Source organism: Acinetobacter sp. AM, from assembly GCF_003105055.1.
Lineage (GTDB): Bacteria > Pseudomonadota > Gammaproteobacteria > Pseudomonadales > Moraxellaceae > Acinetobacter > Acinetobacter tibetensis.
The window spans coordinates 1-57,671 of the sequence record NZ_QETG01000018.1 but is presented as its reverse complement, the minus strand read 5'-3'; the positions used below and the strand labels follow the sequence as shown (position 1 = coordinate 57,671).

At 39.3% G+C, this 57,671-nt stretch carries 54 protein-coding genes, 3 tRNA genes and 5 pseudogenes; 31 read left to right on the top strand and 31 right to left on the bottom strand.

Translation table 11 applies throughout. The annotated features are described in order from the left end of the window. The first annotated feature begins 188 nt into the window (after positions 1-188). The 3 genes from DCO44_RS10930 (at position 189) to DCO44_RS10920 (ending at position 3,867) form a co-directional block, all read left to right on the top strand. Positions 189-629: an SRPBCC family protein gene (locus DCO44_RS10930; protein ID WP_116761828.1), complete on the top strand. Its 441-nt coding sequence runs from the start codon at positions 189-191 to the stop codon at positions 627-629. A 128-nt stretch (positions 630-757) separates the two neighbouring features. Further along, the gene (gene lysS, locus DCO44_RS10925; protein ID WP_116761826.1) at positions 758-2,284 is read left to right on the top strand and encodes a lysine--tRNA ligase; all 1,527 of its coding nucleotides are present in this window, start codon (positions 758-760) and stop codon (positions 2,282-2,284) included. A 140-nt stretch (positions 2,285-2,424) separates the two neighbouring features. Next, on the top strand, positions 2,425-3,867 hold the full coding sequence (locus tag DCO44_RS10920; RefSeq protein WP_116761824.1) for a capsule assembly Wzi family protein: 1,443 nt from the start codon (positions 2,425-2,427) through the stop codon (positions 3,865-3,867). Positions 3,868-3,987: 120 nt separating this feature from the next. On the opposite strand, the gene DCO44_RS10915 is transcribed toward DCO44_RS10920, so the two are convergent. Further along, positions 3,988-4,677: a pirin family protein gene (locus tag DCO44_RS10915; protein ID WP_116761822.1), complete on the bottom strand. Its 690-nt coding sequence runs from the start codon at positions 4,675-4,677 to the stop codon at positions 3,988-3,990. A gap of 172 nt (positions 4,678-4,849) precedes the next feature. Further along, positions 4,850-6,088: a L,D-transpeptidase family protein gene (locus DCO44_RS10910; protein WP_116761820.1), complete on the bottom strand. Its 1,239-nt coding sequence runs from the start codon at positions 6,086-6,088 to the stop codon at positions 4,850-4,852. A gap of 202 nt (positions 6,089-6,290) precedes the next feature. On the opposite strand from DCO44_RS10910, the gene hemE reads away from it, so the two are divergent. The 4 genes from hemE to DCO44_RS10890 all read left to right on the top strand — a co-directional run bounded on the left by hemE (position 6,291) and on the right by DCO44_RS10890 (position 10,745). Next, positions 6,291-7,361 carry a uroporphyrinogen decarboxylase gene (gene hemE, locus DCO44_RS10905; protein WP_116761818.1) on the top strand — a complete coding sequence of 357 codons (1,071 nt, stop codon included), beginning with the start codon at positions 6,291-6,293 and terminating at the stop codon, positions 7,359-7,361. 23 nt (positions 7,362-7,384) lie between these two features. Then, complete coding sequence (locus DCO44_RS10900) at positions 7,385-8,194, top strand: DUF817 family protein (protein ID WP_228157545.1); 810 nt, start codon at positions 7,385-7,387, stop codon at positions 8,192-8,194. Between the two features lie 133 nt (positions 8,195-8,327). Further along, entirely contained in the window at positions 8,328-8,798 is a 471-nt protein-coding gene (locus DCO44_RS10895) for a DUF3015 family protein (protein ID WP_116761814.1), read from the top strand. A 63-nt stretch (positions 8,799-8,861) separates the two neighbouring features. Then, the gene (locus DCO44_RS10890) at positions 8,862-10,745 is read left to right on the top strand and encodes a DUF4105 domain-containing protein (protein WP_116761812.1); all 1,884 of its coding nucleotides are present in this window, start codon (positions 8,862-8,864) and stop codon (positions 10,743-10,745) included. A 53-nt stretch (positions 10,746-10,798) separates the two neighbouring features. Here the strand turns inward: DCO44_RS10890 and arsC are convergent. Further along, a pseudogene (arsC, locus tag DCO44_RS10885) lies at positions 10,799-11,221 on the bottom strand (arsenate reductase (glutaredoxin)). Positions 11,222-11,310: 89 nt separating this feature from the next. Between arsC and DCO44_RS10880 the strand changes: the two are divergent. Continuing rightward, positions 11,311-11,579, top strand: a pseudogene (locus tag DCO44_RS10880) (metalloregulator ArsR/SmtB family transcription factor). 134 nt (positions 11,580-11,713) lie between these two features. After that, positions 11,714-11,891 (top strand): annotated as a pseudogene (locus DCO44_RS10875) (arsenical resistance protein ArsH); the annotation flags it as partial. Positions 11,892-11,959: 68 nt separating this feature from the next. Here DCO44_RS10875 and folE read toward each other — a convergent pair. The 7 genes from folE to DCO44_RS10840 form a co-directional block, all read right to left on the bottom strand. Continuing rightward, entirely contained in the window at positions 11,960-12,508 is a 549-nt protein-coding gene (gene folE / locus DCO44_RS10870) for a GTP cyclohydrolase I FolE (RefSeq protein WP_171304967.1), read from the bottom strand. 93 nt (positions 12,509-12,601) lie between these two features. After that, on the bottom strand, positions 12,602-13,288 hold the full coding sequence (locus DCO44_RS10865; protein WP_116761808.1) for a Smr/MutS family protein: 687 nt from the start codon (positions 13,286-13,288) through the stop codon (positions 12,602-12,604). Positions 13,289-13,614: 326 nt separating this feature from the next. Beyond that, entirely contained in the window at positions 13,615-14,421 is an 807-nt protein-coding gene (trpC, locus tag DCO44_RS10860; protein WP_116761806.1) for an indole-3-glycerol phosphate synthase TrpC, read from the bottom strand. A 14-nt stretch (positions 14,422-14,435) separates the two neighbouring features. Next, entirely contained in the window at positions 14,436-15,482 is a 1,047-nt protein-coding gene (gene trpD, locus DCO44_RS10855; RefSeq protein ID WP_116761804.1) for an anthranilate phosphoribosyltransferase, read from the bottom strand. Continuing rightward, the gene (locus DCO44_RS10850) at positions 15,483-16,067 is read right to left on the bottom strand and encodes an anthranilate synthase component II (protein WP_116761802.1); all 585 of its coding nucleotides are present in this window, start codon (positions 16,065-16,067) and stop codon (positions 15,483-15,485) included. Positions 16,068-16,258: 191 nt separating this feature from the next. Continuing rightward, the gene (locus DCO44_RS10845) at positions 16,259-16,582 is read right to left on the bottom strand and encodes a putative quinol monooxygenase (RefSeq protein WP_116761800.1); all 324 of its coding nucleotides are present in this window, start codon (positions 16,580-16,582) and stop codon (positions 16,259-16,261) included. An 11-nt stretch (positions 16,583-16,593) separates the two neighbouring features. After that, positions 16,594-17,178 carry an NAD(P)H-dependent oxidoreductase gene (locus tag DCO44_RS10840; RefSeq protein WP_116761798.1) on the bottom strand — a complete coding sequence of 195 codons (585 nt, stop codon included), beginning with the start codon at positions 17,176-17,178 and terminating at the stop codon, positions 16,594-16,596. Between the two features lie 313 nt (positions 17,179-17,491). On the opposite strand from DCO44_RS10840, the pseudogene DCO44_RS10835 reads away from it, so the two are divergent. From DCO44_RS10835 to DCO44_RS10810, 6 genes and pseudogenes are all read left to right on the top strand, one after another. Continuing rightward, positions 17,492-18,300 (top strand): annotated as a pseudogene (locus DCO44_RS10835) (amidase family protein); the annotation flags it as partial. An 8-nt stretch (positions 18,301-18,308) separates the two neighbouring features. Further along, positions 18,309-18,635 (top strand): annotated as a pseudogene (locus DCO44_RS10830) (FCD domain-containing protein); the annotation flags it as partial. Positions 18,636-18,770: 135 nt separating this feature from the next. After that, entirely contained in the window at positions 18,771-19,781 is a 1,011-nt protein-coding gene (locus tag DCO44_RS10825) for a CobW family GTP-binding protein (RefSeq protein ID WP_116761863.1), read from the top strand. A 61-nt stretch (positions 19,782-19,842) separates the two neighbouring features. Continuing rightward, entirely contained in the window at positions 19,843-20,373 is a 531-nt protein-coding gene (locus DCO44_RS10820; RefSeq protein WP_116761861.1) for a YaeQ family protein, read from the top strand. A 28-nt stretch (positions 20,374-20,401) separates the two neighbouring features. Further along, the gene (locus DCO44_RS10815) at positions 20,402-20,740 is read left to right on the top strand and encodes an FKBP-type peptidyl-prolyl cis-trans isomerase (RefSeq protein ID WP_016166921.1); all 339 of its coding nucleotides are present in this window, start codon (positions 20,402-20,404) and stop codon (positions 20,738-20,740) included. Positions 20,741-20,942: 202 nt separating this feature from the next. Beyond that, complete coding sequence (locus DCO44_RS10810; protein WP_116761796.1) at positions 20,943-22,736, top strand: GGDEF domain-containing protein; 1,794 nt, start codon at positions 20,943-20,945, stop codon at positions 22,734-22,736. A 4-nt stretch (positions 22,737-22,740) separates the two neighbouring features. Here the strand turns inward: DCO44_RS10810 and DCO44_RS10805 are convergent, their stop codons facing one another. Further along, positions 22,741-23,184 (bottom strand): GNAT family N-acetyltransferase, encoded by a 444-nt coding sequence (locus DCO44_RS10805; protein ID WP_116761794.1) that lies wholly within the window; start codon positions 23,182-23,184, stop codon positions 22,741-22,743. 263 nt (positions 23,185-23,447) lie between these two features. On the opposite strand from DCO44_RS10805, the gene DCO44_RS10800 reads away from it, so the two are divergent. From DCO44_RS10800 to DCO44_RS10785, 4 genes are all read left to right on the top strand, one after another. Then, positions 23,448-23,936, top strand: coding sequence for a hypothetical protein (locus tag DCO44_RS10800; protein ID WP_116761792.1), 489 nt, complete (start codon positions 23,448-23,450; stop codon positions 23,934-23,936). Between the two features lie 106 nt (positions 23,937-24,042). Beyond that, on the top strand, positions 24,043-24,627 hold the full coding sequence (gene pnuC / locus DCO44_RS10795) for a nicotinamide riboside transporter PnuC (protein WP_116761790.1): 585 nt from the start codon (positions 24,043-24,045) through the stop codon (positions 24,625-24,627). A 19-nt stretch (positions 24,628-24,646) separates the two neighbouring features. Then, on the top strand, positions 24,647-24,922 hold the full coding sequence (locus DCO44_RS10790) for a hypothetical protein (RefSeq protein ID WP_116761788.1): 276 nt from the start codon (positions 24,647-24,649) through the stop codon (positions 24,920-24,922). A gap of 135 nt (positions 24,923-25,057) precedes the next feature. Next, positions 25,058-25,555: a DUF2505 family protein gene (locus DCO44_RS10785; protein WP_116761786.1), complete on the top strand. Its 498-nt coding sequence runs from the start codon at positions 25,058-25,060 to the stop codon at positions 25,553-25,555. Positions 25,556-25,653: 98 nt separating this feature from the next. Here DCO44_RS10785 and DCO44_RS10780 read toward each other — a convergent pair whose 3' ends face one another. The 3 genes from DCO44_RS10780 to DCO44_RS10775 form a co-directional block, all read right to left on the bottom strand. Further along, positions 25,654-27,201 (bottom strand): hypothetical protein, encoded by a 1,548-nt coding sequence (locus DCO44_RS10780; RefSeq protein ID WP_116761784.1) that lies wholly within the window; start codon positions 27,199-27,201, stop codon positions 25,654-25,656. 248 nt (positions 27,202-27,449) lie between these two features. Continuing rightward, positions 27,450-27,623, bottom strand: coding sequence for a hypothetical protein (locus tag DCO44_RS16635; RefSeq protein ID WP_165815710.1), 174 nt, complete (start codon positions 27,621-27,623; stop codon positions 27,450-27,452). Positions 27,624-27,809: 186 nt separating this feature from the next. Then, positions 27,810-28,427, bottom strand: a complete 618-nt coding sequence (locus DCO44_RS10775; RefSeq protein WP_116761782.1) for a rhomboid family intramembrane serine protease — start codon at positions 28,425-28,427, stop codon at positions 27,810-27,812. 159 nt (positions 28,428-28,586) lie between these two features. Between DCO44_RS10775 and nfuA the strand changes: the two genes are divergently transcribed. Next, on the top strand, positions 28,587-29,225 hold the full coding sequence (gene nfuA, locus DCO44_RS10770) for a Fe-S biogenesis protein NfuA (protein ID WP_116761780.1): 639 nt from the start codon (positions 28,587-28,589) through the stop codon (positions 29,223-29,225). 205 nt (positions 29,226-29,430) lie between these two features. Next, complete coding sequence (locus DCO44_RS10765; protein WP_116761778.1) at positions 29,431-31,659, top strand: TonB-dependent siderophore receptor; 2,229 nt, start codon at positions 29,431-29,433, stop codon at positions 31,657-31,659. 28 nt (positions 31,660-31,687) lie between these two features. Here the strand turns inward: DCO44_RS10765 and DCO44_RS10760 are convergent, their stop codons facing one another. Next, the gene (locus DCO44_RS10760; RefSeq protein WP_116761776.1) at positions 31,688-32,698 is read right to left on the bottom strand and encodes a hypothetical protein; all 1,011 of its coding nucleotides are present in this window, start codon (positions 32,696-32,698) and stop codon (positions 31,688-31,690) included. Positions 32,699-32,710: 12 nt separating this feature from the next. Further along, a complete protein-coding gene (locus DCO44_RS10755) occupies positions 32,711-33,679 on the bottom strand; it encodes an alpha/beta fold hydrolase (protein ID WP_228157543.1) in 969 nt (322 codons plus the stop codon). Between the two features lie 376 nt (positions 33,680-34,055). On the opposite strand from DCO44_RS10755, the gene DCO44_RS10750 reads away from it, so the two are divergent. Beyond that, on the top strand, positions 34,056-34,670 hold the full coding sequence (locus tag DCO44_RS10750; protein ID WP_116761772.1) for a carbonic anhydrase: 615 nt from the start codon (positions 34,056-34,058) through the stop codon (positions 34,668-34,670). Positions 34,671-34,711: 41 nt separating this feature from the next. Here the strand turns inward: DCO44_RS10750 and DCO44_RS10745 are convergent, their stop codons facing one another. After that, positions 34,712-35,290, bottom strand: coding sequence for an arylesterase (locus DCO44_RS10745; RefSeq protein WP_416224527.1), 579 nt, complete (start codon positions 35,288-35,290; stop codon positions 34,712-34,714). Positions 35,291-35,384: 94 nt separating this feature from the next. On the opposite strand from DCO44_RS10745, the gene DCO44_RS10740 reads away from it, so the two are divergent. Then, the gene (locus DCO44_RS10740; protein ID WP_116761768.1) at positions 35,385-36,089 is read left to right on the top strand and encodes an ABC transporter ATP-binding protein; all 705 of its coding nucleotides are present in this window, start codon (positions 35,385-35,387) and stop codon (positions 36,087-36,089) included. Continuing rightward, a complete protein-coding gene (locus DCO44_RS10735; protein ID WP_116761766.1) occupies positions 36,086-38,557 on the top strand; it encodes an ABC transporter permease in 2,472 nt (823 codons plus the stop codon). Before DCO44_RS10740 ends, DCO44_RS10735 begins: the two co-directional genes overlap by 4 nt. 17 nt (positions 38,558-38,574) lie before the next feature. Here DCO44_RS10735 and DCO44_RS10730 read toward each other — a convergent pair whose 3' ends face one another. Then, on the bottom strand, positions 38,575-39,393 hold the full coding sequence (locus DCO44_RS10730) for a rhomboid family intramembrane serine protease (RefSeq protein WP_116761764.1): 819 nt from the start codon (positions 39,391-39,393) through the stop codon (positions 38,575-38,577). A 78-nt stretch (positions 39,394-39,471) separates the two neighbouring features. Between DCO44_RS10730 and mtgA the strand changes: the two genes are divergently transcribed. Together mtgA and ppk1 are read left to right on the top strand one after the other, a co-directional pair. After that, on the top strand, positions 39,472-40,146 hold the full coding sequence (gene mtgA, locus DCO44_RS10725; RefSeq protein ID WP_116761762.1) for a monofunctional biosynthetic peptidoglycan transglycosylase: 675 nt from the start codon (positions 39,472-39,474) through the stop codon (positions 40,144-40,146). A gap of 130 nt (positions 40,147-40,276) precedes the next feature. Next, positions 40,277-42,358, top strand: a complete 2,082-nt coding sequence (ppk1, locus tag DCO44_RS10720) for a polyphosphate kinase 1 (protein ID WP_116761760.1) — start codon at positions 40,277-40,279, stop codon at positions 42,356-42,358. 34 nt (positions 42,359-42,392) lie between these two features. On the opposite strand, the gene DCO44_RS10715 is transcribed toward ppk1, so the two are convergent. The 8 genes from DCO44_RS10715 to DCO44_RS10680 form a co-directional block, all read right to left on the bottom strand. Next, on the bottom strand, positions 42,393-43,022 hold the full coding sequence (locus DCO44_RS10715; RefSeq protein WP_116761758.1) for a response regulator transcription factor: 630 nt from the start codon (positions 43,020-43,022) through the stop codon (positions 42,393-42,395). A gap of 230 nt (positions 43,023-43,252) precedes the next feature. Then, positions 43,253-43,696 (bottom strand): DUF2726 domain-containing protein, encoded by a 444-nt coding sequence (locus DCO44_RS10710; RefSeq protein ID WP_228157542.1) that lies wholly within the window; start codon positions 43,694-43,696, stop codon positions 43,253-43,255. 52 nt (positions 43,697-43,748) lie between these two features. Next, positions 43,749-43,824 (bottom strand) — tRNA-Asn (locus tag DCO44_RS10705). A 99-nt stretch (positions 43,825-43,923) separates the two neighbouring features. Then, complete coding sequence (locus tag DCO44_RS10700) at positions 43,924-44,229, bottom strand: hypothetical protein (RefSeq protein WP_116761756.1); 306 nt, start codon at positions 44,227-44,229, stop codon at positions 43,924-43,926. Positions 44,230-44,361: 132 nt separating this feature from the next. Continuing rightward, a tRNA-Asn gene (locus DCO44_RS10695) sits at positions 44,362-44,437 on the bottom strand. A 4-nt stretch (positions 44,438-44,441) separates the two neighbouring features. After that, positions 44,442-44,517 (bottom strand) — tRNA-Asn (locus DCO44_RS10690). A gap of 147 nt (positions 44,518-44,664) precedes the next feature. Beyond that, positions 44,665-45,291: a superoxide dismutase gene (locus DCO44_RS10685; protein ID WP_116761857.1), complete on the bottom strand. Its 627-nt coding sequence runs from the start codon at positions 45,289-45,291 to the stop codon at positions 44,665-44,667. A gap of 198 nt (positions 45,292-45,489) precedes the next feature. Then, on the bottom strand, positions 45,490-46,248 hold the full coding sequence (locus DCO44_RS10680; protein WP_116761754.1) for a Nif3-like dinuclear metal center hexameric protein: 759 nt from the start codon (positions 46,246-46,248) through the stop codon (positions 45,490-45,492). A gap of 167 nt (positions 46,249-46,415) precedes the next feature. On the opposite strand from DCO44_RS10680, the gene DCO44_RS10675 reads away from it, so the two are divergent. From DCO44_RS10675 to DCO44_RS10665, 3 genes are all read left to right on the top strand, one after another. Further along, complete coding sequence (locus tag DCO44_RS10675) at positions 46,416-47,597, top strand: S1C family serine protease (protein ID WP_116761752.1); 1,182 nt, start codon at positions 46,416-46,418, stop codon at positions 47,595-47,597. 149 nt (positions 47,598-47,746) lie between these two features. Beyond that, positions 47,747-48,739, top strand: coding sequence for an NAD(P)H-quinone oxidoreductase (locus tag DCO44_RS10670; protein WP_116761750.1), 993 nt, complete (start codon positions 47,747-47,749; stop codon positions 48,737-48,739). Between the two features lie 159 nt (positions 48,740-48,898). Next, positions 48,899-49,405 (top strand): hypothetical protein, encoded by a 507-nt coding sequence (locus DCO44_RS10665; RefSeq protein WP_116761748.1) that lies wholly within the window; start codon positions 48,899-48,901, stop codon positions 49,403-49,405. A gap of 64 nt (positions 49,406-49,469) precedes the next feature. On the opposite strand, the gene DCO44_RS10660 is transcribed toward DCO44_RS10665, so the two are convergent. The 3 genes from DCO44_RS10660 to DCO44_RS10650 all read right to left on the bottom strand — a co-directional run bounded on the left by DCO44_RS10660 (position 49,470) and on the right by DCO44_RS10650 (position 53,497). Next, positions 49,470-50,810 (bottom strand): CitMHS family transporter, encoded by a 1,341-nt coding sequence (locus DCO44_RS10660; protein ID WP_116761746.1) that lies wholly within the window; start codon positions 50,808-50,810, stop codon positions 49,470-49,472. A 239-nt stretch (positions 50,811-51,049) separates the two neighbouring features. Further along, the gene (locus DCO44_RS10655; RefSeq protein ID WP_116761856.1) at positions 51,050-52,378 is read right to left on the bottom strand and encodes a hemolysin family protein; all 1,329 of its coding nucleotides are present in this window, start codon (positions 52,376-52,378) and stop codon (positions 51,050-51,052) included. A gap of 129 nt (positions 52,379-52,507) precedes the next feature. Beyond that, complete coding sequence (locus tag DCO44_RS10650) at positions 52,508-53,497, bottom strand: LysR family transcriptional regulator (RefSeq protein ID WP_016166891.1); 990 nt, start codon at positions 53,495-53,497, stop codon at positions 52,508-52,510. A 656-nt stretch (positions 53,498-54,153) separates the two neighbouring features. On the opposite strand from DCO44_RS10650, the gene DCO44_RS10645 reads away from it, so the two are divergent. Further along, a complete protein-coding gene (locus DCO44_RS10645) occupies positions 54,154-55,758 on the top strand; it encodes an isocitrate lyase (RefSeq protein WP_116761744.1) in 1,605 nt (534 codons plus the stop codon). A 77-nt stretch (positions 55,759-55,835) separates the two neighbouring features. Here the strand turns inward: DCO44_RS10645 and DCO44_RS10640 are convergent, their stop codons facing one another. Then, positions 55,836-56,303, bottom strand: a complete 468-nt coding sequence (locus DCO44_RS10640) for a copper resistance protein NlpE (protein WP_116761742.1) — start codon at positions 56,301-56,303, stop codon at positions 55,836-55,838. A gap of 462 nt (positions 56,304-56,765) precedes the next feature. Here DCO44_RS10640 and DCO44_RS10635 point away from each other — a divergent pair, with 462 nt between their 5' ends. Beyond that, on the top strand, positions 56,766-57,359 hold the full coding sequence (locus DCO44_RS10635) for a 1-acyl-sn-glycerol-3-phosphate acyltransferase (RefSeq protein ID WP_116761740.1): 594 nt from the start codon (positions 56,766-56,768) through the stop codon (positions 57,357-57,359). Positions 57,360-57,426: 67 nt separating this feature from the next. On the opposite strand, the gene DCO44_RS16760 is transcribed toward DCO44_RS10635, so the two are convergent. Beyond that, positions 57,427-57,671, bottom strand: a 245-nt coding sequence (locus tag DCO44_RS16760; RefSeq protein ID WP_116761738.1) for a hypothetical protein, incomplete at its 5' end; no start/stop codon positions are given.

The window sequence follows — 57,671 nt, the reverse complement described above, 5'->3', positions numbered from 1 at the left end:
ATCTTAGCATTTGGTCTAAGGGGGATGTGTGCAATAGGGTGATGTGGTTTTTAATAATAGATAAAACAGAGAGATATGTTGTGTTTATTGCTGAATTAGCAAAGTTGATAAATATTTTTTAACGATTTATTTTACTGCTTATTGTAATTATTCAGTAGTTTGGAAGGAACTCGTTTGAGAAAAACAAAATGATGGAACATCTACGCTTTAGTATCTGTATAGAGGCAAGCCCTGAAAAAATATGGAATATTCTTTGGTCTCCAGATACTTATACTGAATGGACCAAGTTCTTTACGGAAGGATCAAAAATACAGTCCGATTGGACAGTTGGCGGAAGAACTTTATTTATAGACAGTAAGGGCGGTGGTTTGATTGCCACCATTTTAGTTTATCTACCGCATTGTTCAGTTATTTTTCAATATCAAGGTCTATTACAAGGTGGGGTGGAGGATTTAACTAGCCCTGAAGTTCAGCAATGGCAAGGATTGCTCGAACAATATTCTTTGGAGGAAGTTGATGGAAAAACTGTACTGAGTGTCGAATTGGAAACGATGGAAGATTATAAATACATGATGGAGCAAGCTTTTGAACAAGGATTGCAGCGTGTTCGAGAATTAGCAGAACAATAAAATAATAGAGTTGTAAAAAAGAAAGTTAAATTCACGGTCATTATTTTGTTTAAGAGAAATCATACGAAATCATGAATGAATCTGCTATGCTATAGCACTTCATTTTTTAGTATTTTTACGAGGCAGAGATGACGCAAAACAACGCTCAATCGACTTCTGAACAACCTATTTCCGAAAACGATTTAATTGCACAGCGTCATGCCAAGTTGAAGCAAATTGAAGAGCAAGCCAAACAAACGGGCGTTAGCCCATGGCCGAACTCGTTCAAGCGCGAACATTATGCACAAGATTTACAAGAACAATTTCAAGATCAATCGAAAGAGCAGATTGAAGCAGCCGAGCATGTTTATGTAAAAGTTGCAGGTCGTGTCATGTTAAATCGTGGATCATTTATTGTGATTCAAGATATGACAGGTCGTATTCAGCTTTATGTTGCACGCAAAGAGTTAGACGAAGCCACTTTAGCGACCATTAAAGGTTTAGATCTTGGTGATATTATTGCGGTAGAAGGCTATATTGGTCGTTCGGGCAAAGGTGATTTATATGTTCATATTCAACATTTTGAATTATTGACGAAATCATTACGTCCACTGCCAGATAAGTTCCATGGTCTAAATGACACTGAAGTTAAATACCGTAAGCGTTATCTTGATTTGATTGTGAATGAAGAAACACGTAAAACTTTTGAAATTCGTGCCAAAGTTGTTGCAGGAATTCGTACATTCTTGAACAACGAACGTTTCATGGAAGTTGAAACACCAATGATGCATGTGATTCCAGGTGGTGCATCTGCACGTCCATTTGAAACGCATCATAATGCTTTGGATATGCCTTTGTTCTTGCGTATTGCGCCTGAACTTTATTTAAAGCGTTTGGTGGTTGGTGGTTTTGAGCGCGTATTTGAAATTAACCGTAACTTCCGTAATGAAGGGGTTTCAACGCGCCATAACCCTGAATTTACCATGATTGAATTTTACCAAGCCTATGCAGATTACAAAGACTTAATGGCTTTGACTGAAAATATGCTGGAAAAATTGGCTTTGGATATTTTGGGCAGCACTGATGTGCCGTATCAAGGTGAAGTCTTCAGCTTTAAAGGGCCGTTCAAGAAAATTTCAATGTTTGATGCAATCTTGGAAAACAACCCAGACTTCACCCCTGAAAATGTAAATGACCGTGAGTTCTTGGCTAAATTCACCAAAGAAGTGTTGAAAGAAGAAGTGAAGCCTGGTTTTGGTTTGGGTAAATTACAAACTATCGTGTTTGAAGAAACGGTTGAAACCAAATTACGTCAACCGACCTTTATTACTGAATATCCAGCTGAAACCTCACCTTTAGCGCGCCGTAATGATGATAATCCGCATATTACCGACCGTTTTGAGTTCTTTATCGGTGGTCGTGAATTAGCAAATGGTTTCTCAGAGTTGAATGATCCAATTGATCAAGCAGAACGTTTCCAAGCACAAGTCCAGGAAAAAGATGCGGGTGATGATGAAGCGATGCACTACGATGCAGAGTTTGTTGAAGCACTTGAATACGGTTTGCCTCCAACTGCGGGTGAAGGTATTGGTATTGACCGTTTAGTCATGTTATTTGCTGACGCGCCAAGTATCCGTGATGTGATTTTATTCCCACACATGCGCCGTAAAGACTAAGCTTTGTATCTCATAAAAAAACTCGCTTTATGCGAGTTTTTTTATTGCTGATTTACAACAAAAATCAATACTCAGGTTGCAATATTGAATCAAAGAAAATATGGTAGTCGGCAGAATTAAGTAACGAGAAAGTCACGATAATGTTTTTAAAAAGATCTTTAGTTTCGGCGTTGTTGGTGGTGTCTGCGTCATCTGGTTTTGCGCAAGGGATTGTCGTGAATAATGAAGATTTACGTTCGGATTTGAACTGGTTAAATCAACAAGGTGTTATTCAAATTAGTACCTCAACATGGCCAATGAGTGGGGATGAAATTCAACGTGCGTTATCCCAAGCCCGCATCAGTCAACCAGAACAACAAAAAGTAATTGACTCTGTTCTAGCCAGTCTAAAAGCAGACAATCATCTGGCGAAAGTGAGTCTTTATGCTGCAACTGATGAAAAGCAATTTCCACAAGCATTTGCTACAAGTAACAAGTCTCAATATGTGGGTGCATTGGAATTAAATGCGGGTAGCGAGAATTGGGATGCCAAATTAAAAATAAACGTTGAACATGACCCAATGATTGATAATGGGGAATATGTAAATGTTGAAGGTTCATATTTGGCGGGTAAGCTGTGGAACCAGTGGTTGATTGCAGGTCAAATGCCAACGTATTGGGGGCCAGGACATGATGGCAGCTTAATCCGTGGTGATGCAAGCCGTCCTGTTTATGGTTTGACCATGCAGCGTGCTGACCAAAGTGCATTCGAAACTAAATGGTTATCGTGGATTGGACCTTGGCAATATCAAGCCTTTGCAGGACAACTCGCGGATTATGATGCTATTCCAGATACAAAACTCATTGGCTTGCGTCTAACTGCACAGCCTTTGCCGTATTTGGAGTTGGGTGCATCGCGCATGATTCAATGGGGAGGGGATGGGCGCTCGGAAAGTTTGGATTCATTATGGAATGCAATTAAAGGGAATGATAATTTCTATAATTCGGATGATGATAAATCGAACCAACTTGCTGGCTTTGATGCACGTTTAAATTTGAATCAATGGTTGAATACGCCGCTGAGTGTTTATGGTCAGTATGTGGGTGAAGATGAGGCGGGGCTGCTTCCATCTAAAAAAATGTATTTAGCTGGCGTAGATTATTCTTCAAGTTTTAAAAATATGCCATTCCAATTGTATACAGAGTGGGCGGATACCCGTACCAATGGTGATGTAAAAGGTATTTCGTATAATCACTATGTCTATAAAGATGGTTACTACCAACATGGCTTCCCATTAGGTCATGCGATGGGTGGTGATGGTGAAATGTATTCAGTCGGCGGTAATATTCGTTTGGATCCTATGAACCGTGTTTCTGGACGTGTTTTAGTGGCTAAAGCCAATCAATCTAATCTGGATATTAATCAGGCATTTCCAGAAAAAGATGAAGTGAAAGCACTCGATTTAACATGGTCACATTATCTTCGCCCAGATATTCCTTTGAAATTAAATGGATGGGTGAGTGATTCAGATGTGCATGGTAATGATACAGGGCTTTCAGTTGCTGTAGATTTACCATTAGACCCAAAAGCTTGGGGCTATTAATTTCTAAATAGAATAAAAAAACCTCACAATTGTGAGGTTTTTTATTCTAGAGCTATCAATATGAGATAGCATTCAAAGACATTAGTAAATCAAACCCATGCCTAGCAATGCATGTACTGATTAAACAGGTAAATCAAACCAAATTAATTGACTGTCTGCCAAAGCTTTAATTTCAGCTTCTTCGGCAAATGCTAAAGCATCACCTGCTTTTAAGGTCTCACCTGCAATTTCAAGCTCGCCAGAAATCACATGGACATAATTGAGTTTCTGCGTCGCTTTGACTGCCAAACTATGCGTCGCTTGTATAAAGGCGGTTTTAACCTCAGCCTGCTGACGGATTTGCATAGCAGCATCACCATTTGGACCTGCAATGACATGCCATTGATTCGGATGTAATTTTGGATCACATTGAATCTGTTGGTAATTAGGTTCGGCATCACGTACATTAGGATGAATCCAAATTTGTAGCATGTGTACGGGAACATCGCCCTGATTAATTTCGCTATGTTGTACACCTGTACCTGCACTCATGAGCTGCCATTCACCCGCAGAGATATGACGTTCATTGCCCATACTGTCTTTATGAGAAATTGTCCCTTCAAGTACACAGGTCAAAATTTCCATATTGTCGTGTGGGTGTGTGCCGAAGCCATTATGGGCTGCAATTAAGTCATCATTAATGACACGTAATACGCTCACTCCCATATATTTTGGATCGTACCAACTGCCAAAAGAAAAACTATGTTTTGATTCGAGCCATCCTGCTTTGACATGACCGCGATTTTCACTACGATGTAAATAACTTTGCATGATCGTTATCCTATTTTTAATTTGTTCATGGGCTCATTATAGTGTTTCGATTATGTTGTTTAAATTATATAAAAGCGACAATTCGTTCTATTTTTGCAACAAAAAACTGTAAGAAATGTAGCTTAAAAAAATAGCCTGCAAAAGCAGGCTATTTTTGACTGCTTTTCTAGAATTACTGTAAGAATTTCACAGTCACGCCAGAACGAACTTTTTTACCGAGGTCGTTGGCATCCCAGTTGGTTAAACGGATACAGCCATGCGATGCAGTTTTTGAAATTGCAGATGGGTTAGGTGTACCGTGAATACCAAATGATTTTTTGCTTAGACCAATCCAAATATTACCTACAGGGCCATTTGGACCAGGTGGTAACGAAAGCGGCTTTAAGTTTTTACCTTGTACAAAGTTGCTTGGTGAGTAGCTATACCACGGGTTTGGTGCTACGCCAGTGACTTTATAGGTACCTTCTGGTGATGGGGTATCCGAGCTACCAATGGTCGCAGGGAAAGAAGCAATCATTTGGTTGCGGCTATTAAATAGATACAGTTGTTTTGCACCTTTATGCGCAACAATTAAATGAATGTCTTCTGGGAGTTCATTGCGAATATTCGTCACAATAATCTTTTCACCAGCTTTCTTGAATGTTGCTTTTGGATTAAGTTTCTTTAAGAAATCTTCATCCATATGGAATTTTTCACCCAACATTTCAGTCACACGAGTGTAGTACAAACCTTTCATTTTGGCTTGTAATGCGTAGTCGTGTGGAATAGATGGTGCATATGGACCTTTAAGGTCAGCATCGGTAATGGTGTATTCTACAAATGCTGGACGATTCCCTTGTTTAGCCACTAAGGCATCCCAAGTTTGTTTGGTTAACGTCCCAGTTGGTTGTAAACCATTCATTTGCTGAAAAGTAGCAAGTGCTTTTAATGTATTTTTACCACTGGTACCGTCGATTGCACCTGGTGAAGCATGTGAGTTATTCAACATGACTTGCGTTCGTGCATAGACAGGGAATTGACCTTTACCAATGTTGTCAAACCAAGATGCATTATTTAGACCATCAAGTGTCCAAGAGGCCTTTGCAGCAGGAGAAGTAGGTGCTGTTGCCGCACTTGTTGCTATAGCTGAGCTGGCTGGAGCGGTTCCAATATCTGCTGTATTATCTTCAGATTGTTGAAGATTTTGTAAAGTTTGCGACGCTTTATTTAAGTCTTGCTGTTCTTGAGGCGTAATTTGTGTATCTTGCGCTGAAGATGCAGAGCCTATTGCAAGAGGATTAATCGGGTCTTCTACGGCAGTATTGGTAACGACTTTGGGCTTTAATGGTTGTTCAGCAGTAGTAGCTGTGGCAAAAGCTGTGCCAGCAAAAAGGCAGCCTAAACTCATTGCGAGTATTGTGCGAACGAACATGTAATTCAACCTTAAGAATTATTCATTTACTAAGTGACAAACGACACAAGTATTGCAGAAAAAAATGGCAGATGCAGTATTTGTTTTGTGTAAATAGACATTTGTCGAACAAGAACATTAAATTTTAATCGTGTTAGAAGTTATTAAAATTTAGTCCTTTTTGTTATGATGCTGCAAAGATTAAATTAAGTTAGGAAAGTCAATGGCGACCTTAAAAAATGATCGTTTTCTGCGTGCTTTATTGCGTGAGCCTGTTGATACTACGCCTGTATGGATGATGCGTCAGGCAGGGCGCTATTTACCTGAGTATCGTGAAACACGTGCAAAGGCAGGTGATTTCCTTTCTTTATGTAAAAATACTGAGTTTGCATGTGAAGTGACCTTACAACCTTTACGTCGTTATGACTTAGATGCCGCAATTTTATTTTCAGATATTTTGACCGTTCCAGATGCATTGGGTTTAGGTCTGTATTTTGAAGCAGGCGAAGGCCCAAAGTTCCATAAAACTGTACGTACTGAACAAGATGTCATGAATTTACCGACATTCAATGCAAAGTCGGATTTAGATTATGTCATGAATGCGGTATCGACCATTCGTTCTGCTTTAGGCGGTCAGGTGCCGTTGATTGGTTTTTCGGGAAGCCCATGGACTTTAGCGACTTATATGGTTGAAGGCGGTTCCAGTAAAGACTTCCGCTTTACTAAGAACATGATGTACGCACAGCCTGAAGTTTTACATGCTTTGCTTGATCGTTTGGCCATTGCAGTTATTGACTATTTAAATGCACAAATTGATGCGGGCGCACAAGCTGTTCAAATTTTTGATAGCTGGGGCGGGGCATTAGCGCATCGTGAATACATCGAATTTTCATTAAATTACATGCAAAAAATTGTTTGTGGCTTAAAACGTGAAAAAGATGGTCTAAAAATTCCAGTGATTTTATTCACTAAAGGTGGTGGTCAATGGCTAGAGCCAATGGTTGCAACAGGTGCAGATGCACTTGGATTAGACTGGACGACGCCACTAACTGTAGCACGTAAAATTGTCAATGGTCGTGCAGCATTACAAGGTAACTTAGACCCTGCAACCCTATACGGATCATCGCAAACGATTCAAAAAGCCACTCAAGCCATGTTAGATGACGCGTATGCCAATGGTGAAAAAACGGGATATATTGCGAATTTGGGTCATGGTATTACCCAATGGGTGAATCCAGATCATCCGAAAGTGTTTATCGACACCGTACATGAATATAGCGCAAAGTATCTATAAATTTAGGTTGAGTATTTACAGTGTTGCGTGTTGCTCAATCTTGTGTTGAGTTTTCTTATAAGGCAGCTTCGGCTGCCTTATTTGGAATACTTTTATTATTGGCTTTTGTATTTACTGCTCCATTAGGTTATGAGCAACATTATGGTTTTTATCGTTATGACTACCTGTTGTTTTATGCCTTAATTATTCAGTGCTGCTTATTATATTTAAAATTAGAATCTTGGGCAGAAGCCAGAGTCATCGCGCTGTTTCACATTATGGCAATGGGGATGGAAATTTTCCTTACGCATCCAGCCATTGCTTCATGGCAATATCCACAACCTGCAATTTTTAAACTGTGGACAGTGCCTTTATTTGCTGGGTTTATGTATTCAGCCGTCGGAAGCTTTTTTGCTCGTTCTTTACGGCTTTATACCGTGTCTTTTAAGGCTTTGCCAAAGTTCAGTCATATGTTGACCTTGGCGGTGTTGTCTTATTTGAACTTTATGAGCAAATTCTTTATTCCAGATATTCGCTATGTATTGTTTGGCTGGAGTATTGTGATGTTTTGGAAAACCAAGATTCGTTTTGAGTTACAACATCACACCATTCAATTGCCGATGTTGCCTATTTTGTGGGTCTTGGCTTTTATTATTTGGCTTGCAGAAAACGTGAGTACTTTCTACAAAATTTGGCTTTATCCAAGTCAGGTCGATGCTTGGCATATGGTGGGTTGGGGCAAGCTCGGTTCATGGTATTTGTTGCTATTGTTAAGTCTAGTTTTAGTCTTGAAAATACTTGGAATACGCAACTCAAAGGGTGATTGGCAGTTAAATAATTATGAATATGAATAGTTTAGTTTTATTTTTTTAACTTTAGAATAAATTGTTTTGCGTTATTAAAGATATGCGGATAATCTAAGTTCGTGTAATCCATTATTACATGTAAATAATTAGAACACTCATAGAATAATTCTGGAGAAGTGCGATGTTAAAAAAAGTAGCGTTAGCAGCAGTATTGGCAATAGGTTCTACAGCAGCATTTGCAGATAGCGATGCAGGTTGCGGTATTGGTTCTGAGATTTGGGCGGGTCAATCAGGTAAAGTGCCGAAGTTACTTGCCGCTACAACAAATACTATCTTCCTTAACCAATTATTTGGTATCACCTTTGGTACGCTTGGTTGTAGTGGTTCGGGTACAGTCACTGCACAAGCAGTCACGTTTACCAATGAAAATGCAGAAGCATTGGCGCGTGATATGGCGGTAGGTCAGGGCGAAAGCTTGAATGTATTGGCTGAATTACTCAATATTAAAGCGCAAGATAAAGCGCGTTTCTTTGCCGTATCTAAGCAAAACTTTGCTGAGATTTACTCTACAGAGAATAAAGATTCCTACCAAGTGCTCACATCACTACAAGCTGTAATGGCAAAAGACCAAGTTCTTAAAGCTTACGTCTAATCGATTGTTGTAAAACCCTGTCAATCTGACAGGGTTTTTTATATCTCAAAAAAATTAAATTTAATGAAAAAGATTGCTTTATTTACGGCTTTATTCGGTTCTAGTCTGGCGTATGCGGTTGAACCGACATCATCTATCTACTATGTTCAAATGGCGACCCAGCAACATCTGGCACAACAGACAACTTGGCAAAGATTAATGTATGCCAATGCCAAAGGGCAAAGTGAAGTTCACTATGCAGGTTATTTTCTGAGTCCAGAAGGGCGCACACATTTACAAAATGAATTAAATGCCAATATCGAAGCATTGTTCTTATCCGCAGCGCCGAATCAATCAGTACGTTGTAAATTTCCAGCACGCAGTCAATGGTTAATCAAGCAACTGAATATTCCCGCGACAGATTTACCACAAGTTGAATGTCCTGAATTAGACAAATGGATTGGTGAAATTAAGCCCTATAAAGCGACTTTAATTTATGCAACTGACTTTATGGGCAATCCAAGTTCAATGTTTGGGCACACTTTATTGCGTTTAGACCCCAAAGATCAGAAACAATTAAATTTGGTTTCCTATGCGGTGAACTATGCAGCCACGGTCGCAGGCGCTGATGGTTGGTCTTTTGCTTGGAAAGGCTTAACGGGACAATATCCTGGCGAATATTCTTTAATGCCGTATTATCGCAAAGTAAAAGAATATGGAGACTTAGAAAGTCGTGACTTATGGGAATATGAACTTAATTTAAACCCAGAAGAAACTCGCTTTTTGGTACAGCATATCTGGGAAATGCAACATGTGACTTTTCCCTATTATTTTGTCAGTGATAACTGTGCTTACCGACTGTTAGGACTGATTGATTTAGTGCGTCCCGAACTTAATTTAAGTCAACAGTTTAAAGTCGCAGCCATTCCAATGCAGACCATTAAAGCGATTGATCAGCAAGGAATTGTTCGTGAAACAGTCTATCGTCCTGCCTTAGAAACCCAATTATTGGCACAAGCCAAACAGCATGGGCAAAGTTTGGCTAAAACAGCCCATCAGGTTGCTTTTACTGAACAAAAACAAAGATTAGAGATTTTGGCAGCTTATTCTGCGGAAGATCGTGCCAAAATTTTAGAAATGGCCTATGACGATCTGTATTTGCAGTTGGTTGCACGTAAAGTAGACGTCGCTTTTGCACAGCCTAATCTACGTGAATTACTCATTTTACGCAGTACGATTGATTTAGATAAGCAGCGCCAAGCGCCTGAGCGCCCACGTATTGATCCGACAAAATCTCATGATGCTCGAAATTTCTCGGTAAAAGCAGGAACTGTGCAAGGCGATGAATTTATTGAGTTGGGACACCGTCAAGCCTATCATGATTTGATTGATCCTCAAGGTGGATACCGAGTCGGAACACAATTGTTGTTTTGGGATGGCGCCATTCAATTGCGTGAGGATGAATTAAAGTTAGAACATTTTGACTTTCTGACAGTAAATTCTTATAACCCGATTACAGCGTTTAAAACGCCGTTGACATGGGGGTTTAATCTGGGTTGGCAACAAGAAGCGACTGATTCTTCTGGAAATTTTAGCGAACAGGATCAACATGGTGTTGCCAGTTTAAAAATGCAGATGGGTTATAGCTATGCAGATTCAAACCGAGAAAATCTATGTTATGCACAAATGCAAACCTATCTTCAAGGTGGAAAATCATTAGATAAAGGCTGGCGATTGGGTATGGGGCCGACGGTCGGTTGTCAGAATATTTGGACAGACCATATTAATTCGATTGTGCAGGTCGAATTGCCATATTGGGAAGATTCACACCAGTGGCAAGTTCGATTGAATTCGCAAGTGCAGTATGCCTTGAATGCGCAGAATGCATTACGTGTAGGGTGGGAATACCAATATCAAGATCATCAGGACTGGAATAAATTGAGCTTGGGTTATGTTCGATTCTTCTGAATTTAATGTTAGAAAAAAGGCGCATCGAAAGCGCCTTTTTTCTTAAATACATTTTACTTTTCAATCAATTTTCCATTTTCATTGATTAATCGCTCACCATCGTTTTGTTAAAAGAATTCCGTTGTGGTGCAGAAAGAATTTTAAGAACGACTTCAGAGAGACGACACAACCTTACGCCAAGTTCCGTTACCACAAAAGGGCGATTGATTAAAATTGGATATTGCAGCATAAAATCAATAAGTTGCTCATCACTATGCATTGACTGCTCCAATTTTAGTTCTTCATAAGATGGAACATTTTCGCGTATAGCGTTACGAACAGATAAACCTGAGCGCTTGATTCAATCGATCAATTTCTGGTTTAGTAGGCAGGGTTTTAAGATATTCAATAATTTCTGATTTTTGACCTGTGTTTGGTATTAGACCAAGGGTATTTCTAGACGTACCACAAGCAGGATTATGATAAATCTTAATCATTTTTAGACATCATTTTTCATTAAATCAACTTTATCGCACTTATATGTGGATATAGGTATGCTTTAAATTATTAAATGATAGGCTGAAAAATGGATCAAATTGATTTCTTTAAATGTCTCTCTGACGCCACTCGCTTGGAGATTATCAAGTGAATCATGGTACGGGAAAATATTTGCATCTGTGAACTGACTGAATTATTGCAATTGAGTTAGCCTAAGATTTTATGACATTTGGCATTGTTAAGAAATTTGTCGGTTTTATTGGATCAGCGCAAAGGGCCGTGGTGTATTACCGTGTGAATCCAGATTTACCTGAATGGGCGAATACGGTGTTAAAGATCATTGCTCAGTCAGCGTAAACAGACAGAGAAATTCTTTATTTGAATACTTCGATCAATATCCATTGTGATTGATCTTATAGTCGTTTGACAGTACAAGAATTGGGATGAATTTAGCAATATTTCGGTGCTGAAGTTAGAATTTTCACCCTAAACTTGACCTTGAAGAAGATGGCGCAATGAAGCCATCATCCTATTACAATCGTATTGTGGGCGTGATGGGAAGAAGTGTACAAGTAGATTGTATTGACCCGTGGACAGTCAACCTATCTAACGGATCGTTATTCGGAACGTGTTGAAACCGCAGAGCAGTTGTCGAAGCGCGTTAATTAGCGTTCGCAATAAGATAAAAATAAACCCCGAATGTTTCGGGGTTTATTTTTTAATTCATTTGAGATGAATCAGTAACTTTCAGGCACTGCACTAAGGAATTCACGACGTGATTCTTTATCTGTTTTAAATTCACCAATAAATGAAACGGTACGAGTCGTCGATTCTTGTTTGCCCACACCGCGCATCATCATGCACATATGTGCAGAATCAATGACTACGGCAACACCACGCGCTTGCGTTACTTCAGCAACAGCTTCGGCAATTTGTTGAGTCAAGTTTTCTTGAATTTGTAAACGACGTGCGAACATTTCAGTAATGCGAGCAAATTTAGATAAGCCAAGCACATGACCTTCAGGTAAATAAGCGATATGCACACGACCATAGAACGGGAGGAGATGGTGTTCGCAAAGCGAATAAAATTCAATATTTTTCACCAAGACCATTTCACGGTTGTCCGATGGGAACACCGCTTTATTGGTCACTTCTTCTAGCGTCTTACTATAACCAGACGTTAAATACGAAAACGCTTTAGCAGCACGCACTGGTGTATCAAGTAAACCTGGACGATTCAGGTCTTCACCAACGGCAGTTAAAATGTTTGCGTAGGATTGCTGCATAGACATAAGACGTTTTCACTTACTCTTATATTGAACAAGGACGGCATTGTACCAGAAAACCGAAAAAATACCGTGTTTAATATCAAAATCCGATTACTGTTTGTGTTTCGGATTTTTTTCTGAACGTTTTAGTAAAACTAAAACAGCACCCGTACCACCCTGATTATCCGGTGCACTGACAAATGCCAGTACGTCACGATGCTGACGTAACCAGCCATTCACATAGGTTTTTAAAACCGCTTCAGGTCCTTTGCCGTGTACAATTTTAATGACATTTTGATTTTCATCTTTTGCCATTTGAATAATTTGAAGTACGGCAGCACGGGCTTGCTCTACGGTGCAGCCATGTAAATCTACCGCTTCAAACCAACGTATTTTACCTGCTTTTAAATCTTCAAAAACCTTATGTTGCAATGTCGCAATGCGATAACTCAAATTCGCTTGACTGGCAACTGGGTTGAGCATGGCTTGTGTGTCGGAAAGTTCAGCCATTTCAGATTCAGTTGGACCAACAGCCGCTGCTCGTTTTGCTAAAACCTGAGCGTCTAATTTCTTTTTCGGACTTTTGGCAATTTGAGCGATATTGCCGACATCCATTTTGTGTACGCCTTGCATGGATTTTAGAAATAATTCTGCATCATCGGGTTCAGCCACCACCGCTTGCTTTTGAGTTTCAGCCTGCTGCTCAATCGCTGTTGAATGGGGATGATTGATTTGCTTTTTAAAGGCTTTCAGTAAGTTGTACTGATCTTTAGAAAGCGATGAATCATGTTTGCTCATAATTTTCAGACATAACTGCAAGATAAGGTTTAAGTGGCAATTATAATCTGAAATTGCTGTAAATTGAACTCAATTACATTCAAAGGCTGTTGCATGGAATATGAACAGAAAATGTGGATTAGCAGCTTTATCTGTGTATTTTAATCTTCATTCCCTTAGTCAGAAAATGTTTGATATTGATTGTTCAAGTACCTGAAGAGCCGACTAAGTCGTGATTGCCTAGTTTAGAAACTTTTATTTTAATTGATCTTATGGAAGGGTGGGCTTGAATTGAATGCTGATGAAGTAGCCATCAGAGTACAAAGTTGACTCTGATGGCATTCAGCTTAAATTTCGACAGGCTGACCAAATAATGCGCTAAAAGCATGGTCTGGACGTGGTTGCTTCATGAAGCTTTCGCCCACCAAGAAGCTGTGAATATCATGCTCTTGCATCATCTTCACATCTTCTGGGGTTGCAATACCGCTTTCAGTAATGAGCAAGCGAGAAGGATCGAGTAATTTCTTCAAACGAATTGATGTATTTAAATCCACATCAAAAGTTTTAAGGTTACGGTTATTTACCCCTAACAAGCAGCGCTCAGAAAGTTGTAATGCACGTTCAAGTTCTTCCTCATCATGCACTTCAACCAAAACATCCAAATGATGCTCAAACGCTGTTTTTGACATTTCTTCTAATTGTTGGTCCGACAAGCAAGCCACAATCAGTAAAATACAGTCAGCATGCAGGGCACGCGCCTCGATGACATTGTACGGGTCGACTAGGAAGTCCTTACGCAGTGCAGGCAAAGCACAGTGTGTACGCGCGATTTGAATATTTTCATCTGCACCTTGGAAAAAATCGACATCAGTTAAAACTGACAGGCAAGCCGCACCCGCTTGTTCATATTGTGCTGCAATTTCCGCAGGATTAAAGTTTTCACGAATAATCCCTTTTGAAGGAGAGGCTTTTTTGATTTCAGCAATCACACCAGGGCGTTTGTGAATCAGAGCTTGAGCAAAACCACGCACGGGTGTTGCTTCTTGTGCCCATTGTTCTACATCATGCAGGCTACGTTGCTTGAGGCGTGCTGCCAGTTCTTCATGTTTACGATCAACAATTTTACCTAAAATTGTATTTACGATATCGACCATGTGAGCATCCTTCCTTAAGCTTCGTATTGTTTGAGTGTTTTGGTAAATTCAGATAGCACACTCATTTTTTCTAAAGCCTGCCCACCATAAATAATGTCATGTGCTAAAGCTACGCCTTGTTTATACGTTTTGGCTAAACCTGAAACATAAATGCCTGCACCAGCATTTAAGGCAATCATGTCTGCGGCTTTGGCACCACGATCAGATTTTTTTCGGCCAAGTGCATCTTTAATCAGGGCTAAACTTTCAGCAGAATCTTCAATGATTAAGCCTGTGAGGGTTTGCGATTCAATCGCAACATCTTCAGGATTAATGATCCATTCAGTCACTTCACCATCTTTGAGTTCCGCAACATAAGTCGATGATGCGAGGCTAATTTCATCTAGTCCGTCTTTAGAATGCACCACCATCACGTGTTCAGCGCCAAGTTGCTTCATCACTTCTGCAATTGGGCGGCACAATTCATTAGAGAATACGCCAATCACCAAACGCTTTACTCCAGCCGGATTCGTAAGCGGGCCGAGTAAGTTGAAGATGCTACGGATACCGAGTTCCTTACGTGGACCCACTGCATATTTCATGGCTTTATGATGGTTGGGTGCAAATAGGAAGCCAACGCCAACTTCACGAATGCAACGCTCAGTTTGTTGCATGTTCAAATCAAGATTAATGCCTGCTTGTTCTAACAAGTCGGATGAGCCAGACTTGGTTGATACACCGCGGTTACCATGTTTGGCAATAGTGGCACCAGCCGCAGCGATGACAAAGGCTGAAGCGGTAGAAACGTTAAATAAGTTTTGTCCATCACCACCTGTACCGACAATATCAATCAGGTTGGGTACATCACTCACATCAATTTTTGTGGCAAACTCACGCATCACGCGTGCAGCAGCCGTAATTTCATCAATGCTTTCGCCCTTTAAGCGTAGCCCCATCATTAATGCACCAATCTGTGCATCAGTGGCTTCACCACTCATGATGGTGCGCATGACCTCTTCCATTTGAGTCTGGGTAAGATGGATATTTTTGGTAATATGATTTAAAGCTTGTTGAATATTCATTTATGCATAAATCTCTAAAAAGTTTTTGAAGATTTGGTGACCGTGTTGGCTAAGGATTGATTCAGGATGGAACTGCACACCTTCGACAGGCAGTGTCTTATGTTTTACGCCCATAATTTCTTCCATTGAGCCATCAGCTTCTTGGGTCCAGCAAGTGACTTCTAGGCAATCTGGCAAACTCGCTTGATCAATCACCAAAGAGTGATAGCGGGTTGCAGAAAATGGGGAAGGTAGATTGCTAAAAATTCCCTTGTCACTGTGATACATGTCCGATAAACGCCCATGCATGACGGTTTTGGCGCGAATAATATTGCCGCCAAAAGCTTGTCCGATACTTTGATGACCTAAGCACACACCCAACAATGGAATTTTTCCAGCAAAATGTTGAATGGCTGGAATAGAAATGCCTGCTTCAGTAGGTGAGCAAGGTCCCGGACCAATGACCAAATACTTCGGTTGCCATCGTTCAATGTCTTCCAAAGTCACGGCATCATTACGGACTACGTTCACTTCTTGGTTCAACTCGCCAAAATATTGCACGATGTTGTAAGTAAAGGAGTCATAATTGTCGATCATGAGAAGCATTTCAGATGTAACCTCTTGAGTTGCATAATTTTATAACTTAGCGCTTAGATTGTTACCCGTTTGGTTACCCGTTTTAAATTGAGTGCCTATTTTAGAGTTAGAAATATAAAAGCCTGCTAAGCGCAGGCTACTTTATCAGTTTTTAACTGTCTTGTGATAATTTCATACACAATCATCATGCTACGAAGAATTTAATTGCTATTTAAACCCAAGTGCATAATCCGAATTTTTGTTTCTTTAATGGCATTTTTCACTTTCTGTTGAAAGTCCTGCATATGCGCCGTGTTTAAATGCTGCTCCAAATGAGCTAAAGATTGCCATTTTTCAAACATAATAATCGAATTTGCAGGTTTGTACTGGAAACTGGCATTACTGTCTTGATCAATATAAAGCTCATAACCAAAACAACCTGCTTCCTGTAGCACTTTAGGCGTGACATCCTTAAACGCATTCAGGACAGTTTCAAAATGTGCTGTACCTTCATGAATTTGAATTTCTGCAATGACAGTTAACATGGCGATGTCCTTTATACCGTAAAAATCGTGTCTAAGTGTGAGCGATAGGCTTCTAAATATTGAGGTACATTCGGTGCTTTAATGACATCATTGACAATGAAAGTTTCTAAGCCTTGCATACCTAAAAATTGATTTGCTTTGTGAAAGGGCAGATAGACACCATCGACACCGACTCCTTCAAAGAACTGTTCTTGATCTTCAAATGCTTCAATCGGAGCATTCCACGTGAGAGAGAGCATATATTTTTTGTCGTGAATTAGCCCACCTGATCCATATGTCTTAGTTGCATCACTACGTGAACGTCCATCATTGGCATACAACGTACCATGACCGATGGTAAAAACATCATCGATGTATTTCTTCATGGTCCACGGTGCACCCATCCACCAACCTGGCATTTGATAAATAATCACATCTGCCCAAACATAGTTTTCAACTTCTTGCTGAATGTCATATTCAGCATCTGTTCTGGTAATGCGGACATTGTGTCCCTGTTGACTTAAATGGGTGTTTGCGAAATTGGCTAGTGTGTCGTTAAGTTCGCCATTTGAATGCGCGAATTGTTTTGCACCGTTGACAATCAGAATGTTTTTCATTGAATGAATCAACCAAATTTTTCGAATTGGGCAAAAGTATAAGTGAGTCTTTGGGGCTGAAAAATCGATGAATCTGCAAAATATTATTGATCATAAGTCAATAATTGGATTTCAGCTTTAACCCATGTTGATCAGTCAGCATTGTACGAGGCATAACTTATGTTTTGCTGTACTAAAAAATGCATCTTTTATTTCTAAGTACTCATTTAAATGTGGATTAGCATTAATATATAAGCAAGATATTGATTTTTAATCATAAATTTAAATTAGCATAGGGTTCGCTATATGCATCTTATCTTGTATACAAGATAAGATGCATAAAGTGAGCATACTTCAATCTTTCGGCTGGACCATCGCAGAATGGCAAAATGCCTATAAAACACAACAAATTCAATTGACGGATTTAATCAACTGGGTACAGGCTTTTGATACAGAAGATACCGCTTAGATTTCCCTTGCAACTCCTCAAATTTTGCAACAACAAATTGAAGAATTAGAAAAACACAGTGCAACAAGTACAGCATTATTTGAACAGTTTCCCCTGTATGGCATTCCATTGCTGTCAGTTTTTCATCAACAGCAGGTTGTATGCTTTTAAAAGATATTGTGACTGAAGATGCGAAAACTGTAGGTTTGCTAAAACAGGCTGGTGCGATAGTGGTGGGCAAAACCAACCTTGATCAATTTTCAACAGGCTTGGTTGGTACGCGCTCTCCATTTGGTGTAGTCCCAAATAGTTTTAGCTCTGAGTATGTCAGTGGCGGTTCAAGTTCAGGTTCTGCCAGTGTGGTGGCACGTGGTTTAGTACCATTTTTATTAGGGATAGATACCGCAGGTTCTGGTCATGTAACTGCCGCTTTTAACAATATTGTCGGGTTAAAATCAACCAAAGGACGCTTTTCTAATTATGGTTTAATGCAAGCCTGTAAAAGCATAGACTGCATTTCTGTATTTGCCTTAACGGTAGAGGATGCAGAGGTTATGGCACAAGTGTTGGAACAGTTTGATGTCCGTGATAGCTATTCACGGCATCATCCTAAAACGGCACCTGCAAAATTATCTTCGGCTCTTAATTTTGCGATTCCAAAAACCTTGCAATTCTTTGGCGATGCACAAGCAGAGTAGGCTTTGAACCGCAAGATTATCTGAATGATATTAAATAGCTTTCACAACTAGATGAGGATTTTTACTGTGCTTTGGTTCGTGCAGCAGACAATAATGAGATGGCGCGAATTCACCTAGACTTAAGTGAAAAAATACGGATTATTCGCCGTTTAGATTTTTTTAAACAGTACCGTGTTGAAGCCACTTATCAGGAACATCAACATATTTTAAACCTGATTTTTGAGCAAAATACTGAAGACGCAATCGCGGCAATAGCCACCCATATTCTGCAAAGTCAGGATGAGGTGAAAAAGATTACCTTACACATGTTGGATCCGAGCCAGTTTGTTTAAGTGTGTATTTAATATCAGTTTAAAAATGAATTCGACAGTAAATGAGTGGTTAAGCTCTACATGTAACGAAAGTGAAGATTTTGTTATACTATTACATTGATCTTCACCTTTCGTTTGGCTTGCGAGCATCTCATTTTGAAACTGTTAACCCCACAAAAATCCGTGCCTACCCATATTATTTCTGGATTTTTAGGTGCAGGAAAAACCACATTACTGAATAGTTTATTGGCACAAAAGCCTGAAGATGAAGTATGGGCAGTCTTGATGAATGAGTTTGGTCAAATAGGGGTGGATCAAAACCTGCTTCCCCAAGCCGAAGGCTATGCCGTGAAAGAGCTTTTAGGCGGTTGTTTGTGTTGTAGCAGTCAATTGCCAATGCAAATTGCATTATCTCGGTTATTGTCTGAAACTCAGCCAGATCGTTTATTTATAGAACCTACAGGTTTGGGGCATCCAGCTCAACTGTTAGAACAACTGACTGAACCACATTGGCAAAACCAAATTCAAATGCGTGCTTTAGTCACGGTGGTGGATGGTTCGCGTTTGCATGAACAGGAATGGGTGAAACAGAACCTGTATGCTGATCAGTTGAAAGCCGCACAAATCGTGGTGATTTCACATACGGAACACATGCAAGCCGCTGATGAAGAGGCTTTACAACAGTTGCAGCAGGAATATTTGGCTTATGCCCAGACATGGCTAAAACCTACTTTGGGGCAACTCCAACTGGTAGAAATTGATTTGCCATATCAAGGTGTGCAACGCAAAATCCAGCCATTAATTCAAATTCAGAAACAGTACAATAATGAGTCAGCATTACCTGAAATTAAGCAGTTACCCTATCATTATGTAGAAACTGCACAGGGTTATAGTGTTACGGGCTGGAAATTTTCCAAGCGTTGGCAATTTGATTTCTACAATTTACTGGACCTGTTGTGCGAGCAACAGCAGTGGCTCAGAATCAAGGGCATTTTTAATACCAATCAAGGTTGGAAAAGTTTTAATTTTAATCCGAATCAGTTTAATTATCAGTCTGCACCTGAAAATATCGATAACCGTATTGAAGTGATTGTACAAACTGAACGAGATTGGGCGTTATTCGAAACTCAGTTACTTGCCTGCCGTATAGATAGTGAAACGGACTAAAACTGTTCAGCAAAATTGTGTTAAATCTTATATGCTAGGCGCCAAAATTGAGGAACATTTCATGGCGCTAAAAGCAACAATTTATAAGGTAGATTTAAATATTGCCAACATGGATATTCACCAATACGGTGATTATCAATTCACGATGGCATTGCACCCATCAGAAACCATTGAACGCTTGATGGTTCGAATTTTGGCATTTGCACGTTACGCGAGCGAACAGTTGGAATTTACCAAAGATCTATTTGAAACTGATGAACCTGCATTGTGGTCAAAAGACCTGACTGGGCAGTTGGTACAATGGATTGAAGTGGGTTGCCCTGATGAAGATAAAGTCAAGAAAGCCAGTGCACGTTGTAAGTCAGTTGCCGTGGTTACTTATGGTACAGCCGTGGACGAATGGTACAAGCGCAATAGCAAATTAAAAACCCTCAGTAATGTTGAAGTTTGGCAATTATCGCCAGCGACTACCGAAGCCATTCAGCAATTGTGTGAACGTACCATGCAATTACAGCTCAATGTGATGGATGGTGAGTGGACGCTCATTGGGGATCATGCTCAAGCTCAAATTGAGTGGATTCAGTTACAGTAAAAATAAGTGATTGTGAGGAGTAATGAAGATGTCAAATGAATTAGAAATTATTGATTTAGTTGTAGGCGAAGGTAAAGAGGCGGTAAAAGGCGCTTTAATTACCACGCATTATACAGGTTGGTTAGAAGACGGAACGAAGTTTGACTCTTCGCTTGACCGTGGCAACTATTTTGAATGTGTGATTGGTACGGGCCGTGTGATTAAAGGTTGGGATCAAGGCATTATGGGCATGAAAGTGGGGGGTAAACGTAAACTGATTGTACCTGCGCATTTAGCCTATGGTGAGCGAAAAATGGGTAATATTATTCCAGCCAACTCGAATTTAATTTTTGAAATTGAATTATATGACGTGAAAACACGTGACTAATAATATTTGAAAAATAAACCATAGCATGTTTGGGAAAAAGCGTGCTATGGTTAAAATTGCTACTGAAAATAAACGGTTTTTAGTACATTCTATTTTATATTAAAAATCAAATTCGCGAATAAGGAATAAACGCGACTTGAAGATAACAATATTTAAGCCATATGCGATATTGCATTTTATCCTTTATGCGCTGACATGTTTCATGTTGCTCTTACAGCAATCCAGTTGGGCACTGTATGAACCAGTTGCCGAGTCTTATTACGCGTATCAAAAGAATATTAATTCAGTCTCATTTGAAGAAAATACGACCACGTATTTGTCAGGACAATGGCAGTATTATCCAGAACAATTATTGCAAACCGCAACACCGACCAGACCTTCCAGAACCGTGATTTTACCGATTTCCTTTAAAGAAATGGGTTATCCGCAAAATACTTATGGAACTTTTATCGGTCACTTTAAGATACCGAAAGAATTTATTGGACGCCGTATTGCTATTTGGATTCCAAATCAATACGGTGCCTATCGAATGTATTTAAATGGTGACTTTCTATTAAGACTAGGTGAGGTTGGCAAAACAATTCAAACTCATAAAACCGAGAATACCCCACTGTTTGCCTATTTTATTGCTGAGAATGAATACTTTACAGTCACCATGCAGGTATCAAGTTTTCAAAGTTTACATGGTGGTTTAGAAAATCCAATGCGAATTGGTGTCAGTAAAACAGTAAACTATCAGTTTCAACAATTAATGATGAGCATTGCGGGCGTATGCGGTGCAGTGATTGGTGTTGGTGTATTTACAATATTGTTTGCCTTTTTTCGTGGGGTCAGGAATGGCCAAAGCCAAGGCTTTTTGGTATTTGGTAGCTTTATTATTTTTTTAGCCTTACACAATTTATTTTCTGCACCTTATGTGTATACGGTGTTCACCAATATTGATTGGTTATGGGGAACACGGCTCGAATATATTTTTACCTATCTATCGGCGTTCTTCTTTATCAATTACATGTTTTTACTCAATCAGCGTTATTTACATCCCGCAGTTTTTACGATTGCTGTATTTGTATTGAGTTTCGACATAGTAATTACCTGTTTATCTATGCCATATGTTTTTGAAAAGTTGGCATTTTATAGTTTTCTTTTGGGAATCATTGTGGTGCTGAACTTCGCTTACGGGTTCTATCAAACCATAAGCAGACATGAGCCATATTCCACCATTAATTTATGGGCAGTGGTATTGTTGTGTGTCACTTTTCTACATGACTTTTTACTCAATTTAAACTGGATTGATTCGGTTAATTTATCCTTTGCTTCGACCAGTTTTTATGCCTTTTTGATTATGGTGCAACAATCTAAGAATTATGCATATCACTCCGATCGAATTGAGAAGTTGAATAATAATTTATTAGAACTGAATTCCTCATTGGATCAAAAAGTAAGAGAACGAACCGTCCAGTTAAGTGAGCTAAATGAAAGGCTAGAATTACAGGCGAAAACAGATGCACTGACAGGGGCTTTTAACCGCCGTGCTTTGAACGCCGAAATTCAGCGTCAGTTTAATGAAACTGCCCAACAGCATAATGCTGTGTTGGCATTTGCGATGTTAGATGTTGATTATTTTAAAAATTATAATGATTATTATGGACATCTAAAAGGGGATGAAATCCTACAACAATTGGTGCAAGTGATTCAAAGTAATTTACCAGAACATGCCTATTTGGCACGTTATGGCGGTGAGGAGTTTGCGGTCATATTACGAAATATGCCTGTAGTGGTGGTGGAAAAATCATTGCAGCATTTGCTTCATATTATTCGCGAACATCAGTTTGAACATATGAACCGAGGGGATCTTAAACAATACGTTACCGTCAGTATTGGCGCTGCCTATATGGATCGAAATCATCCTTATCATGATATTCATGAACTAATGAAAGCAGCCGATCAGCAGCTTTATCTCGCCAAGAATGCAGGGCGAGATCGACTGGAAATGTAAAAGACTAAATATATTTAATCATGGGGATCGTGTGTTGTTCTGGCGTGGCATATGCACGGATTTGGAAACCATGCTTTTGGTAAAACGACATTGCTGTTTGGGTACTATCGAGTGTAATTTGTTGCAAACCTTTCAGTTTTAAATGGGAAATGGCACTGTTGAGTAAAGCAGAACCTATACCCTGATGCTGCATTTCTGGCAGCGTATAATTCAGCAAGATTTTGCCAGTGTCACTGACCATAATAAAGCCGACAGTCCGTTGATTGATGCTATAAATCCAACTGTCGTTATAATGCATCCATAACAATAAATGACTATGCGTTTTGTTTTCTAGCCAAGCCTGAATTTTACTTTCCACACGTTGATGATCTTGTACACAAGAACGAATACTTTCCTGCAATACGTTAAGAATCTCAGGAATATCCTGAATTTTTGCTGCCCTAATCATTGTTTGTTCTTATTTCCTGAAAACAGGCTTATTTCATGTGAATTTGTGACATTGGAACAGTAGAGATTTGTTGTTTTTTTGGTGTGTTTTAGGGTTGATCTTTTAATAAAAAGTAGCCCTCAAACTTGAAGTAAATCACAAATTTGAACGAACTGTATATGCATTTAACTGATTTTTAAGATAATTGGACTCATCCAAAATATAAAACAGCGTATGATATAAGTGACTGTAATGCTGAAAATATGCCTGAATAGGGGGACAATATGTTTAAAATTATTGTTTTGTGTTTATTAGGCTTTGCCCTGACAGCAGCGTGGCAAATTTTTATCAAAATCAAAGTGACTGAAAAGTATCGTGCTCGCTATTTTTCTAAAATCCTACCTAAAGATGTTCAAACTGAGCTAACGCAAACAAAAGTAAGAGAAAGCAAAGTAATCGAAATTGAATATTATGATCAAGTGCTGTTTGATGATGCTGTGCAACAGTTTTTTGAACAAAATATACATATTCGTGACATTCACGCAGCAGAAGAAATCCAACATAATCTGCTCAAAAAATTACCCGCCAAAGCGTTAACCCAAATTCGCAAGTTAGATTTAAATGAGTGGTCGATTTATTGGAATTTCTATGACCAGTCACTCGAATATTATGTTGGAAAGTATGGCGTGTTTTGTAGCCATGTTGACCGAAATGGTGCGGAACATAAGTCTGAGTTTAAGATGCATCTTCAAGCCAAAGATCTTGTCTCTTAATCGTGTCAAAAGTTTAAAAATCGCCTTGTCTGCCTCTTTTTATTGCAACTTGCGTTCTATCAAAAATTTCTCATAATGTGCCATCGGTTTTTAAAGTGAATCATTGATGTCTGGACTGGAAATTTTTGCTGTCATCATCAGCGTGATTGGCGTGGCGTTAACCATTAAACGCAACATGTGGTGTTGGTGGTTTAACTTTCTCGCTTTCGTTTTATATGCTTATCTGTTTTATACTTTTAAATTATATGGAGAAACAATTTTACAGTTTTTCTTTATGGTGGTGAATTTCTACGGGTTTTATCATTGGCTAAAAGGTAAACAGCAAGACCATGATATCCGTATCGAGCCGATTAAAACTGGTACGGTAATTTGGCAAATGTTGCTGGCTGCGCTGGCTGGACTCGCCTTTGGCTTAAGTCTGAAATTCTGGACAGATGCAGCGGTACCGATGTTAGATGCACAATTGGCAGCATTTAGCTTATTGGCAACCTATTGGACCAGCCGCAAACATATTGCGACATGGGTACTTTGGGTATTTGTTGATATTGTGTATGTTGGGATGTTTATTTATAAAGACCTGTTTTTGACCGCAGGTTTATATGCAGCCTTTGTTGGCTTAGCGGCTTTTGGTTGGTGGCAATGGATTCAAGTTCAAAAGAAACAACAATTGGCAGGCACGGAAGCTGCATAGTAATGTTGGGGGCAAGCGGATGTTGATCCATTTTAATCAAGCCAAGTTACAGCAGTTTGATGAACTTGCTCATAAGATTATTCAAAATCCAGAACAATATTTACAATTTGATTCTGTTTCAGACTTTTATCAAGCCACTTGGCTTGACCTATTTCCTAAAGGTACGACTTGGGCTGCAACAGGTTTAGATGATGGTGCAACAGAATTCTATGCCATCATTGAATTTCAACAACATTATTTAAAGATCAATTGCTTATCAGAAATTAGTGTTACTTTTGGCATTTCCAATACGTAAAACAAAAAATAGGTCAATGACAGCCTAAGCAGAATTGAGTTTAATGAGCCATAATATCAACGTATAGTGAACGTTGTTTTGTAATAAAATACTTGCACTTTTCCAACAGGACAAAACAAAAAATAAGGAACCATCATGGCACATCAGTTTATTGTCAATGCAACCATACAGGGTGTATCTCTAGAAGAATTTAAACGTTTAACAGCCGATACCAGTCTACATGAACAAGTTTGCCGTCGAATTCCAGGTGAACATTTAGAAATTTTAGAATCAAAAAAAGTAGGGGACATCTACACCCTTAAACGTGCTTATAATTTAGATGTAAACATTCCAGACATTGCCAAAAAACTATTAAAAGATGCATTCCGCTTACACCGTACAGATGTTAGTAATCTTGAAGCGATGACATCTACTGTCGATTTAGGTGCGAATTTACCTTTACATGCCAGTTGCAACCGTTCGGTTAAAGGTTCAGATCAGCATATTGAATTTCAATTGGAATGGACTGTCAAAGTAAAAGTCCCTTTAATCGGTGGATTGTTAGAAAAACATGCTGAGGGTGAAATTCGTAAGTTCAGTGAAATTGAATTGACGATTGTTGAAGACGAGTTAAAAAAGAATTTAACCGTTTAAGTTTATTTGGGGCTGAGATAAAAGCAAAGGGCGCCAGCTTGATGGCGCCCTTTGCTATTTCAAGCGATTAGGCTTGATTGACTTAGATATTTTAATATTTAGCTTTTTAACTTCGCCAACGCTTTTTTAAGCGGAAGTTTATCTGTAGCAAAGCCATAAATTGCAGCAAACGGTAGTGCTGTTCGTGCCAAATAAGCTACACGCCATAATCCACCATGATTGGCCCCCTGCATCATTAACTCTAATGGATGATCCATCACTGTTTCAGGATTTGCGACTGATTCAGGGTTACGTAAATCATGAATCCACAGTGCTGCCATAATGGCATTGGTCGTTTCAGGTTTAAACGCTTCGACATCAAATAAACTGGCACCATTAAATGCAGCTTTTAGCAGCGGATTTTTCGTTACCGAGTGTGTGGTGGTTGATGGGGCAATATTAATACTCACGCGTTGCCCTTCATGACGGGCTAAAGTTGCACGCCATTGCTGAATTCGTTTCGCCAACGCGTAGTTTGGGCCTTGCTCAATCACTAGGCAGTCTGCAATGCCATAAGCTTGACCATTATCAGATTTAATCAGGTCGTGCAGGTTTTTCTGGAAAAAATGCTTTAACGATGCTGTTGCCACGCCCTTAGTCAGCAACTTCTGCATTTGAGAGCGATAACGGAATTTATCTGCTGAAGATTCAACCACCTCTTTAGGTACTGCATAGACATCGGTTGGCGTACACATAAACATTAAGCTGGTATCGACTTTTTGTTCACTAACGACTTTCATAATGCTGTCCATTGCCATCGCAACACGGACATGCTTCTCGCCATCGAGATAAGCAATTGCTGCTAAATCTAGTTGATGTTGGCTTTGTAATAGCCATTGGGCAATTTCAGGAGTTTGGGTGAGTAAATTTGCCCCAAGCTTGGCACTGAGTTCGCGAGTTGGCGTTTGATCAGGAAGAGAAGTCTGACTTGGCGCATACAAGGTCGCGTTACCATTTTGAATGGTATTGAGAATTTTTTGCCAAACTTTGGTATTGGGTAAATCCACTGCCACAATATTGGCTTTCCATTTGGACAGCCATGTGAGTGGACCTGCTTCAGAACCTGCACCAAACAGCACCATGGTGCGGTCAGAAAGATCGAACCATTCAGGATGTGCATTGGCTAAACGTAAGGCATCTGCATGAGAAGGTTCAATAATGCCGTCATCTTCCCATTTTTGAACTTGAGCAAGTAAAGCTTCACCTTTCAGGTTTTGCCCGTGATAAGGAATGTACCATTCAGGCTCAGCTAAACTTTCGCCTTTTAACTGAACAGTATGCAACTGAGCTAAGGGCACATCCATCATGTCTTTTAATAAATAACGTTGACCATTACGGTAAAACTCAAAACTATGTTCTGCTTTATGCAGACCTTGTTTGGCAATAGTAATGGGATTACTACAATTGCGAATGCCATGTTCGACCAAGGCTTTAAAGTATTTAGGATAGTTTTTACGCCATTTCTTTTCTTTGAGCACTTGCTGGGCAGATTGATTGTCTACAATCGATAATGCCTCAGCAATAATTTCCTTGCCTGTGCGAGTTGTACTTGGTTTTTGAGTATCGGGTTGAACAGGGAACTGTAGACCCTCTAAAGTGCTGGACATGCAAAAAATCTCGTCTGATTACAGTATTAATATACAGATGTATTCATTATCTATGCCAAATTAAAGTTTGGGGTGGCATTAACTACCAATTTATGTCCCAAGCGTCTAAAGTTTTAAACTCAGTTGTTGAGAGCTTGGAACAGCGCAAGGACGCTTACACATTTTGAGGGAACTAAGTTGAAATCGTCTGGTACTCTCAGTCAGGGCAATAGACCGAGAGTTAGAGAAAAATTCAATTTAAGCGATGACTAACAACGCCCTTTCTTGGCTTGACCCGGTGGGCAGAAATCACCGCCATGTTCGTAGTGTCCTAAGTTGCCATTTGGATCAACCACAATACTGCCTTCGCGTGTATGTACTGCACAAGCCGTTAGGGCATTTAAACTGAGACAGGTGGCGATAATCATGAGAAATTTATACATATATTTATTCTCCATATTCTATTGTTTTAAGCTTAATTTTAGAGAAATCACTTTATTGTTACGATTTATTTTATGTAAAAGATGTAATCAAATAAAATTTTATGTTTAAAAGTGAAAAGAAAATGGACAGAGACGGTTAATGTCTCGATCCATTCATCAATGATATAAAGCCTTGATTAAAAATATTTAAAATGGCAATTGAGTCAGTTTATTGAAGAAGTGCGGAATTAAACGTGGCTCAAGTAAAATGGTCACAACGACGCCATATGCTGCGCCCCATAAGTGCGCACTATGGTTAATATGAGAGTTACCTCGTTTGCCTGACCAAATGCTGTAGGCAATGTAGAGCACCGCAAAAATAATGGCAGGAACAGGAATAAAGAATACAAAAATCAGCTTCCATGGTTCAAATAGGATGTACGCAAAAAGAACTGCGGAAACTGCACCAGAAGCACCAAGGCTGGCCCATTGAAAGTCGTTTTTGTGCTTTAAGTAACTTGGTAAAATGGCAAAAATTAATCCACCCAAATAAAACAGGGCAAAGCCAAGGTCATAAAAGTACTGACGATAAAAGCTTTCAATAATACTCCCAAAGAAAAACAGGGTGATCATATTGAACAATAGATGAGCGCCATCGACATGAATAAAACCGTGCGTGATAAAACGGTCATATTGTCCTTTTTGCATTGCTGGTGGCCAAAAGATCAATCGACTCATCAATTTCTGATTGGAAAACGCCAGAAGTGAAACCACCACAGTAATGATAATCAGCGCTACAGTATGGTTGAAAGGCAGATTTAGCATATAGAAAAGGTTCAATTTTTAATGACTCAAGCTCAATAATGCCATTAATTGTTTAATTGCACAGGACTTTTAGAATAAATCCGACAATTTTAGTTGATTTTTTTTAATTTAGCCGCATCTTCAGTTAAAATGGCAACTTCAGCTAGAGGAAATATTGTTATGTCGACTGAGAACACCAGCACTGCAGTTGCAGAAGAAATTCCAAACTTATTGATTACACCAACTGCACAAGAGTATTTACGTGATTTATTGGCGAAACAAAATACTCCGGGTATTGGTGTACGCGTTTTTGTGGAAAATCCTGGAACGCCTCGTGCTGAATGTTGTATGGCATATAGCGCACCTGAAGAAGTTGTGCCAACAGATTATAAGCAAGACTATCCAGATTTCCCTGCCTATGTTGATGCGCCATCTATTCCATATTTATTAGATGCAGTGATTGACTACAACAAAGACCGTTTTGGTGGTCAGTTGACTTTCCGCGCACCCAACTCAAAAGTGCCACGCGTTGGCCCTGATGCTTCTGTCGAAGAGCGTATTACTTATATTTTACAATCTGAAATCAATCCAGGTTTGGCAGGTCATGGTGGTAACTGTGCGTTGGTTGAAGTGGTTGAAGATGAAGAACATGGTTTAACTGCTGTACTTAAATTTGGTGGTGGTTGCCAAGGTTGTTCAGCGATTGATGTGACCTTGAAACAAGGGGTTGAAACGACGCTGAAACAACATGTACCAGAGTTACAGCGTGTGATTGACCAGACGGATCATACTCAGGCAGAAGGTGCATATTTCAAGTAAATATTTGCATGAAATAAATAAAAAACCTCCATTCTATGGAGGTTTTTTTACGTCTGTTCAATATAAAACGATGAATAATATAAACAATCAATACATGTTAATGATAATTATTATTAATAGTAATTGCATTTATATTTATGTTTGTTACACTCTGAAACCGAAATTTCACGTTTTTTTCTATCTTCCACATCTTTGGGATATTTGTATGAACAGACGTATTGTCCAATCAGCATTAGCACTTTCAATTTTGTCGGTCATGAGTGTGATGAGTAATGCTGAAGATTTACAGACAGAACAGCAAACTTCTTCAACTGCGCAAATTACGACACAACAAACAGATCCAACCAAACTCGAAAAAATTGTTCTGACTGCCGAAGAGCAAGTAAAGCAATCCTTAGGGGCATCTATCATTACTGAAGAAGATTTAGATAAGCTTCCTGTAGTGAATGACATTTCTGAATATGTTCGTCGTATGCCTGGTGTGAATTTGACGGGTAACAGCGCAACAGGACAACGTGGTAACAACCGCCAAATTGATATTCGTGGTATGGGACCCGAAAACACCTTAATTTTGATTGATGGTAAGCCCGTTAATTCTAGAAACTCAGTTCGTTATGGTTGGCGTGGTGAACGTGATACGCGCGGGAATTCAAACTGGGTTCCCGCAGATGCAATTGAATCGATTGAAGTGTTACGTGGTCCTGCTGCTGCACGTTATGGTTCGGGTGCCATGGGTGGCGTGGTCAATATTAAAACCAAGAAAGTGACCAATGAAGTACATGGTTCGGTTGAGCTGTATAGCAATCAGCCTGAAGATTCTAAAGAAGGGGCAACCAATCGTGTTGGCTTTAATTTAAGTGGTCCGATTGTCAAAGATGTCTTGTCTTATCGCTTGTATGGTAATTACAACCAGACAGATGCAGATGCACCAGATATTAATCCTCTCACTGAGTCAGGAACGCGTGCGGCAGGTCGTGAAGGTGTAGAGAATCAAGATATTGCAGGACGACTGGCTTGGCAAGTGAATGATCAGCAAACCTTTTTATTGGATATTACGACAGGCCGACAAGGCAATGAATATACAGGTGATATTCAAAACAGTAACTTTGATGCCGCTGGTACAGGTGGAAGCTTTAGCAATGCAGATTATGTCCGAGGCTTATTAGGGCAAGAAACCAATACCATGTATCGTGATAGTTATGCCTTAACGCATGAAGGAAAATGGGACTGGGGTGATACTAAACTCATCGCACAATACGATAAAACCAAGAATAAACGTATTCCAGAATCCCTTGCTGGTGGTCCAGAAGGAAGTCCAAATTCATTTAATAAAAAGACTTCAACTTTAGAAACGTTACGTTTTAATGCAGAAACGAATATCCCTTTAGAGATTGTTGTTCCTCAAGTTTTAACCTTGGGCGCTGAATGGGTAGAAGATGATTTCACCGATCCATCGAGCACAGTACAAACCGATGCTTCTGGGCTCATTAGCTTAGCTGCCGATCGTGAGAGCATGGAGTCTCGAATTGCTTCTGCCTATATTGAAGATAACTTTAAGGTGACAGATAGTACTGATTTAGTCCTTGGAATTCGTTTCGACGACCACAATAAATCAGGTTCGAATTGGAGTCCAAGCTTAAACATTACCCAAAAATTGGGCGATTACTTTACCCTGAAAGGCGGCATTGCAAAGGCGTATAAAGCACCAAATATGTATCAAACTTCAGAAGGATACTTATTATATACACGCGGAAATGGTTGTCCGATTAAAGCTACGCAAATTTCTCAATGTTATTTAATTGGTAATGCGGATCTAAAGCCTGAAACATCTATCAATAAAGAATTAGGTGTTCAATTCGAAAAAGATATGGTCAATGCCAGTTTGACTTGGTTTAGAAACGATTATGAAAATAAAATTACAGCAGGTGAAACGGTTTTAGCCACTTCAACTGCGGGGCATAACATTTTACAGTGGGAAAATGTACCCGAAGCATTGATTCAAGGGGTGGAGGGAAGTGTAACTTTAACCTTTGATAACGCAAGTTGGACCAATAATGTGACATATATGATGGATTCGGAGAATAAAAAGACCGGTAACCCGCTGTCGATTGTGCCGAATTATACGATTAACTCCATCTTTAACTACAACGTCTCCGATGCCATGGATGTGAACTTTGTATATACCCAGTATGGGCGTCAAAAACCACGTCAATACGCAGAATCGAATACTGAAAATGGTGATATGAATGTTACGGCTGTGAAAAGTTATGGTATAGCAGGCATCAATGCAGGTTATAAATTCACGGATCAAATCAGTGGGCGTCTTGGTGTTAGCAATTTGTTTGATGAAAAGTTATTACGTGATAACTCAGTGAATCAAACCTACAACGAACCAGGTCGTGCTTATTATGCAAGTCTGAAATATCAGTTTTAAGTTGATTTAAAGGCAGAACCCAAAGGCGCTATTCAGCGCCTTTTTTCAAGATTGCTAAGGTACTGTCGGAATAATAGAACTTTTCTAAATAATGACGCGCACGTTGAGCTAGGTAATCTGTTTGCAGCATATTCTGAATAATCGGTTCTAACAGATGCTGTAACTGATTTTGGATTAATGCTTCATCAATATTTAAGTCTCTGAATAATAAATCAAAACTTCGGTCTTGATTGCGTGCATACCATGCAGAGATACCATCTTTCACTTGCTGTTCTAAGTATTCCGTTTGGCGCAAATGATCCCAAATTTCATGACCTAAACCAACAGTTTGAGGTAAGTCATCAATCTCAATATAATTTTTTAACACATTGAGCGGAAGGTCTTTAATTTTATGCCATAAATTGGCTTGAAAATGATAAAGCTTATCGTCATTAAAATGCTGATTTAACACTTGCTCACTCATTTGACTGAGTTTCTGAATATTTTTCTGTAAATAATGTTGAATGGCTTGATCTAAGTTTGAATCAGTCACACTTTCTAAAACAGATTTCCCCATTTTCATAAAACGAGAAACACCTGGCACATGCTTGACCATGACGGAGTTATCTAAATAGTCATGAATCGCGTGCTGAATGAGTTGTGTAATCATGGCAGAGAAAGCTGGGTTGTTCACGACGGTATGAATTAAGCGTTGTCTATGCCCACTTTTACTGGCGACATATTGAGCAATTTTATCGACCGTAAGCACAGGAATTGCATCTGCGATTTTGGTCTGGTCATTTGCGGGATGAACCAAGGCAAAGCGAATATGCTCTGCAATTTGTTCAATTAAAAAATCACTGGCAGGCGTCTTTAAGATTTGCTGGTCAATCAATTGATGAATCTGCTCAACAGTCCAAATTTGTTTTAATTTTTGTTTTCTGAACCAATGATAAAATTCAACAAACTCATTTTTAATGGTTTCTGACTGAGTAAATTCATCATTTAAAAATTGTAGATGAGCTTCGATCAGTTGCTCAATCATGGGGTGTTTTTGCATAAAAATTCAAATTTAATGTAAGGGAATCAGTTGGTCTGCCAAGGGATTTTTCAGACTTTGGGTCTTTGCAAGAAACGGAAGATAGTAATTCGCAACTTGTTTATCTGCTTCCAACAAAGGCATATGACCTACATTATTCAGGATGACAGGTGCTTCGGCACGTTTCAACAGGGATTTTAATTCATCTGCAACTTCAACATTAAAAATTTTATCTTGTTTGCCCCATAAAATTAAAGTTGGCGCTTCTACATTGCGGGTAATTCTGGCAAAGGTTTCAGGGGTATAGATACGATTTAATGTCGAAATTTGCTCAATGACCAGATTATTTCTGCCTGCTTGAGCAATCAATAATTGCTCTTTAGCACGTTTGAGTTCGGGTGAAAGTTTCGGTGGATTTTGCATAATCTCATGGCGAACTTCGTCATAATCACCAGGTTTTGACACAATAATATGCTTTAAAAAATGAGGATCTCTCGTGTACGGCGTGTTGGCTTTTTTATAGATGCCTGCACTATTTAACAGAAATAAGCTTTGCGTATCAAAAGGATATTGCGCAGCATAGAGCGTAGCAATTGAGCCACCCAAAGAGTGACCTGCAATATTCAATTTATTTTCAATATCAATGGCTTCGGCAAATTGTCGAAGGCTGGAGGTGACATTGGGAACAGCAATATCAAAATTTGAAGGAACTTTGGTGTCCCCATAAATGGGTAAATCAGGCACAATCACGTGATAGTTTGGCGTTAGATAAGAGGCGACACGGTTCCAGTTGTCACGATTTCCTCCAAACCCATGAATCAGTAAAACAGTAGGTTTTTGGCTCGATCCTCCTTCGTTATAGCTCCAAAGAATATCCCCTACTTTGAGGGTTTTGGTTTTTAATCCAGAATCTTCACGTTCTTGTTGTAAATAATTTTGTAGCGTAATTTGCTCAGAAGAAAGCTGTAGGGGTTTGGCAGAAGCAATATTGAGCAATGACATTGTAATGAGGATTCCCATTGCAGTAACAAAATGAAAAAAATATTGACTGCTTTGTGTCATTGACTTAAATCCTTGTCACTAAAATTCTATTGTCGAAAATCTATTTTTGAAACTGCAAAAAAGCTGGAATTGGTATAAAGAATAATCTTTGACTTTATGAAGATCTATTGTAAATACAATCACTAAAATGTCACGAACAAGTTTATTGAGATGATTGATATAAAAACCAAATAATGTGATTTACTTCAAAGTAATGGAAAAAGTGTTTGAACTTTTTTGCCAATCTAAAAATGCCTAGCTGTATTCTTTTTTGCAAGTGACATTCATTTTTGCTGGTATTAGAATATTGACACTTCAAATCATGGTGGAAAAAAGAATGCTAACGGCTCAAGAAGCATTAGACCGTCTTAAAAAAGGAAACCAACGTTTTGTTTCTGGGGAAACAACCCTCCCTAAACAATTGACGCACCAAGAACGTGCTGAAATGTCGGAAGATCAGAATCCATTTGCAATTGTACTGGGTTGTTCTGACTCGCGTGTTCCTGCCGAGATGGTTTTTGACCAAGGCTTAGGTGATCTATTTGTTATTCGTGTTGCGGGTAACGTGGTTGCGCCTTCGCAAGTGGGTAGTGTGGAATTTGCTGCTGAACGTTATGACTGCGCAGTGGTTGTTGTTCTTGGCCATAGCCATTGTGGCGCCATTCAAGCGACCATTGACACTTTAATGAACCCAGACTGTCCACCATCAAATAATTTAATGTCAATTGTGAACCGTGTGCGCCCATCTGTCGAAACTTTGATGCAGACTGAGCTGAAAAACGATTTGAAAAAACTTTCGAACCACGCCGTCCGTTCAAATGTATTTGCTTCGGTCAATCAATTACGCCATGGTTCGGCTGTATTGGAACAATTAATTGCGAAAGGCAAGATGATTGTTGTGGGTGCTGAATATTCATTAGAAACTGGCGAAGTGATTTTTTTTGATTTCTAAGACATCTGATCTATAAAAATATGGATGTGATTAAAGGCGCTTTATAAAGCGCCTTTAATGTATGGATAAGCGAGATTTAATAATTTTACTTGTGCTTGTGCATTGGGATGAATTAAATCGTTTTGCATTAAATTTTTATGACCTGCGATGCCTTCTAAAAAGAAAGGCAGTAATTTCACTTGATAACGTTGACTGACAATCGTGTAGTTTTGTTGAAAAGCCTTGCTATAAGCGGTGCCATAATTCGGTGGAATTTTCATTCCAAACAAAATAACTTTTGCTTTCGCCTTTTGGCTTTGCTCAACTAAACGTGCTAGATTTTGTTGAATCATTTGTGGTGGTTGACCACGCAAACCATCGTTTCCCCCCAGTTCGATGACCACAATATTTGGCTTATAAGTTGCAAGTAGTTTGGGTAAACGTGCTAAAGCACCACTGCTAGTTTCACCACTCACACTCGCATTGACCACTTGATGCTGTTTCGGATACTGTTGGTCTAATCGTTTTTGTAACTGTGTGACCCATCCTTGTTGTGGCTGTAGACCATAACCTGCGCTAATACTATCACCGAGAATCATAATAGTTTTAGCTGAGGTCAGCATTGGATTTAGGCAGAGCATTAGCCCTATCACCGAAGAATAAACGAATACTTTGAAACGATATTGACGCATAGTAACTGACGAAAACCTGAGCACAATAGAAGAGAGATTCATCATGCCACAAGCCGTAATTTCTGCCCAGAATTTGACACAAAAAATACAACTTGCAGATAAAAGTCTCTCAATTTTTGAAAATTTAAATCTCGACATTATGGAAGGTGAACAAATTGCCATTACAGGGCGTTCAGGTTCTGGTAAGTCGACTTTGTTGGGAATTTTAGCAACTTTAGATCAAGCCAGTGGTGGTGAGTTAACCGTTTGTGGAGAAAATATTTCTGCGCTTAATGAAGAACAGCGAGCGCTTGTCCGTTTGAAGTATATTGGTTTTGTTTTTCAATCTTTTCAACTTTTACCGCACTTAACCGCATTAGAAAATGTCATGTTGCCTTTGCGTTTGCACGCTAATTTTCAATATGCGGAGGCAGAACAACGTGCTTTAGAGCTACTTAAAAAGGTCGGGTTAGAGCGACAGGCGGAGCAAACGCCAAAAGTACTTTCTGGTGGAGAACAACAGCGTGTGGCGATTGCGCGAGCTTTAATTTGCCAGCCTAAAATTATTTTTGCAGATGAACCCACGGGAAATCTAGACAGTCAAACAGCCAAAGAGATTGAGCAGTTACTATTTGCTTTAAATCAGGAGTTAGGCACCACACTGGTTTTAGTCACGCATGATTTGAAATTGGCGAGACAATGTCAGCGCCATGTGCATTTATTTGAAGGTCAGTTGCATGAACACGTGCAAGGCGGTGATCACGCATGAGTGCTCTATTTCGACCTTTATTCAAGCAAAGTCTGAAAAGTAGCGGTATGTATTTGTTGATTATTGCTTTACTACTGGCCATTAGCGTGACCACAGCACTCAAATTTAGTAATGAGCAAATCCAGAATGCAGTGACTTTACAAGCCGCAGAGCTGATGGCCGCAGATTTGGTGTTGTCGGATCAGTCGGAAATTGAACAGCGTTGGAAAGATCAGGCGACTGCGTTACATTTAAAACAGTCGCAAGTCACTGTGTTTAACTCCATGGCACATACTGAGTCACAATTTGTCATGGTCAATGTTAAAGCTGTTGATGCACATTTTCCATTGCGAGGACAGTTACAGCTTCAGCCTCAACAGCAGGCGATTCAAAGTGGGGAAGTCTGGTTAAGTCCACGGGTGATGGATTTATTACATGTGAAGTTGGGAGACCAAATTCAAATTGCAGATGGCACGTTTAAAGTCTCTGCAAAGATTCAGCATGATTCGAATCAGGAACTTGGTTTTTCGGGTTTTTCACCAACAGTGATGATTGCACAACAAGATATTGCACGGACCAACGCCATTCAAGTCGGCAGCCGAATTGATTACCGTCTACTGATGGCGGGCGATGCGAAGAATATTCAACAGTTTCAGACGCAATTTAAGCAGCGACAAGCAAAACAACAATCCTCCGCTGTCAATGCTGAAGATGCCAATGGGTTGAAACTGCGGAATGCCACTGAAGGCAATACGCGCTTGATGCGCCCAATTGAGAATTTAGATACCTTTTTACAGTTGGCAAATATTTTGACCATTTTGCTGTGTGGTATCGCGATTGCATTGACCAGTCAACGTTATGTACAGCAAAACCAAGACTATATTGCTTTATTGCGTTGCATGGGGGCCTCCAAAGCCCAAATTTTAAAAGTCTACGCCTCTCTTTTGTTGGTTATATTAAGCATTGCCATTTTGATTGGGGTGTTACTTGGAATGGCTTTGGGGTATGGGTTGTTACAGCTTATGCTACAACTGATTCCGAATTTGCAGCTTCAGTTTTCTGCATGGGCAATGTTGAAAGGGCCATTACCGATTGCCATATTGACCAGTGCAGTGGTGTTAACTGGTTTTATTTTGCCGAATTTATGGCAATTGATGTACACCCCACCAATCCGAGTGATTCGTCAGCAAACGCAGTCTATGCAAGTTTTATTATGGACCTTACTGTCGGGCACACTGAGTTTATTTATTTTTAGTCTGATACTGACAGAGAATTTACTGTTAACCAGTTTGGTGATTGGTGGCATTATTGCCCTAAGTGTGCTCTTGTATATTTTGGTCTGGCTGGTTTTAAAAGCTTTAAAACGCTTAAAAATGGCGGTTTCGGCCTATGTTAAAGTACCTTATCAGACTGCATTTCAGATTACGGCATTGGCACTAGGACTAAGCTTGATTACAGTATTGGCCGTCCTGCGTACAGACTTGTTAGAACGTTGGCAACAACAGTTGCCACAAGGTACGCCTAATCAATTTGTGTATGGTTTGCCGCCATTTGCTCTACCCCAGTTTAAACAGCAATTACAGGCACATGGCTGGAATAGCACACCATTGTATCCGAATATTCGAGGTCGATTGGTGGCCAAAAATGAACAACCTTTTTCGGAGCAATTGGTTAAAGAAAATAACTCATTACGCCGTGAGTTAAACCTGACGCAAAGTAGCAGCTTGCCAACAGACAATAAGATTGTGCAAGGACAAGCAAAATTTACTCATGTTGGAGAGGTTTCTGTCGAAGCGAAAACCGCGGCAGAATTGGGTATACAGGTGGGTGATCGGTTAAGCTTTAGTTTGCCTGAAGGCATGCTACACGCCAAAGTAGTCAATTTAAGAGAAGTTGAATGGGAAAGTTTTAGCCCGAACTTTTTCTTTATTTTTTCACCACAAACGCTCGATGAAAATGCAGGCAGTTATTTGGGGAGTTTTTATGTTCCAGAACAAGACAAACCAAAACTGATTCAATTAATTCAGCAATTTAGTAATACCGTCTTTATTGATGTGGGCTTAATACTGGATGAGATTAAGCGCTTGATGAATGTGTTGATTCAAGTCGTCACTATTCTTGCTTCATTGGTCAGTCTTGCGGGTATTTTGGTCTTAATTGCCTGTCTTAATTTATTGATGGATGAGCGAAAAAGGGAAGTTGCTTTACTCCGTTCATTTGGTAGCTCTAAGCGCATGCTCAAAAATATGCTGACACTGGAAATTGGCTTTATGGGGTTATTGGCGGGTATTGTGGCTTGTTTCTTTGCCGAATTGATCAGTGCGATTGCTAGTTATCGAATGAATCTAAGTATGCAAGTCCATTGGGAAATCTGGTTGATTCTACCCGTGAGCATGATGTTGTTATGCGCGCTGATTGGGCGTTATCGTTTGAGTTATCTCTGCGATATCCCGCCTTTACAAAGTTTAAGAGAGATGAATCAATCTTAAGATTCCTCTCGCTGTCTTTAAAAATGGTAGCGTTGACGCATAGCCTGTAATAATTCAGCCCAAATCGGTTGAATCAGTTGAACTTGTTGCAGGCAATACTGGTATAGAAACCAGCAGCTCACGACAGCTACAGTTGTACCTAAAATCAAGCTTAGGGCAGGTTTTTGCCACTTTTGGCACAAATACCAAATACCTGCGAGAACCGCGCCCATTAGCATTCCACCAACATGCGCAGCATTATTAATTCCAGAGATCGTGAGTCCAATCACCAAGTTAATGCCCATGACCATAATTAAGGTCTTTTTATCTAGAATAAAGCGTTGTTGTGGTAGAACAGGAAAGAGGGATAGTAAGGTTAATGCACCACCTAAGCCCATCACAGCACCAGAAGCACCTGCGCTGACATGCGGAAGTAAAGCGGGATCAATCACCTGTTGATTCAGCATACTTACCGTGTCATGTATCGCCAAATAACCACTAAAAAGACTTCCCATTAATCCTGCGGCAAAATAGAGCATGAAATAATAGAACCGACCAAAGAGTTGTTCTGCGACACTGCCAAAAATATACAATGCCCACATGTTTAACATTAAATGAATCAGCCCAAAATGAAAAAACATGCTGCTGAACAGGCGAGTGGGTTCCTCTAAAAAGGTTAAAGGTGCATAATCAGCTCCCCAGCGAATAGCATCTGCTAGGCTTGGATCGCTGACATTGACCCCTGAGACAATTTGCCAGAGGAATAAACCCACATTGATGGCAATGAAAAGGGTGGTGAGCCACCAATCCTGCATATTCAGTTTGCTTGGAACCCAAGGTGGTGTTGAATGAGACATGCTATTGTTTGACTTTGAATCTACATTTTAACCAAGCTTAGCACGAAAGAATGAAAATATTAGGAGCAACTTACTGACATGAAAGCTTTTTTTGTTCGAACTTTGTTAGTCATTGTCAGTTTGATTCTACTTGTACAGCTATGGATTTTTAGTAGTTTAGTCTGGTGGCGTACACATCCAGTCGAAACCACGATGTTCATGCGTCTAGATTACTGGTCTGAACCATCAAAACCAATTCAGCACACATGGCGGGATTATGATGAGATTAGCGATTATGTAAAACGCGCTGTGGTCACTTCTGAAGATGGAAAATTCATGCACCATCATGGTTTTGACTGGGAAGGCATGCAATACGCTTTAGAACGTAACCAAGACAAAGGCAAAGTGGTTGCGGGCGGATCGACTATTTCTCAACAATTGGCGAAAAACTTATTTTTATACAATAAGCGTTCTTTTATTCGTAAGGGGCAAGAGGCCATCGCCACTTGGATGATGGAGCGTATGTGGTCAAAACAGCGTATTCTGGAAGTCTATTTAAACTCGGTAGAGTTTGGGGAAAATATTTACGGGGTTGAAGCAGCAACACAGCATTATTTTGGCAAAAGTGCGCGAAGTTTAACTCGTGATCAGGCAGTATTTTTAGCAGCAATTTTACCTAATCCTAAATACTATCAAGATCATCAAAATGATCGAAAAGTCCAAATTCGTAAAAGAATGATTCGTAAATATATGCGTTATAGCCAAATCCCTTAATACGGCCTAATTCAGCGATCAGTATAAAGCAACATAAGCCCAAATTATTTTGGGCTTTTTTATGAAAATGTCACAAAATTGAAGCATACTTATGACTATACAGATAACGTCTTAAAATCATGGGTTGATTATGAATACGGCGGCACAGACTCCATTAGAGCCAGTTGAATATACTTATAATGATCGATTTATTAATCGTGAACTTTCAATTTTAGATTTCCATTTACGTGTTCTTGAACAAGCTGTCGATCCGTTGCATCCATTGCTAGAACGCATGAATTTCTTGCTGATTTTTTCAAGAAATTTAGATGAGTTCTTTGAAATTCGTGTTGCAGGCATGTTGGAACAGTTGGATTTAGGCAATGAAAGTCATACTCCCGATGGTCTGACCCCAAAACAGGTTTTAGATCAAATTTCGCAAACAACACATGCTGCAATAGAACGCCAATACCGTATTTTAAATGAAGAAATCTTAGCGAAACTGCGCGAAGAAGATATTTGTTTTTTACGTCGTGGCGAGCTAACCCCCGCTCAATCTTCTTGGGTGAAAAAGTATTTCCAAGAACAGGTTGCTCCAGTATTAACGCCGATTAGTTTAGACCCTGCACATCCATTTCCACGTTTAGTTAACAAAAGCTTGAACTTCATTGTGACTTTGGAAGGTAAAGATGCCTTTGGTCGTCAAATTGATTTAGCTGTTGTACCCGCACCACGTTCATTGCCGCGTGTTGTACGCTTACCCGATGAGCTGACGGGTGGTAAAGAGCACCATGTCATGTTATCTGCGATTATTCATGAGCATGTTTCCGACCTATTCCCTGGAATGACTGCGACGGGCTGTTATCAGTTCCGTGTAACGCGGAATGCAGACTTGGCTTTAAATGAAGATGTAGAAGACTTAGCGAAAGCGTTAAAAGGTGAGCTAAATTCACGTCGCTTTGGTCGTGCGGTACGTTTAGAGGTCACGGAAAACTGCCCTAAACATATTTATGATTACTTGCTGAATGAATTCGATTTAGAAGAAGAGCAGTTGTATAAAGTGGATGGTCCAGTAAATTTGGCACGATTGTTGTCAAATTTTAAGCGTCCGCATTTGCGCTATGACTCACATACGCCTGTAATTCCTAAAGTGTTGAAAAAATCTGAAAACATTTTTTCAGCGATGCAAAAGCAAGACATTTTACTGCACCATCCGTTTGAATCCTTTGCCCCAGTCATTAACTTGTTACGTGAAGCTGCGCGAGACCCGCAAGTTCTAGCAATTAAGCAAACGTTGTACCGTAGTGGAGCAGATTCTGAGATTGTACAAGTCTTGGCAGAAGCAGCGCGTAATGGTAAAGAAGTCACCGCGGTGATTGAGTTACGTGCTCGTTTTGATGAAGAGTCGAATATTGCAGTGGCCAATGTTTTGCAAGAAGCAGGCGCTGTGGTGGTATATGGTATTGTCGGCTATAAAACGCATGCCAAAATGATTCTAGTTGTCCGCCGTGAAAATAATAAACTGGTACGTTATGTCCATTTAGGTACAGGAAATTACCATGCAGGTAATGCCCGTATTTATACCGACTACGGTTTACTCACAACCGACAAAGAACTGTGTGAAGATGTACATCGCATTTTCCAAGAGTTAACAGGTATGGGCAAAATGGCAAAGCTGAAAAAGCTTTTACATGCGCCATTTACGTTACATGCCCAGTTGGTCAATTTTATTGATGATGAAATTGCCAATGCCAAAGCAGGAAAACCAGCACAGATTATTGTGAAGGTGAATGCCCTGACGGAATTGCAGTTGATTAATAAACTGTATGAAGCTTCGCAGGCGGGCGTGCAGATAGATCTTATTATTCGTTCTATTTGTTGTTTACGTCCTGGGCTTCCAGGTTTGTCAGAAAATATTCGGGTACGTTCTATCGTTGGACGCTTCTTGGAACATACACGGGTTTACTATTTTAGTAATAATGGCAATCCGCATATCTACTGCTCAAGTGCGGACTGGATGGATCGTAATTTATTTAATCGGGTTGAGGCTTGCTTCCCAATTGAAGATCCTACATTAAAAAAACGGATTTATCAGCAGGGCTTACTCACTTATCTAAAAGACAATCAACAAGCATGGCTATTACAAGGTGATGGTTCATGGGTGCGTGCTCAAGTGGCAGAAGGGGAAGAGCCGCATAATGCCCAACGGACCTTGTTAGAAATCATTAAATAACAGTCAAAAGAAAGAGCCTCAAGTAGGCTCTTTCTTATTTATGACTTAAATGCCGGTAAATCGATTTGATTCGCCCTTCTACGCTGTAAAGAGGAATCCCCAATTTATGCGCAATTTCACGAGTATTTAACTGATTTGCGAGCAAAGATAAAATTTCTAACTCGATATCAGAGAACAATTGGCTTGGACTTTCTTTAAAATGGTTGATGAATTGTTGAGTTTGGCTTTGAGTCTGAGTATTGAGAATATATTGTGCCAATTCGCCATGTAAGGTTGCACCACCCCTTAAAATGGTTCTGATCTGTTGCAAAATCTCACGGTCAGTCTGCTCAATAAAAAAGTAGCCATATGCGCCAGATTGAATTCCTCGGAAGATTTGCTCTGTTTGCCCTTTGGGCGCCAGTAAAATAATGACCACATAAGGATGATAAGCTTTTAATGAGCGTATTAAATCGTGTAAAGGTACTTGCGTAAAATTAAGATCGACTAGGACAATATTGGGTAAATGTAAACGGTAGATTTCAAGTGCATCATCTAAATAGGGTGTAGAGTGAATTAAAGGCGCAGGGTAGCCTAACTCCATCAATAATATTCTAAGGCGAAGGTCTAAATTCATTTCTTCCGAGAGAATTAATACGGGTGCTGGGAGTAAAAGCTCATTCACTATTTTTTGTCCTAAACTTGAGCATCCAATTACCTTTTGACTGTGTTCCAAATACTGAAAATGTTCTATACCTGTAAATTGGGATTTTCTGTCTCTGGTGCTAGTGTAAGTATTTGTTGAATAAAAATTAATTGAAAATGGTTTTAATTTTGTTGTGAATTTTAGGTAATTTGTTGAGATTGTTTTTTTTATTAGAATAAATGTTCATGAATATTATTGTTTAAGAGAAATTAAAGCAAATCTTTACGTAGTTCGCGTGCACTTGGTATAGAGGTATAACGAAATACCGTATAACCTGCTTCTGTCAGCATTAAGTCGCGTTGACGATCTTCATCTTCTTTACCAATATGACTTGGGTCATCTAATTCAATAATTGCGATAACTTTCATATCACGATTTAACACCACAAAATCTGTGACTTTTCGATTGAATTGTTGACGTATTTTGAAATTGTCACTGGTAATTAGGGCACTAAATGCGACTTGTGCCAAAATATGATGTTCAGGCAGTGCTTCATTCAGTCGAACAAACATTTTTTGTTCAAAGGCCGTAATGAGGGGTTTTTGATAAAATTGCTGCCGATTCCAAAAAAAATGTTGGAATAGCATCAGAAGCAAAAATAAACTTGCTAGACAGCCAATAATAAAAAACAGCGTTTGAATTGATGTAAACACAAATTGAACTCAATAAAAAACCCACTACAAAGTGAGTGGGTTTTTAGAATCTTGGCTCTCCAACCTGGGCTCGAACCAGGGACCTGCGGATTAACAGTCCGTCGCTCTACCGACTGAGCTATTGGAGAATCTGGAACGCATTTTAGGGGGCGAAGTGCAAGTGGTCAAGTAAAAAGTTAAAAAATTCAAATATTTTCAGTTAAGTGAATTAAAAATAGGCAAATAGATTATTTAATACGCTGTATTGCGTCAATATAAGTGGCTTGCGTTTTGAGGGGATTGGCTTGGCGACATGAATTGATCAATTGCATGAGTTCTTGTTGAGTCATATTCGAATGAATTTGTTTTTGAATCGCTGTTAAGACGCTAGGGTTTTTCCCAGCTAAATCACGACTACATTGATATAAGCGTTCGTACATCAGGGCAGAAGCAGACTTATTATTTTCAGACTTTTGTGTGCATTGAAAGGCAGCAAAAATAACCACAATGATAACAATCCAAAAAATCAGGGATTTTAGCCAAGGCAGATTCATTTTTATTCTCTATGCTGTTGTTATGTGGTGAAGATATTCAAAATACAACGAAATTACAATTTGCAATTAGATTGATTTTAAAATATAGGCAATAAAAAACCCACAACATAATGTGTGGGTTTTTTAGAATCTTGGCTCTTCCACCTGGGCTCGAACCAGGGACCTGCGGATTAACAGTCCGTCGCTCTACCGACTGAGCTATGGAAGAATAGTGGCTCTCCAACCTGGGCTCGAACCAGGGACCTGCGGATTAACAGTCCGTCGCTCTACCGACTGAGCTATTGGAGAATCTGATGCGCATTTTAGGGATGAAAGTAGGCGTCGTCAACCCGTTCCTGAAGATAATTGTTTTATTTGATTTATAATTATTCAGTTAAAGCCTAAAAATGAAAAAATCACCCGTAAAGGGTGATTTTTTATGCAGAAAAATAAAAATTATTTTTCAACACCAGCAGCTTGACCTGCATATTTCGCGTTTGCATAGTCCCAGTTCACTAAGCTTTCTAAGAAAGTTGTGATGTATTTAGGACGAGCATTGCGGAAATCGATGTAGTAAGCATGTTCCCAAACGTCAATGGTTAATACTGCTACTTTACCGTGAGCAAGTGGAGTATCGGCATTTGCAGTTTTCATAATAGAAAGCGCGCCATTTACTTCATCAGCAACTAACCAAGCCCAGCCTGAACCGAACTGAGTTGTTGCCGCAGCAGCAAATTCTTCAGCAAATTTTTCGTATGAACCAAAAGTTTCATCAATTTTTGCTGCTAATGCGCCAGTTGCTTTACCGCCACCGTTTTTAGCCATACAGTTCCAGTAGAACGTGTGGTTCCAAACTTGAGCTGCATTGTTGAAAACACCTACTTTAGCAGCATCGCCAGCAGAAGCTTTGATGATTTCTTCTAAAGTTTTACCTTCAAGGTCAGTGCCTTTGATTAAGTTGTTTAAGTTAACAACATAAGTATTGTGGTGTTTGTCGTGATGGTATTCTAAAGTTTCTTTGCTGATATGAGGAGCAAGATCTTCATAGCCATATGGAAGTGCTGGTAAAGTGATCGTTGTCATGATTTCAATTCCTTGCATTTTGCTGGGTTTTGACATTAAGTGGCACTATTGTAAAGGATTCTGGGCTAAATTTGCGCAATACTTTTAAATAACAATACAGAATAGCGCTCGAATTTATACGTATATAAAAAATACTTTAAATCTAATCACACTGCTTTAAATCCATATTTTAAGTAAGGAAAATTTGCCCAGCCCAAATTAAATCGGATTGTTTAATTCGAAATAACTATACTCAAGATTAAACTGTTCTGAAATAGCTTGTCCTAGGCGTTGTACACCATAACGTTCAGTCGCATGATGTCCGCAAGCGTAGTAATGAACATCCAATTCTTTCGCTTCATAATACGTTCGTTCGCTGACTTCTCCAGATATGTAGGCATCACAAAGTTGCTCAGCAGCTTTGCCAATAAAGTCTTGCGCTGCACCTGTACAAAAACCCACTTTCTGAATGGTTTTTTTATTCGCATTTAAATGAATAGTGTTAAAGCCTAAGCGTTCCGTGAGGATTTCCTTAAAAGCTTCTGGAGAAATCGCTTGCTTTAAATAACCAATATTGCCGATAGGGTGGCGTTCTGAAGCATCTAAAGCCTCAATATTTTCCAGTTCTAAAATTTCAGCAATTGCAGCATTATTTCCCAGTATTGGGTGTGAATCTAAAGGAAGGTGATAAGCCACCAATGAAATATCATTTTGGATCAGTGTCTTAATACGCTTTCCACGCATACCCGTAATCGGGTAGGGTTCGCCTTTCCAAAAATAACCATGATGGACTAAGAGTAGATCAGCTTGCTGTGCGATCGCAGCATCAATTGCCTCTTGAGAAGCAGTGACTGCGCAGAGAATTTTTTTAACTTCAGAGCGTCCTTCAATTTGTAAACCATTGGGTGCATAGTCTTTAAACTCTTGAGTTTTTAACGTGTCATTACACCATTGCAGAATTTCTTGCAGAGTCGCCATAAAAGTCTCTTAAGTTACGAATTAATATCATCAAAACATAGTTTGAATTGTAACTAAAGCATCACAAAACTCTTGCATGAATTTTGTGTACCGAACGGTATTTGCCTTTACAATAAGCATAAATTCTTCGTTATTAATAAATTAAAATATTTTAAGAGGATAGAAACGTGCGCCGGACCTTTACATGGTTACCTTGGGTGTTACTCATTATTGTGATTATTGGTTTTATTGCATGGCAACAATACCAAAAACCAAAAGCGCCTGTTGCTCCTGATGGCGTAAAAATGCCTGCTGAAAAAGTTGAACCGCTGATTGATACGTCCAGAACAGGTGGGATAGTGTCTTATAGTGCAGCGGTAAAAGTTGCTGCACCTGCGGTGGTCAATATTTTTACCACACAGAAAGTCAAACAACTTGATCACCCGCTCATGAATGATCCTGCATTTAGAGAGTTTTTTGGTAATCAACTTCCAGAACAATTAAATCCTGAACAAAATGAAAATAGTCTGGGGTCTGGGGTGATTGTTCGCCCAGATGGTTATATTTTGACTAATAATCATGTGGTTTCTCAGGCTGATCAAATTATTGTTGCATTACAAGATGGTCGACGTGCGGCTGCTAAAATTATTGGTACAGATCCTGATACTGATTTAGCGGTGATTAAAATTGAGTTGGATAAACTGCCTGTATTACCTTTTAAGCTGAGTGGTAATGAAGTGGGGGATGTGGTACTGGCAATTGGTAACCCATTTGGTGTTGGTCAAACTGTAACGCAAGGGATTATCTCTGCAACAGGGCGTTCAGATTTAGGCATTAATACTTATGAAGACTTTATTCAAACTGATGCGGCAATTAATCCTGGTAACTCAGGTGGAGCCTTGATTGATGTAGCAGGCAATTTAATTGGGGTCAACACTGCTATTTTCTCACAATCAGGTGGTTCACTGGGGATAGGTTTTGCGATTCCTGCAAAAATCTGTCAGCAAGTGCTTAATTCAATTTTGAAAGATGGTCGTGTGGTTCGTGGTTGGTTAGGTATTAGTTTAATGCCTGTACAGCAAGAAAATATTATTGAACCAAAACAAGCGGGTGTGGTTGTTGCAGACGTGCTAAAAAATGGGCCAGCAGCTCAAGCAGGATTATTAAAAGGCGATAAAATTACTCAAGTGAATGAGGAAAAAATTACCTCAGCATCGCATTTGATTAATTATGTGGCATTGCAAGCGCCGAACAGTACCGTCAAGATTCAAGTCGAACGTGCTGGTAAACCATTAACTCTGAATGTGGTGGTTGGGGAACGTAAAGTCCAGAATTCGGATTCGCAATATATTCCGTTACCGCAAAGATAAATATTTTAAAAACAAGCTCCTGAAAAGGGGCTTTTTTTATACCTAGAGCAAACTCACTTAGGCGAATTGATAAGGACGTTTTACTTCATTCGTTTATCCATTTATGGTCAAATACAGCGTGAGAATATAAAGCAATATAGGGAAACATCATGACAAATCCAATGATGCATCAGGTAGTGATTACCGAAGTAGGTGGACCAGAAAAATTAGCCATTGAGCAAACTGTGGTGCCAGAACCTAAGGCTGATGAGGTTTTGGTTCAAGTCCATGCTTTTGGATTGAATCGACCAGATATTTTACAGCGTCAAGGTTTATATCCAATGCCAAAAGGTGTGACTCCTGTGCCAGGTTTAGAAGTTGCTGGTGAAGTCGTTGCAGTCGGATCGGATGTTCAGAAGTTTAAAGTCGGTGATCAGGTGTGTGGTTTAACCAATGGTGGTGGTTATGCCGAATATTGTGTTGTACCTGAAAGCCAAACTTTAAATATTCCAACAGGCTTAAGCTATGTGCAGGCTGCGGCAATTCCAGAAACATTTTTTACGGTATGGGCCAATGTGTTTCAAATGGGTAAAGCCAAAGCAGGAGAAACGGTGCTGATTCATGGTGGCACAAGTGGTATTGGGACCACAGCATTAATGTTATGTAATGCACTGGGTCTGAAAACGTTTGCAACGGTTGGCTCAGATGAAAAAGTTCAAGCTATTGCTCATTTAACGGATGCAATTAATTATAAAACACAAAATTTTGAAAGTTATATTTTAGAAAAGACCGATCAGGCAGGTGTTGACGTCATTCTAGATATTGTGGGTGCACCTTATCTTGAACAAAACCTGAACTTATTACGTAAAGATGGTCGTTTGGTTTATATCGCCTTCCTTGGTGGAGCAAAAGCCAAAGAGGTCAAGCTTGGTCAAATTATGATGAAGCGTTTGACGATTACGGGCTCGACCATGCGTGCGCGAAATACAGCCGAAAAAGCAGAAATTCGCCAAGGTTTGCAAGAGCATGTTTGGCCGTTATTGGAGCAAGGTCAATGTGTTCCAATGATCTATAAAACTTTTAAATTTGACCACATTCAAGATGCGCATCGTGCTATGGATACAGGTGAGCAAATTGGTAAAATTGTGGTTGAAGTGATTTAACCCATTGAGTTATTGATCATGAAGTAAGCTTAAATATAGCGTAATGAGAATATATTGAAGCTTCTCTTCATGTTCATCCCTAGGCATGAAGTAAAGACTGCTCTTTATGTTGGAAATATGAGAGAATAGTAGATTCCTTTTAATGTAAATGAGCAGTGCATGACTGAACAATCTCCTGAGCAATTAAGTGATATCGAAATTTTAGACATCTTAAAGTCTATGAAAAACGATAAGCTCAATGTTGAAGCCAATCAAATCATTCGTGATGGAGGCAAGGCTGGACGTCAGGAAGCACATAAACAGGCTTTAGTAGCATTACACCAAGCTTTTGAAGAAAATTTTGTTGAAGCAGTGACGTTGGCTTTACATTTAAATTCAACTCAAGCGAAAAAAATTCGTTATAAAAAAGACCGTATTCGTATTTTAAAAGCGCAAGGGATTGATTATTTAGCCATTGATGGGGCTGAAACAGCACAAGTTCTGGCGCAAATTGCACAAGCAATTACCCGTGAAGAAGCGATGGTGACAGAAGATTTGCATAATATTTTCCCATTCTGGAAGCAGGGTTGGCCAATGGTGCAGTTCGACAACGCCTACAAAATTCTAGAAGATGATATTTTGATTCACTATCAATCTGTTTTAGAAGCTTTATTGGAAAAGTATTAATCTTTTAATGCACAATGAAAATAAAAAAGAGCACCATGAGATGCTCTTTTTTATTAGCAGTTTTTTATCCAAGTGTTGAATAAAGTGGAAATATTCCAAAAATTACAGCAGTGACTAACATCACTAAGCAAGTAATAACTGCCCACTTAATGGTGAACTCTTGATGTTCACCAAAATTGATTCCTGCAAGTCCGCACAATAAATAAGTCGATGGAACCAAAGGTGATAAGAGATGTACAGGTTGTCCAACAATTGCAGCGCGAGCCATTTCAGCAGGGCTAATGCCATAATGCCCAGCGGCTTCAGACAATACGGGTAGTACACCAAAATAGAAGGCATCATTTGACATAAAAAAGGTGAGTGGCATACTAATCACAGCAGTGATAGGTGCTAAATAAGGTCCCATGCTTGGAGGAATAATTGCTACCAATTCTTTGGACATAGCATCGACCATACCAGTGCCTGAAAGAATACCTGTGAATATACCTGCGGCAAAAATAATACCGACCACAGCCAATGCACTTGCAGAGTGATTGCCAACTAAACGCTTTTGCATATCTAAATCTGGATAATTCACAATCAGCGCAATACACAATGCCACCATAAACAAAATTGGTGCAGGTAAAATACCCATGACTAAGGCAAACATGAGTCCCAGTGTTAACACTGCATTAAATACACGCAGATGATGGCGGTTCGCTTCAGGGACTTGAGAGATTTGAATGTTATCTCCATGACTAATATCTAATTCGACTATTCCAATACGTTTACGTTCCATGCGACCATACATAAAACCTAAAAAGTATAACCAGATAATTGCGACAAGCATTGGAAATAGCATTGGTACAAATACATCATTTGGGTCTACGTGTAGTGCAGTTGCAGCACGTGCCGTTGGTCCTCCCCATGGAGTTAAATTCATGATGCCGCTGGCAAGCATCATTAAGCACGCCATAATCAAAGGGCTCATGCCAATACGTTTATACAGTGGTAGCATCGCAGCAACACAGATCATATAAGTCGTTGAACCGTCACCGTCTAATGACACAATCAAGGTCAATGTGATTGTCCCTAAAGTCACTTTCAGAGGGTCGCCTTTGACTTGTTTTAAAATCCATTTCACAGATGGATCAAACAAGCCTGTATCAATCATGATGGCAAAATAAAGAATAGCGAATAACAGCATGACACCTGTCGGGGCAAGTTTCTTGATCCCCTCCATCATCATGTTGCCTAATTCTGAAATATTAAATCCTGCTAGACTGTCAACAAAAAAGCTTAAAGCATACGTAATTAATGCAAAAAGAATTGGGATTAAAGTTAAAGCGACAAGAGCGCTCAAACGCTTGGACATGATTAAATACATAAAGCAAATAATCATGCCCAAGCCTAAGATAGTCAGCATGGATCAGTCCTTTGAGTGTGATGGTTTTATTTAATATTTGAGTGAAATTGATAGTATTCAAATACTGGTGTTTTTTAAAGATTATTTAACAAATGGTATTTTTTATTCTATTTTTCTAATAAATAATATATATCGATAAAGTATGTCAGAGTACCAAATTGGTATGGATTTGCATCAATTGGGTGCAAAAAAAGCCTTGCATCATTTGCAAGGCTTAGAAAGTAAGAAATAGCTAACTTTTATTCCTGCGGTTCCGTGTTATTGGAGTCTTTTGACTCTGGAAGTAGGCGAGTCACTAGCAGTTGGTCAATCTTAAAATGATCGACATCGACCACTTCAAATTTAAAACCTGCGTATTCTACGGTATCGGCAGGGCGTGGAATTTTGCGTAGACGGTACATCATAAAACCAGCCAAAGTTTCATAATTTTCTTCATCCGGCATTTCGTCGATTGCCAGTGCATGTTTCATGTCTTCAATCGGCGTGCTGCCATCAATTAGCCATGAATTATTATCACGTTTAATAATCTGTTGTTCAGCTTCAATCGGAGTAACCCAGTCGCCCATCACTGTAATCATAATGTCTGACAGGGTGATGACGCCCACAACCAAGGCATATTCGTTAATCACCACTGCAAATTTTTCTTTGGTTGAGCGGAAACGGTCTAATAACTCAGACAAGGTTAATGTGTCTGGAATGGTGAGAACATTACGAATGGTACTTTCATTGAGTTGGAGTAAAGATTGATTATTCAGAATACGGACCAGAATGTCTTTAGCATCGACATAGCCAATCACATCATCAATATTTTTACTACACACCAAGAACTTTGAATAAGGATATTCCGCCAATTTTTGACGGATGCTGGCTTCGGATTCATTTAAAGTAAAATACACCACATTTTCACGTGTGGTCATACTTGAAGGGACGTTACGTTCTTCAAGTTCAAATACGTTTTCAATGAAATGGTGTTCTTGCTTTTGTAGCACCCCGGCTTGTGCGCCAGCATCCATTACGGCAGAAATGTCATCAAAGGTAATGTTGTCATCACGGATGGTGTTGACTTTAAATAGACGAAATAACAAGTTGGCAAGGGCATTAATAATCCAAGCCAAAGGTTTGCAGACCTTAATAAACACCTGAATGGGGTTAATCACCGCAATAGAGATTTTTTCAGGAGCAATCATAGCCAAACGTTTCGGCATGAGGTCGGCAAACAAAATAAACAAGGAGGTGACTAAAGTGAAAGATAGAGCAAAGCTAATGGTTTCAGACCAAGGGCCAGTATAAAAACGAGAAACAAAGCTCATGAAGTAAGGACGAAAAGCCCCTTCACCTAAAATACCACCTAAAATTGCGACTGCATTTAGACCAATTTGGGAGGCTGCAAAAAAATCAGCAGAATTTGCCTGCAAATCTAAAACTTTTTGCGCTCGCTCTTCGCCAGCTTCGGCCAGAATTTTCAATTTGACTTTGCGTGCACCAGCAAGTGCAATTTCAGTCAGAGACAGAAATCCCGCCCCTGTAATCAGAAGTGCGATGATTATAATATTCTGGAAGAGACTCACGAAATCCACCTGCGGATCATCATTATTATGAAATATTTTTAACACAAAAAAGCACTAGGGGAATAATCGAATTATGCCCGAAGTGCTAACAGTATAATCTTAAAAAAGAAGAATTTAAGAAAAATCTAATTAATAATGTGAAAATTGTGAGTTATTTAATAAAAATTCACGATTTTCTTCTTCGATCATTTGACGAGCGACATATAAAATTAACTGGCGTAACCAACGGTGTGCTGGATGATGATGTAACAGAGGACACCATGCCATTTTTAACTCGAATTCAGGAATATAGAACGGTGGGTCTTTGATGAGTAAATGTTGGCTCTTGGCTTGTAGACGCGCAATACGTGTTGGCAAAGTTGCAATCAAATCGACATTTGATGCTAATAGTGCCGGCATTTGATAATGGCGGGTAAAGACAGAGATTTTACGCTTTTGCCCGATTCGTTCTAATGCTTGATCAATCCAACCTAAGCCCGCTTGTTTTTCAGGATTTACCCCAAAACCTACACCCATACCTGTTTTAGACACCCAAATATGTTGCGCATCGAGATAACTTTTTAAGTTTAAATTTGATGCAGCAGGGTGCTTACCATTCAATAAGCAGGAAAAACTGTCACGCCATACTAAAACTTGATGGAAACTTTGCGGAATTTCATTAAATCGGTTGATGGCTAAATCGACTTTACCTTGTTCCATATCACGATAGGACACGTCACTCGGAGTTAAAAAGTCCAACACGACGTTGGGTGCTTCTGAGCGTAAGGCTTTAACTAAACGAGGAACTAACGTGGCCTCGGCATAGTCAGAAGTCATAATGCGAAAAACACGATTAGAGGTATAAGGACGGAACTCTGTACGTGGTTCTAAAATCATGGAAAGGTCTGACAACGCATCGCGAATTCGTGGCTGTAATTCAAGCGCACGTTCGGTAGGGGTCATACCTTCGGAAGAACGAATCAATAGAGGGTCATTAAAGAGATTACGAAGGCGACGTAAGATGTTACTCATTGCAGGTTGGGTAACACCCAATTGTTCTGCTGCACGCGTGACATTTTTTTCACGCAATAATACATCAAGATAAATGAGTAAATTAAGGTCGACCCGCTCCAGATTCATAAAATAAATACCAAGAATAAACTTATGAAATTATGTTGATTATGCCATAAGCGATAAGGCTTGTGTAGAAAATATGATGAAAAAAAGCTGGCGGGAGGTGAAACGAATTGCGAATGAATAGTAAAGGAAAATGACTAAAAATAAAAGTTAAAAGCCTTAAAAATCCAAGACTCCATGATTCTGAGTTCATGGTTAAAGTGCCCCTAGAGTTTATGGTTTTTCGATTTAAAGAATTGCTAGACAAGGAACAATCGAGTTTATATTTTATACAGTCGTATTTAAATGTTAGAGCTCAAAACTGCGAAATAAAATCGCTGAAATTAGATGGAAATAGTCAAAACTAGGGGTGCAAGACTTAAGTCTAATGCTTGTTTTGTGATCTAATCTCTCATTTTGTAAGAAATAATATTTTTTCTGTTATTTAATAAATAATTAAATAACAGGTATTTACAATATATTGGTTTGCTTATAATACGACTTTGATCTATATATTTTTTTAAAAAATACCGAAAATTACTTGAGGATATTGGATTAATTCTACAACTCAATCTAATCTGTATTCATCGTAATGAAGTGTAGTAAATCTGAACAAAAATGATTATTCAGATTCTAGTGCTTCAATTGATGAAATCCTAATATTATTACAGGAAAATATCATGACAACATACCAAACAGCGATTGATGCAATCCGCGAATTAAAAGCAAAATTCGGAAGCACTTGGGCAGACATCAGTCCTGAAGATGCTGCGCGTATGCAATTACAAAACCGTTTCAAAACTGGTTTAGACATTGCTAAATACACAGCTGCAATTATGCGTCGTGATATGGCTGCTTATGATGCTGATTCAAGCAAATATACTCAATCATTAGGTTGCTGGCACGGTTTTATCGCACAACAAAAAATGATTGCGAACAAAAAATATTTTGGTACTACTGAACGCCGTTATATCTACCTTTCTGGTTGGATGGTTGCTGCTCTTCGCTCAGAATTTGGTCCACTTCCTGACCAATCTATGCACGAAAAAACTTCAGTTCCTGCATTAATCGAAGAAATTTACACTTTCTTACGTCAAGCTGATGCGAAAGAACTAAACGACTTGTTCCGTGCGCTTAAAAAAGCTCAAGAAGCTGGCGACACTGCTAAAGCTGCTGAAATTACTGCTCAAATCGACAACTTTGAAACTCACGTTGTGCCAATTATTGCGGACATCGATGCTGGTTTCGGTAACGAAGAAGCGACCTACTTACTTGCTAAGAAAATGATCGAAGCTGGTGCTTGTGCACTACAAATCGAAAACCAAGTATCTGACGCGAAACAATGTGGTCACCAAGCTGGTAAAGTAACTGTTCCACATGAAGACTTCATCTCTAAAATCCATGCATTACGTTATGCATTCTTAGAAATGGGTCTCGATGACGGTATCATCGTTGCGCGTACTGACTCTGAAGGCGCTGACTTGACTCAAAAAATCCCAGTGGTTAAAGAGCCAGGTGACATCGCTTCTCAATACATCGGTTTCTTAGACACTGTTGAAATTGACATTGCTGATGCGCAAGAAGACGAAATCCTAATCAAACGTGATGGTAAACTTCACCGTCCAAAACGTTTGGCTTCTGGTCTATACCAATTCCGTCCAGACACACAAATTGACCGTGTTGTTCTTGACTGTGTATCTAGCCTTCAAAATGGTGCTGACCTTCTTTGGATCGAAACTGCGACTCCAAACGTTGACGAAATCGCTCACATGGTTAACCGTGTACGTGAAGCAGTTCCAAATGCGAAGCTTGTTTATAACAACAGCCCATCATTCAACTGGACTTTAAACTTCCGTCAACAAGCTTACGACCGTTGGGTTGCTGAAGGTAAAGACGTTTCTGCTTACGACCGTGCTAAATTAATGAGCGCTGAGTACGATGCTACTGAATTAGCTGCTGATGCAGACGCTAAGATCCGTACATTCCAAGCAGATGCTTCTCGTGAAGCGGGCGTTTTCCATCACTTGATCACACTTCCGACTTACCATACTGCTGCTCTTTCTACTCATGAGCTTGCACAAGGTTACTTCGGTTCTGAAGGTATGTTGGCTTATGTTGCTGGCGTACAACGTAAAGAAATCCGCGGTGGTATCGCTTGTGTTAAACACCAAGCAATGGCGGGTTCTGACATCGGTGATGATCACAAAGAAATCTTCTCTGGTGACAACGCGCTTAAAGCACATGATGATGCTAAAAACACAATGAACCAATTCGCTGCTCACTAAGTCGCGATCTGATTCAAAAAAACCCTGCGTAAGCGGGGTTTTTTAATGGAGAATTTTAGATAAAAATTAAAATTACTTTAGTTGATCGCTTTATTTAAGATGTAATGTTCAGCCAAGTTGCCTTCAATTTTTTTCCCTTCCTGATCAAGTGCATAAAGCCGATTTTCTGCAATAAAGTATTTGCGCTGATCACCATTTTTATCTAATGTAATGACACTGCCGCTATTGTCAAAACTGAATTGACCTTTAGAGTTAAATGGATTGTTATCACCTTTACCTAGGTATGTTTCAGTTAAGTGATAAGTTGAATCGGCATTTAAAACTAATAAGGTCTTAATGCCTTCACAGTCTGCACAAGGCAATGTGCCCTGATAATCTCCAGCCCAATCTAAAGAATTTTGGGCATTATGCGCAGAATCAATTTCAGTTGAAGATGCAACTTTCGCTTCGGATGTTGTGGTGTTTACTTCAGCATTTTGAGTAGGTTTGGAGCAGGCAGTTAATGCACAAGCAGCTAATAATGTAGCAATCAGTGTTTTATTCATCATTAGATTCCCAGTATTGTCATGGAGTAAATGGTTAATTGATTTTATGACCAAAAGGTAAAATAAATTATCTGATAAATAAGTAAAATATTTAAAATGTAAAGCAAAGTAGCATTGTGTAATGTGGATCCTCATCATTAATCAAGTTGAGTTCAGGGGGCATAGCATGGATTGAATGGTAATGACGAGATATTTGCTTACAAATGAAATGCGCTGTAGTAGTGAACAGTACTGCGGCATAAATAAGAATTAATCACCTATTTATCTATATTTACCGAAGTTTAATGTCTAAAAAATTACATGATGAAAATCATTCAATAATTAAAAGGTTGAGTTAAAAAGCGGTAATAAACAATTTATACATTTATATATTAATGGGGTGATTTTTAATCAATTGGTGCTTTTTTTATTCAATTAGACTGGTAGAATTCGCTGTCTTTTTTTGTTGGTTTTGGTGTTGCTGTGTTTGAGAAGTTGGCTGAACAATCTTTGGCATTGATGGGGTGGAAGACAGATAATCAATGGCCTGAGCATTTAGATCAATGTGTCATGATTGCTGCACCGCACACCAGTAATTGGGATGCTCTTTACGCGCGTTTGGCTTTGAAAGCCCTTGGGGTCAATGTTCGTTTAACGATCAAAGACAGTTATATGAAATTACCTTTTGGTCCTTTTGTACGAGCAATGGGTGGAATTGGCATTAATCGTCGTCCTAAAAATGAAGGTGACGCTCGACCAAGTATGGTGGAGTTAATGACGGATTTATTTAAAACACATCCTAAATTAGTCATGCTGGTTACACCTGAAGGCACGCGTTCAAAGCAGGAACAATGGAAAACGGGTTTTTATCATGTGGCCGTCAAGGCAGGTGTACCGATTGCGTTGGCCTATATGGATTATGTAAAAAAAGAAGCGGGTGTCGGTAAGATTGTTTATCCAACAGGTAATTATGAGCAGGACATGCAAGAAATTATGCAATTCTATGCCGATATTCAGCCTAAGTTTCCAGAAAAATTTAGTATTGATACCCGTTATTTGAATCAACAAGATGCCTGATGAATTTGAAATCATCTTTCAAGCGAGGTCGTTACAGACGGACCTCGCTTTTTTATGCCTGAAAATCTTATTGGCTTAATCCCCCAAGTAACTGACAAGCTTCTTTATAATGTTCATATTCTGCCGAAATGACTTCAGGTAGCGGTTCATGAAACAGAATGTCGCCATCTTTATAGCTTTGAACATACGCTTCAACTTTTTGTCTAGGGCGTGTCCTCATTTGAAAAATAGATTTTAAAGACTTAATATAATCTTTCAAATTCCTTATATTTCTATATATTTCAATGGCACGTACCCTTTTAACAGATGATA

Excerpts from the sequence above, each read along its gene's own strand:
- DCO44_RS10915 (WP_116761822.1), bottom strand. The coding sequence starts at position 4,677 with ATGCAAAGTTATTTACATCGTAGTGAAAATCGCGGTCATGTCAAAGCA.
- DCO44_RS10740 (WP_116761768.1), top strand. The coding sequence starts at position 35,385 with ATGCCACAAGCCGTAATTTCTGCCCAGAATTTGACACAAAAAATACAA.
- DCO44_RS10650 (WP_016166891.1), bottom strand. The coding sequence starts at position 53,497 with ATGAATCTGGAGCGGGTCGACCTTAATTTACTCATTTATCTTGATGTA.
- DCO44_RS10750 (WP_116761772.1), top strand. The coding sequence starts at position 34,056 with ATGCTAACGGCTCAAGAAGCATTAGACCGTCTTAAAAAAGGAAACCAA.
- DCO44_RS10805 (WP_116761794.1), bottom strand. The coding sequence starts at position 23,184 with ATGATTAGGGCAGCAAAAATTCAGGATATTCCTGAGATTCTTAACGTA.
- DCO44_RS10815 (WP_016166921.1), top strand. The coding sequence starts at position 20,402 with ATGTCAAATGAATTAGAAATTATTGATTTAGTTGTAGGCGAAGGTAAA.
- DCO44_RS10785 (WP_116761786.1), top strand. The coding sequence starts at position 25,058 with ATGGCACATCAGTTTATTGTCAATGCAACCATACAGGGTGTATCTCTA.
- DCO44_RS10930 (WP_116761828.1), top strand. The coding sequence starts at position 189 with ATGATGGAACATCTACGCTTTAGTATCTGTATAGAGGCAAGCCCTGAA.
- DCO44_RS10775 (WP_116761782.1), bottom strand. The coding sequence starts at position 28,427 with ATGCTAAATCTGCCTTTCAACCATACTGTAGCGCTGATTATCATTACT.
- DCO44_RS10645 (WP_116761744.1), top strand. The coding sequence starts at position 54,154 with ATGACAACATACCAAACAGCGATTGATGCAATCCGCGAATTAAAAGCA.
- DCO44_RS10660 (WP_116761746.1), bottom strand. The coding sequence starts at position 50,810 with ATGCTGACTATCTTAGGCTTGGGCATGATTATTTGCTTTATGTATTTA.
- DCO44_RS10780 (WP_116761784.1), bottom strand. The coding sequence starts at position 27,201 with ATGTCCAGCACTTTAGAGGGTCTACAGTTCCCTGTTCAACCCGATACT.
- DCO44_RS10810 (WP_116761796.1), top strand. The coding sequence starts at position 20,943 with ATGTTGCTCTTACAGCAATCCAGTTGGGCACTGTATGAACCAGTTGCC.
- DCO44_RS10800 (WP_116761792.1), top strand. The coding sequence starts at position 23,448 with ATGTTTAAAATTATTGTTTTGTGTTTATTAGGCTTTGCCCTGACAGCA.
- DCO44_RS16635 (WP_165815710.1), bottom strand. The coding sequence starts at position 27,623 with ATGTATAAATTTCTCATGATTATCGCCACCTGTCTCAGTTTAAATGCC.
- DCO44_RS10865 (WP_116761808.1), bottom strand. The coding sequence starts at position 13,288 with ATGAGCAAACATGATTCATCGCTTTCTAAAGATCAGTACAACTTACTG.
- DCO44_RS10680 (WP_116761754.1), bottom strand. The coding sequence starts at position 46,248 with ATGGCGACTCTGCAAGAAATTCTGCAATGGTGTAATGACACGTTAAAA.
- DCO44_RS10910 (WP_116761820.1), bottom strand. The coding sequence starts at position 6,088 with ATGTTCGTTCGCACAATACTCGCAATGAGTTTAGGCTGCCTTTTTGCT.
- ppk1 (WP_116761760.1), top strand. The coding sequence starts at position 40,277 with ATGAATACGGCGGCACAGACTCCATTAGAGCCAGTTGAATATACTTAT.
- DCO44_RS10730 (WP_116761764.1), bottom strand. The coding sequence starts at position 39,393 with ATGTCTCATTCAACACCACCTTGGGTTCCAAGCAAACTGAATATGCAG.
- DCO44_RS10685 (WP_116761857.1), bottom strand. The coding sequence starts at position 45,291 with ATGACAACGATCACTTTACCAGCACTTCCATATGGCTATGAAGATCTT.
- DCO44_RS10745 (WP_416224527.1), bottom strand. The coding sequence starts at position 35,290 with ATGCTCTGCCTAAATCCAATGCTGACCTCAGCTAAAACTATTATGATT.
- DCO44_RS10895 (WP_116761814.1), top strand. The coding sequence starts at position 8,328 with ATGTTAAAAAAAGTAGCGTTAGCAGCAGTATTGGCAATAGGTTCTACA.
- DCO44_RS10670 (WP_116761750.1), top strand. The coding sequence starts at position 47,747 with ATGACAAATCCAATGATGCATCAGGTAGTGATTACCGAAGTAGGTGGA.
- DCO44_RS10640 (WP_116761742.1), bottom strand. The coding sequence starts at position 56,303 with ATGAATAAAACACTGATTGCTACATTATTAGCTGCTTGTGCATTAACT.
- DCO44_RS10765 (WP_116761778.1), top strand. The coding sequence starts at position 29,431 with ATGAACAGACGTATTGTCCAATCAGCATTAGCACTTTCAATTTTGTCG.
- DCO44_RS10820 (WP_116761861.1), top strand. The coding sequence starts at position 19,843 with ATGGCGCTAAAAGCAACAATTTATAAGGTAGATTTAAATATTGCCAAC.
- DCO44_RS10760 (WP_116761776.1), bottom strand. The coding sequence starts at position 32,698 with ATGCAAAAACACCCCATGATTGAGCAACTGATCGAAGCTCATCTACAA.
- DCO44_RS10920 (WP_116761824.1), top strand. The coding sequence starts at position 2,425 with ATGTTTTTAAAAAGATCTTTAGTTTCGGCGTTGTTGGTGGTGTCTGCG.
- nfuA (WP_116761780.1), top strand. The coding sequence starts at position 28,587 with ATGTCGACTGAGAACACCAGCACTGCAGTTGCAGAAGAAATTCCAAAC.
- DCO44_RS10850 (WP_116761802.1), bottom strand. The coding sequence starts at position 16,067 with ATGCTTCTCATGATCGACAATTATGACTCCTTTACTTACAACATCGTG.
- DCO44_RS10700 (WP_116761756.1), bottom strand. The coding sequence starts at position 44,229 with ATGAATCTGCCTTGGCTAAAATCCCTGATTTTTTGGATTGTTATCATT.
- DCO44_RS10735 (WP_116761766.1), top strand. The coding sequence starts at position 36,086 with ATGAGTGCTCTATTTCGACCTTTATTCAAGCAAAGTCTGAAAAGTAGC.
- folE (WP_171304967.1), bottom strand. The coding sequence starts at position 12,508 with ATGCAGCAATCCTACGCAAACATTTTAACTGCCGTTGGTGAAGACCTG.
- DCO44_RS10845 (WP_116761800.1), bottom strand. The coding sequence starts at position 16,582 with ATGTTAACTGTCATTGCAGAAATTCAAATTCATGAAGGTACAGCACAT.
- DCO44_RS10665 (WP_116761748.1), top strand. The coding sequence starts at position 48,899 with ATGACTGAACAATCTCCTGAGCAATTAAGTGATATCGAAATTTTAGAC.
- pnuC (WP_116761790.1), top strand. The coding sequence starts at position 24,043 with ATGTCTGGACTGGAAATTTTTGCTGTCATCATCAGCGTGATTGGCGTG.
- DCO44_RS10755 (WP_228157543.1), bottom strand. The coding sequence starts at position 33,679 with ATGTCATTGCTCAATATTGCTTCTGCCAAACCCCTACAGCTTTCTTCT.
- DCO44_RS10890 (WP_116761812.1), top strand. The coding sequence starts at position 8,862 with ATGAAAAAGATTGCTTTATTTACGGCTTTATTCGGTTCTAGTCTGGCG.
- mtgA (WP_116761762.1), top strand. The coding sequence starts at position 39,472 with ATGAAAGCTTTTTTTGTTCGAACTTTGTTAGTCATTGTCAGTTTGATT.
- DCO44_RS10790 (WP_116761788.1), top strand. The coding sequence starts at position 24,647 with ATGTTGATCCATTTTAATCAAGCCAAGTTACAGCAGTTTGATGAACTT.
- trpC (WP_116761806.1), bottom strand. The coding sequence starts at position 14,421 with ATGGTCGATATCGTAAATACAATTTTAGGTAAAATTGTTGATCGTAAA.
- DCO44_RS10840 (WP_116761798.1), bottom strand. The coding sequence starts at position 17,178 with ATGAAAAACATTCTGATTGTCAACGGTGCAAAACAATTCGCGCATTCA.
- lysS (WP_116761826.1), top strand. The coding sequence starts at position 758 with ATGACGCAAAACAACGCTCAATCGACTTCTGAACAACCTATTTCCGAA.
- hemE (WP_116761818.1), top strand. The coding sequence starts at position 6,291 with ATGGCGACCTTAAAAAATGATCGTTTTCTGCGTGCTTTATTGCGTGAG.
- trpD (WP_116761804.1), bottom strand. The coding sequence starts at position 15,482 with ATGAATATTCAACAAGCTTTAAATCATATTACCAAAAATATCCATCTT.